This window comes from Pseudomonas sp. IT-P44 (genome assembly GCF_949768225.1).
GTDB classification, from domain to species: domain Bacteria; phylum Pseudomonadota; class Gammaproteobacteria; order Pseudomonadales; family Pseudomonadaceae; genus Aquipseudomonas; species Aquipseudomonas migulae.
Map to the genome: position 1 here is coordinate 57672 of NZ_CATKQM010000003.1, position 57671 is coordinate 115342.

Genomic DNA, 57671 nt, shown 5'->3' on the forward strand with positions numbered 1-57671 from the left:
CGATTGTTCTATCAGATCGTTATCGGTGCCGGCGTACTGCTGCTGATTTCCGCGGCGTGGAACGCTTACATGCGTCGTCAGATCAAACAACGTCAGGCGGCTGAGCGCGCGTTGAACGATCAATTGCTTGAACGGCGACAACTGTTCGACGAGCTGCGCTGCGCGAAAGATCGCGCTGATGAAGCCAATCGGGCCAAAAGCACGTTCCTGGCGACCATGAGCCATGAGATCCGCACCCCGATGAATGCAATCATCGGCATGCTCGAACTGACGCTGAGGCGGATCGATCGCAACCATCCGGATCGCCCGGCCATCGACGTGGCGTACAACTCGGCGAAGGACCTGCTGGCACTGATCGGGGACATTCTCGACATCGCCCGCATCGAATCCGGACGCCTGAGCCTGAGCCCGCAACACGTCAATCCGCTTGAAATCATCGGCTCGGTTGCAAGGATCTTCGATGGGCTGGCCCGCCAGAAAAACCTCGATCTGCGACTTGAGTTCAACCCAGCCAACCCGCCCGTCGGTGTCCTGCTGGACCCAATGCGTTTCAAGCAGGTGCTGTCGAATCTGGTCAGCAACGCCATTAAATTCACCGAGCAAGGCGAGGTCAGAATCACCGTTGAGTTGCTCCCGGGCACCGAGCCCGGGCACATCCGGATGCTGTTGCTGGTTGAGGACAGCGGCATCGGCATCAGCGAGCAAGATCAGCAACGCCTGTTCGAACCTTTCGCCCAGGCCAATGACCAAGGGCAGGCCGGCAGAGGCGGCGCCGGGTTGGGTCTGGTGATCAGCCGAAGCCTGTGCGAAATGATGGGCGGCAGCCTGCATTTGAGCAGCCAGCCGGGGGTAGGCACGCAGGTTCAGGTTTCGCTGCACCTGGCCACAGTGCCCGTCGAACAGGTGCCGAAAGCCGCCGAAGTGCCCATCCACACGACGACGCCCTTGAACGTTCTGGTGGTCGACGATCACCCGGCCAATCGCTTGCTGATGTGTCAGCAACTGGAGTTTCTGGGGCATCGATTCAGCGTCGCAGAAGACGGCGAAGCTGGACTGGAAGCGTGGAAAAACGGGCTGTTCGATCTGGTGATTGTCGATTCCAACATGCCGGTCATGAACGGATACGAGCTGACCCGCGCCATTCGCCGCCATGAACAGCATTCGAAACGACCGCCCTGCACCGTGCTCGGCTTCACCGCCAACGCACAGCCCGAAGAGCTACTGCGCTGCAAACAAGCCGGGATGGACGATTGCCTGTTCAAGCCACTGACGCTGACCGCGTTGAGCGAATGGGTGGCCGGCATCAAACCGCCCGTTCGCGATCCCGCCTTCAGCCTGCAAGGTCTGCACCTGTTGACCGGTGGCAATCCCGTGATGGACAGGCGATTGTTGACCGAGCTGCAGAGCAGTAACCGCCAGGACCTGCAAGCGCTGCGGGCATTATCCCGGTCAAAAGACCCGCGGGCTTTTCTCGACATCGCCCACAAAATCAAGGGCGCCGCGCGCATTGTCCAGGCCACCCGTTTGATGGACAGCTGCGAGGCGCTTGAGCAGGTCTGCCATGGCGTCTTCCATCAAGAAGAAGTGGCGCAATGCTGCAAAGCCATGGAGCGCGCCATGCTTGAACTGGAACAGGCATTGCAGCAACAAATTGGGCAAAACGACAAAAGCAGAATGACGGAGCCTTAACTATGCTTGGGCGCTGAGCAGTGTGTTAAACATCATGGAGAGACCCCGCAATGACCAGCCCACTGCGCCCGGATCAACGACGGTTTCCCCTGCACGTCCATATCAGCGTGATGTTCACCTTCCTGTTGCTGCTGACTGGCGTGGTGCTGGGCATTTTCAACTATGGGCAAACCACGCAAATCATTCTGTCCAGCAGTGAGAAGCTCTTCGAGCGCATCGAGCAAGATGTCCGCCTGGACCTGCACGCCACCTATGAGCCCATTCGCCATCTGTTGAGCCTGCTGGTGTTCAACCCGGCGGCGCAGGCGCCCGACCTGGAGCAGCGCCTGGCATTGCTCAAACCCTTCAGCCAGTCGCTCAAGGACAATCCTGACCTGGCCTCGCTGTATCTGGGTTACGACAACGGTGATTTCTTCATGGTTCGCCCCTTGCGAACCGCCGCCCTGAAAGCGCTGCTCAAGGCCCCGGACAAAGCGGTTTATCAAGTCTGGAGCATCGAGCAAAACCGCGGCCCGGTGCATTCCCAGTCATTGTTTTTCGATCAGGAACTGAACCTCCTCAGCCGTCACGACAACCCCGACGACACCTACGATCCGCGCACCCGCGCCTGGTACTCCAGCGCTCGCGGCGACAGCGATCAGATCACCACCGAGCCCTACCTCTTTTTCTCCACTCGCAATGTCGGCACCACCCTCGCCCGGCGCAGCGGCGAGCACGCCATCATGGGCGCCGACCTGACCCTGGCGGAACTGTCCGCGACGCTGGCCAAGCACGTTGTAACCCCCAATACCGAAATCGTGCTGTTCGATGCCCAGGGCAATGCCATCGCATACCCCGACAGCAACAAACTGATCGTCGACGATCAGACCGCACGCCTGAGCAAGGCCGCCGACCTGAGTCCCGGCCTCGGCGCACTGCTGAACAACCCGCCAACAGGCAATCGGCTGAGGGCCGCCGGCCGGCAGTGGATCGTTGCCCGTAGCAGCATGCAGGAAGGTGGTCCGCAGGGGCTGCAACTGGCGCTGCTGGTGCCGGAAGACGAATTGCTCGCCGATGCCTACCGCATGCGTTGGCAGGGCGCGCTGATTACGCTGGCCACGTTGCTTTTGTGCCTGCCCTTGGGCTGGTTGACCTCCAGAGTTCTGGTCAACCCCCTGCGTGCACTGGTGCAGGAAGCCGATGCGATTCGCAGTTTCAATTTCAAATTTCCGGCCTCCCGTCGCTCTCCGGTACTCGAAGTCGACCAACTGAGCGTGTCGATGGCGCGCATGAAAGACACCCTGGCGAGTTTTTTCCGGATCACCGACAGCCTGAGCGCCGAGACCCGGTTTGCCCCCTTGCTGGAAAGGGTGTTGTTCGAAACCGTGAAAATCGGACAGGCCCAGGCGGGCCTGATCTATCTGCGGGAAAATGACGGCGATCGCATGACACCTCATGGCCTGGTCATCAACGACATTTCACAGGCATTGCCCGCGTTCGACATTCGCAGCCATGAACTCCAGGACCCACAGAGCCCTGCCTGGCTACAGCAGCTGTCGCATGCCGACAACGTGGTCACCAGCCTCGGTTTCGACCAAGTGGGGGATTTGCAGAAAGTGTTGCTGGCGATGGAATGCCCGCGGGTGCATCTGATCGGTATCCGCCTGCACAATCGCCATAACGAAACCGTGGGCCTGCTGGTCCTGTTGCTGGCGGACAGCGGCGATCAAAGTGATCTGGAAAAGCTTCGTCCGGACCGTATCGCGTTCCTTCAGGCTGTGTCCGGCGCGGCCGCCGTGAGTATCGAAAGTCAGCGCCTGCAAGCCAAGCAAAAACAGCTGCTGGACGCGTTCATTCAACTGCTGGCCGGTGCCATCGACGCGAAAAGCCCTTACACCGGCGGCCATTGTCAGCGAGTGCCGGCGCTGACGTTGATGCTCGCCCAGGCTGCCGCGGCGAGTCAGGACCCGGCCTTCAGCAGTTATCAACCGACCGAGGACGAGTGGGAAGCGCTGCACATCGCCGCTTGGCTACATGATTGCGGCAAGGTCACCACGCCGGAGTACGTGGTCGATAAAGCCACCAAGCTGGAAACCCTGAACGACCGTATCCACGAAATCCGCACCCGCTTCGAAGTGCTCAAGCGCGATGCCTGGATCAGCTACTGGCAAGCCGTTGCCCTGGGCGGTGACGAGCAGCACCTGGCGGAACTGCGCGATGCCACTCTGGCGGCGCTGGACGATGATTTCGCGTTTGTTGCCCGCTGCAATCTGGGCGGCGAGGCGATGGCCGAGTCCGATTTGCAACGCCTGCGCAACCTGGCCCAGCGCACCTGGACCCGAACCCTTGATGACCGGCTGGGCGTTTCCTGGGAAGAGAACCGGCGTCAGGCGCGAACATCGGCGCCGACCCTGCCGGTCAGCGAGCCGCTGCTGGCGGACAAACCGGAGCACCTGTTCGAACGCGCCGAAGGCGAGCTGATGCCGGAAGACAATCCCTGGGGTTTCAAACTCGATGTGCCCCGCTACAAGTACAACCGGGGCGAACTCTACAACCTGAGCATCGCCCGAGGCACGTTGACGCGCGAGGAGCGTTACATCATCAATCACCACATGGTGCAGACGATCCTGATGCTCAGCCACCTGCCCTTCCCCGGCCACCTCAACAACGTCGCGGAAATCGCCGGCGGCCACCACGAAAAAATGGACGGCACCGGTTATCCAAAACAATTGAAGCGCGAGGAAATGAGCCTGCCGGCGCGGATGATGGCGATTGCCGATATTTTCGAAGCGCTGACCGCCGCCGATCGTCCCTACAAGAAAGCCAAGCCGTTGAGCGAAGCACTGGGCATCATGGCCACCATGTGCCGTGACGCCCACATCGACCCGGAGCTGTTCAGGCTGTTCATCAACGCCGAAATCTACCGGCAATACGCCGAGCGATTTCTCGATCCGCAACAGATCGATGCCGTAGACCCGCCAGGCCTGCTGGCCAAGGCAGGCTTGAGGGCGTGATCAGCAGTCGGTCAGGCGCAGGAAGATGGCCGCCAGTTTTTCAATCCCGGCTTGATCGTGTTCGGTGAAGCGCGCCAGTTTCGGGCTGTCGAGGTCCAGCACGCCGATCAGGCGGCCGTCCTTGACCAGCGGCACAACCAGTTCGCTGTTCGATGCGCTGTCGCAGGCGATGTGCCCGGGAAAGGCGTGCACGTCTTCGACCAACTGAGTCTGCAACGTCGCCGCCGCTGTCCCGCACACGCCACGACCGAACGGGATGCGCACGCAAGCGATCTGCCCCTGGAACGGACCCAGCACCAGCTCTTCATTGCGATTGAGGTAGAAACCGGCCCAGTTCAAGTCGTCGAGCTGGTTGTACAGGAACGCGGAAAACTGTGCGGCGTTGGCGATGAAATCACGCTCGTCCGCCAACAAGGATTCCAGTTGTGCGTGCAGCATGCCGTAGCCTTCAAGGCCTTGGCCGCTTTGTTGTAAATCGATCATGCCTTGTGCTCCAACAGCTTCAGCCCGACCCAATAGCGGGCAAATTGATAGGCGCAACGTCCGTTGCGATTGCCTCGGCCGGTGGCCCAGCGCACCGCGAGGATGTCCAGTTCTTCGTCACGCTGCCACTTCAGGCCGGCCTTGTCGGCCAACTGACCGATCCAGTGCTCGACCACATTGAGGAAGTGTTCCTGCGTAAACGGATAGAACGACAGCCACAGGCCGAAACGGTCCGACAGCGCGATCTTGTCTTCCACAGCCTCGCTGGGGTGCAATTCGCCGTCGACCCTTTTCCAGTTTTCGTTATCGCTTTCCTTTTCCGGCACCAGGTGGCGACGGTTGGAAGTGGCGTACAGCAAAACGTTGTCCGGCGCCTGTTCGAGAGAGCCGTCGAGCACGCTCTTGAGCACGCGATAATCGCCCTCGCCCGCCTCGAACGACAGGTCATCGCAGAACAGCACGAAACGTTGGGGCAGTTTGGCGATTTGCTCGACCACACGCGGCAAGTCGGCCAAGTGATCGCGTTCGATCTCGATCAGTCGCAGACCGGTCTTGGCGTGTTCGGCCAGCAGCGCGCGCACCAGCGACGATTTACCGGTGCCACGCGAGCCCCAGAGCAACGCGTGGTTGGCTGGCATGCCGTCGAGGAATTGTTGAGTGTTTCGACCCAGTTGCTCTACTTGGCGGTCAACACCGATCAGGTCGGACAGCCGCGTATCGAGGCTGACCTGCAGCGGCAGCAGAAAACCGCTGCGCCCTTCCCGCTGCCAGCGTGCGGCCAGGCAATGCGTCCAGTCGATGGCTTGCCGAGGTGCGGGCAAGAGCGGTTCGATACGGGCCAGAACGGCATCGGCGCGTTCAAGAAAAGCATTCAATCGGGAATCCACGTCTTCTCCTCGGGCACGTTCACAGTAATGATGGCGCTACAGCGACGAAATACAGCATTCACAGACGTGTTCATCCCGTGCACAAGGGCTCGCGAGAACATCGGTATCCATGCATGATCGACTATGCTTGAGCAGCGAAGGGAAACGGAAGTGGTTCGACACCCCATGGATATCAAGTTCACCAACCGGCTGTCCTACAAGCAAGCCCGGCTTACCGTGCTGGTCGGTTTCATTCTGGGTACGCTGCTCAGCCTGCTGCAAATAGGCATCGATTATGCCAGTGAAGACGCCTCCATCAACCGTGAAATAGTGTCTTTGCTGGAAATCAGCCATAACCCCGCTTCGCGCATTGCCTACAACATCGACGCCGAACTCGCCCAGGAACTGACCCTGGGCCTGCTGCGTTCACCGGCGATCATCGCTGCACAACTGACCGACAACAACGGCTCGGTGCTCGCCAGTGTCAAGCGCCCGCCATCGCAGAGCAGCTATCGGGTGATCAGCGACTTTCTGTTCGGTGCCAACCGAGCGTTCGAAGACCGGCTGTATCTGGATCACTTGCCCAACGAATCCCTCGGCACCTTGCGCCTGGAAGTCGACACCTATTCTTTCGGCAACCGCTTCCTGCGTCGGGCCGAAGTGACCCTGCTCAACGGCTTTGCCCGCAGCCTGATCCTGACCGGCATCCTGCTGGCGCTGTTCTATGTGATGCTGACCAAACCGCTGGTGCGGGTTATCCGCGAACTCAGCAGCCGCGATCCGCGCAGTGTCGAACCGACCTGGCTGGAGTATCCGAGCGGGCATAAAAACGATGAGATCGGCGTGCTGGTCAAGGTTGCCAACCAGCAATTCGAGAACATTGCCACTGAAATCCAGCAGCGGCGCAACGCTGAAAACCGTTTGACCGATTACCTCGGGCAACTGGAAAACATCGTGTCGGCGCGCACCGCCGAACTCAAGGCGATCAACAGCCGGCTCAGCCAGTCCAACCAGGAACTGGAAGTCGCGCGCAGCACCGCCCTGGACATGGCCGAGGCACGCTCGGTTTTTCTCGCCAACATGAGCCACGAGATCCGTACGCCCCTCAATGGCTTGCTGGGGATGATCGCGCTGTCCCTCGACGGCCCGCTCAATGCCGAGCAACAGCAACAACTGTCTATCGCCCATGACTCGGGCAAAGTGCTGGTGGAGTTGCTCAACGATATTCTCGACCTGTCGAAATTCGACGCCGGTCAGCTTGAACTCGAACACATTCCGTTCGACCTCGGTTCGCTGATCGAGGACACCGCCAACCTGCTGTCGCAAAACGCGGCGCCAAGCGTCGAACTGACGTGCCTGATCGAACCGACATTCCCGGCGCTGGTGCTCGGTGACCCGACCCGGGTCCGGCAGATCGTCAGCAACCTGTTGTCCAACGCCCTCAAATTCACCCGTTTCGGTCGGGTCGATGTGCGCCTGTCGACGTACGAAGACGGCGTCAGAATCGAAGTCTGCGACACTGGCATCGGCATCGCCCAGGACGCTCAGGTCAAGATTTTCCAGCCATTCACCCAGGCCGGCGCCGGCATTACCCGACAGTTTGGCGGCACCGGGCTGGGGCTGGCGCTGACTTACAACCTCTGCGAAGCCATGCAGGGGCGCCTCACCATCAGCTCGGAAGCCGGTTTCGGCAGCCAGTTCTGCGCCGACCTGCCGCTGCCGAGCCACACCCGCGCCTTCGCCCCGGCCACGCTGCACGGCAAGGTGATCGCGATCACCACCGGCAGCAGCGGCCTGGCGGAACTGTTGAAGAGTCTGTTGCCGGGTTGGGGGCTCGACTATCAGCAGCGTTCGATCGATGACGCGATGATTGGTCTGAAGTCCGACGTGGTCATCACCGATTGCCCGGAATGCCTGTTTCGCCTGCGCCCCACCTGTACCGCACCGATTCTGCTGGTGACCGCTTACGGCAGTTTCATGCCCAGCGAACAGGCCAGCGCCCTGGCGCCGTTACAACAACAGGCCCGGCCTCTGGCGCGCAATGCGCTTTACCAGACACTGCGGCGAGTGTTGCAACCGGAAATCAACACCATCAACGATGCGCGACTGGAGGCGCTCACTCCCCAGCGCCGCGGACGGGTGCTGCTGGTGGAGGATAATCCGGTCAATCAATTGGTGGCCAAGGGCATGCTCGGCAAACTCGGTTGCGAGGTGATTGTCGCCGCCCACGGCGGCGAGGCCCTGGATCAGCTGGAGCAAAGCGAATTCGATCTGGTGCTGATGGACTGCAACATGCCGGTGATGGACGGCTACGAAGCCAGTCGGCAAATCCGTCGCAGCGGTCGCTGGCCGCAATTGCCCATCGTCGCCCTGACCGCCAACGCCATGTCCGAAGAACGCGAACGCTGCCGTGCGGCGGGCATGAGCGATTACCTGGCCAAACCTTTCCGCCGGGAAGAACTGGCCGCCCTGCTGGACCTGTGGATGCCCGCTACGACAGTGCCTTGATTTGTCCCAACAAGTGGTCAAGCCCCTCGCGCAGATCATTCAAGCGATCCAGATCGACACCGCTGTCACACAACAGTCGGGCTTTGAGCGGCCCGACCTGATCGCGCAACGCCTTGCCCGTGGGCGACAGGCTCAGGTGCACTTCACGCTCATCCCGCGCTGAACGCTGACGCTGCACCAGTTGCAGTTGTTCAAGTCGCTTGAGCAGCGGCGTCAACGTGCCGGAATCCAGCGCCAGGCGCTCGCCCAACGCCTTGACCGTCGGCTGCTCCGGCGCCGCCTCCTGCCATTCCCACAAAACCAGCATCGCCAGGTATTGCGGGTACGTCAGGCCGAGCTGATCGAGCATCGGCTTGTAAGCGCGGATCACCGCCCGGGAAGCGGCGTACAGCTTGAAGCAGAGCTGGCTGTCGAGCTTCAGGGAATCGACGGACAAGGTATTCATTTGAGCAGGGCTTCGATCTCGCGGCTGAGGTCTTGCGGCTTGGTCGCGGGAGCGAAGCGCTTGACCAGTTGGCCGTCCTTGCCGATCAGGAATTTGGTGAAGTTCCACTTGATGCCCTGAGAACCCAGAACACCCGGTGCGCGTTTTTTCAGCTGCACGAACAGCGGGTGGGCGTCGGCACCGTTAACGTCGATCTTTTTGAACAGCGGAAAGCTGACACCGAAGTTCAGTTCACAGAACTCGGAAATCGCGCCTTCATTGCCCGGCTCCTGCTTGCCGAACTGGTTGCACGGGAAACCGAGCACCACCAGCCCTTGATCCTTGTAGGTCTGCCACAGTTCTTCCAGCCCTTTGTATTGCGGCGTGAAGCCACATTTGCTCGCGGTGTTGACCACCAGCACCGCTTTGCCGGCGTAATCCGCCAGGGTCTTTTTCTCACCCTTGATGGTGGTGCAAGGGATGCTCAGCAGGTTGTCGCTCATGATTCGGACTCTCGAATGAAAGAAGATGAGGTAAACATAGCGAGCAATTGAATTGTGTGCAATTTAAATTATTGGGTGCCGAATATCTGTAGGAGCGAAGCTTGCTCGCGAAGGCGTCTTAACATTCAACACTGATGTTGACTGACCCGACGCCTTCGCGAGCAAGCTTCGCTCCTACAAGGGCCCGCATTACGAACGCGGAACGAGATCCAGGCACACAGAGTTGATGCAATACCGCAGGCCGGTCGGCGGCGGACCATCCGGGAACACATGCCCCAGGTGCGCATCGCATTTGGCGCAGACCACTTCGGTACGGATCATGCCGTGGCTGACATCACGGATTTCAGTCATGGCGCTGTCGCCGATCGGCGCATAGAAACTCGGCCAGCCGCAGCCAGAGTCAAATTTGGTTTTTGAGTCGAACAGCGGCTCATTGCAGCAGATGCAGTGGTAAACACCGTCGGTTTTGGTGCCGTTGTACTTGCCGGAAAACGGCCGTTCGGTGCCCTTGAGGCGGCAAACGTTGTACTGCTCCGGATCGAGCATGGCCTTCCATTCTTCCAGGGTTTTTTCCAACTTTTCCATCATCACACCTCAGCAGCTGAAAAAGCCCGATCTGTACCTTTTCCACGGATCGGGCGGCACGTATGATTGCGCCTCGTCAAACGCCAGTCTGGCAGCCAGACCACGCGCATTCAAACGGATTTATGGGTGCTGCCTCTCAAGGCGCCAGGCCTGTGTGAATACGCAGGATTCCCAGTACGGTAGTTCATACACCGCCTGGATCGTTCATTTTCGGGAACACATCGCCATGCAGGTCAGCAAATCGAACAAGCTCGCCAACGTCTGCTACGACATTCGCGGCCCAGTGCTCAAGCACGCCAAACGCCTGGAAGAGGAAGGCCATCGCATCCTCAAGCTGAACATCGGCAACCCGGCGCCTTTTGGTTTCGAAGCGCCGGATGAAATCCTCCAGGACGTGATCCGCAACCTGCCGACCGCCCAGGGCTACAGCGATTCCAAAGGCCTGTTCAGTGCGCGTAAAGCCGTCATGCAGTACTACCAACAGAAGCAGGTAGAAGGCGTCGGCATTGAAGACATTTACCTGGGCAACGGCGTTTCCGAGCTGATCGTGATGTCGATGCAAGCGCTGCTCAACAACGGCGACGAAGTGTTGGTGCCGGCTCCGGACTACCCGCTGTGGACCGCCGCCGTGAGCCTGTCGGGCGGCAACCCGGTGCATTACCTGTGCGACGAGCAGGCCAACTGGTGGCCCGACCTGGCCGACATCAAGGCCAAGATCACCCCGAACACCAAGGCCCTGGTGATCATCAACCCGAACAACCCGACCGGTGCGGTGTATTCGAAGGAAGTCCTGCTGGGCATGCTGGAACTGGCCCGCCAGCACAACCTGGTGGTGTTTTCCGACGAGATCTACGACAAGATTCTGTACGACGATGCCGTGCACATTTGCACCGCGTCTCTGGCCCCGGACCTGCTGTGCCTGACCTTCAACGGCCTGTCCAAGTCCTATCGCGTGGCCGGTTTCCGTTCTGGCTGGATTGCTATCTCCGGTCCGAAACATCACGCGCAAAGCTACATTGAAGGCATCGACATGCTGGCGAACATGCGCCTGTGTGCCAACGTGCCGAGTCAGCACGCGATCCAGACCGCCCTCGGGGGTTATCAGAGCATCAACGATCTGGTCCTGCCGCAAGGTCGCCTGCTGGAGCAACGTAACCGTACCTGGGAATTACTCAACGACATTCCTGGTGTGAGCTGCGTCAAGCCGATGGGCGCGCTGTATGCGTTCCCGCGTATCGACCCGAAAGTCTGCCCGATCCACAACGACGAAAAATTCGTGCTCGACCTGCTGCTGTCGGAAAAGCTGCTGGTGGTTCAAGGCACCGCTTTCAACTGGCCATGGCCGGACCACTTCCGCGTCGTGACCCTGCCGCGTGTCGACGACCTGGACATGGCCATCGGACGAATCGGCAACTTCCTCAAATCCTATCGCCAGTAATCGGACTGGCCGCGTGCGACTTTTCCACGAAAGTCGCACGAGGATTAATTCAGCAACATATCTTTAAGCCTCGCCGTACATCCCCACTGCAATCACTGCCCGGTAGCAAGCTTTGTGACCGCGTCCAACAATCACGGGGCTCGCAACGCGAATCGGCTGACAAACACTTCCCCTGCCCACGTCGGAAATGCCCTGCAAGCGACTAGACTGTTGCTGTAGGACACAGTTTGAAATAGTCACCCGGTTGAATAGCCCGTTGCAGCACCTTATATACCCCGCAGTACGCTACATCTTTAGCAAAAGGAGATTTCTACAACCATGATGCGCATCCTGCTGTTTTTGGCCACTAACCTGGCGGTCGTGCTGATTGCCAGCATCACCCTGAGCCTTTTCGGCTTCAACGGGTTCATGGCGGCCAATGGGGTTGATCTCAACCTCAATCAGCTGCTGATTTTCTGTGCGGTCTTTGGTTTCGCCGGCTCCCTGTTCTCGCTGTTCATCTCCAAGTGGATGGCGAAGATGAGCACCAGCACCCAAATCATCACCCAGCCGCGCACACGTCACGAGCAATGGCTGCTGCAAACGGTCGAGCAACTGTCTCGCGAAGCCGGGATCAAGATGCCGGAAGTCGGGATTTTCCCGGCCTACGAGGCGAACGCGTTCGCCACTGGCTGGAACAAGAACGATGCACTGGTCGCGGTCAGCCAGGGCTTGCTCGAGCGATTCTCGCCGGATGAAGTGAAAGCCGTTCTGGCCCACGAAATCGGTCACGTGGCCAATGGCGACATGGTCACCCTGGCGCTGATCCAGGGCGTGGTGAACACCTTCGTCATGTTCTTCGCGCGGATCATCGGCAACTTTGTCGACAAGGTGATCTTCAAGAACGAAGAAGGCCAGGGCATCGCCTACTACATCGCGACCATCGTCGCCGAACTGGTGCTGGGCATTCTGGCCAGCTCCATCGTCATGTGGTTCTCGCGCAAACGCGAGTTCCGTGCCGACGAAGCCGGTGCACGCCTGGCGGGCACCAACGCGATGATTGGCGCACTGCAACGCCTGCGTGCGGAACAAGGGCTGCCGGTGCACATGCCGGACACCCTTAATGCTTTCGGCATCAACGGTGGCATCAAACAGGGGTTCGCCCGCATGTTCATGAGCCACCCGCCGCTGGAAGAGCGTATCGACGCATTGCGTCGTCGGGGCTGACAGGCTCGGCACTAAAAGAAAAGGCCCGCAGTGATGCGGGCCTTTTTTTGTCTGCTTGATTAATGCGGTGTTCATCAGGACCTCTTCGCGGGCAAGCCTCGCTCCTACAGGATTTGTGTCGTTCACATAATCGGCGAATTACACAAAACCTGTAGGAGCGAGGCTTGCCCGCGAAGAGGCTGGTAGAAGCAACATCAATTACCTGGCAGAAACCCGATAAACCCGCTCCTCAAGCCGCGTCACGCCGCTTTCGACGAATTTCCAGCTCTCACCCAGAACGTCCTGATCCTCCAGAATCTTCAACGACCACACAGCCCCGAACAACCGCTGCACTTCATCATCAAGCACGGCAAACGGTGGTCCGTCCTTTTGTGTCTGGTCGTAATCCAGCGTGATCAAAAGCCCCAACGCGTCCTTTGGCAAAATCCGGTTCAAATGAGCCGCGTATTGCTCGCGCATGGCCGGCGGCAGAGCGATCAGTGCCGCCCGGTCGTACAGGCCGGCGCAATCGGCAACATCGCCGGCCGTCAACTCGAAGAAATCACCACACCACAACTCGATCGAGCCTGCTCGATAGACCTTGAAGGGCCCCTGCTCAGTGACGTTCGGGTCAAAGTGATGTTCGCTGAAGAAATCTTCGACAGCCTTTTCCGACAGCTCAATTCCCAGGACTTCATGACCCTGGTGCGCCAGCCACAACAAATCCAGACTTTTCCCACACAACGGCACCAGTACGCGCGCCCCCTCCTCCAGCCCCAATTGCGGCCAGAAACGTTGCAGATAAGGGTTCACCTGCGGCAGATGGAAGCCGATCTGATTCGACTGCCATCGCTTGTGCCAAAACTCCGGCTGCATAAATATCTCCGAAAATTCGATCAAAACACCCTAAAACTTATATTAGATTTAGATCAATGATCTGACTGAAGATGGGCCCATCTTACTCTCAGGAGCTCCTTCATGTTCCCCAGCCTTTACATCTCTCATGGCTCACCCATGCTGGCACTGGAACCCGGTGCCAGTGGGCCGGCCCTCGCGCGCCTGGCTGCCGAATTGCCGAAACCCCGGGCCATCGTGATTGTTTCCGCGCATTGGGAAAGCAATGAATTGCTGGTCAGCGGCAATCCACAGCCTGAAACCTGGCATGACTTCGGCGGCTTTCCCAAGGCGTTGTTCGAGGTGCAATACCCGGCACCCGGCGATCCACAACTGGCCGCTGAGGTTGTCGAGTTGCTGAAACGCAGTGACCTGCCCGCCCGCATCGACAGCAAACGGCCCTTCGACCATGGCGTCTGGGTGCCGTTGTCGTTGATGTACCCGCAGGCGGATGTCCCGGTGGTGCAAGTCTCGCTGCCCACACGCGGCGGTCCTGCGCTGCAAACCCGCGTTGGCCATGCCCTGAGCAGCCTGCGCGAACACGGCGTGCTGTTGATCGGTTCGGGCAGCATCACCCACAACCTGCGCGAACTGGACTGGCACGCCGGACCGGAAAGCGTAGAACCGTGGGCGAAGGTGTTTCGCGACTGGATGATCGAGAAACTTGAGGCCAACGACGAAGCCGCGTTACACGACTATCGCCAGCAAGCACCGAACGCCGTGCGCAACCACCCGAGCGATGAACATTTGTTGCCGTTGTACTTTGCCCGCAGTGCCGGCGGAGCATTCAGCGTCAGCCACCAGGGTTTCACCATGGGCGCGCTGGGCATGGACATTTACCGCTTCGGGTAATGAAAAACCGAGACCTGCGGCGGCCAGGCTCAGACCACATCAACACCGACATGGATCGCATCGTGCCGCCAGAACTCCAGGTCACAATCGATCAAGCGTTCGTGTTGGTCGTAATTGACCCGGGCGATGCGCAATCCCGGACTCCCGACCGACACCCGTAACGCCGCTGCCGCATCCACCGACAACGCCGTCGGCACGATCTCGAAGCGCACCCGCCCGTAATGCAAATCGTAATGCCGCGCGTACAGCTCGGTGATCGACTGATTCAGATCAAACTCCAGAATCCCCGGGAAATACTGCGGATTGAGGTAGTGCTCCACGTACAACACCAGCCGCTCATCAATTCGCCGCGCGCGGCAAATCTGAATCACGCTCGACAACGCCGGCAACTGCAACCAGGCACAGACCGCCGCCGACGCAGGCTGCAAGCGTGCCGAAATCACCTCGGTAGATGGCACCCGCCCTTGAGCGCTGACCATCGCGTGAAAGTGGCTGCGCTGCATCAGGTTGTAAGCCAGGCGCGGTGGCGACACGAACCAGCCCCGGCGCTCTTCGCGATAAATCTGCCCTTGAGCCTCCAGCTGCAACAACGCTTCGCGCACGGTAATGCGTGTCGTGCCGAACAACTCACTGAGCTTGCGCTCTGCCGGTAACTTGCTGCCAGGCGCCAACAGGCCGTGGTCGAGCTGTTCCTGAAGAACCTGCCCGATGGCTGTCACCGCTTTGGTTGTCTCAATGCGCATCAACGTTACCTATCTGGACTAGACCAGCACTGTTTCGGAGCAGAACCGTCATTTGAAACGACTCCGTCAACTTTCAGCAAGCCTAGGCACTGCACATGACTGACAGATGACAAAGGCGCTGAACGGTGCAGTCAAACGTGTGCAATTTAACGGCCAAGTCCTTTCATATCAGTTCTTTAGCCATGGTCTACGCTTACTCGCAAGCCTGAGCGTTGATCTGAAGAAAATGCAGACGGACCGCTGGTCGACATCAAAATGTCATCAGGGGCGCCTAGATTGGCTCAGGTATTGCTGACCTAGACCAACACAACCGCAATCGCAGCGTTGAAAACGCCCAAAGGAGCTTCGGATGAAAAAGCTTTTCCTGGCATCACTGTTAGGTTCGACCATTGCCATGTGCACCGCCGCCATGGCGGCTGATGATTTGAAAACCCTCGAAGCCGCTGCGAAAGCGGAAGGTGCGGTCAACAGCGTCGGCATGCCCGATGACTGGGCCAACTGGAAAGGCACCTGGGAAGACCTGGCCAAGATCTACGGCCTGAAACACATCGACACCGACATGAGCTCGGCGCAGGAAATCGCCAAGTTCGCCGCTGAAAAAGACAACGCCACGGCCGACATCGGCGACGTCGGTGCAGCGTTCGGCCCTATCGCGGTCAAGCAAGGCGTGGTCCAGCCGTACAAGCCAAGCACCTGGGATCAGGTGCCTGCCTGGGCGAAGGATAAGGACGGCAACTGGGCACTGGCCTACACCGGCACCATCGCGTTCATCGTCAACAAAAAGCTGCTGCACGGTTCGGAAGCACCGACCAAATGGGCTGACCTTAAAACCGGTAAATACAAAGTATCCATCGGTGACGTGAGCACCGCTGCTCAGGCCGCCAACGGCGTATTGGCGGCGGCCCTTGCCAACGGCGGCGACGAGAAAAACCTTCAGCCTGCCCTGGCGCTGTTCGCTGACATTGCCAAGCAAGGCCGCCTGTCCATGGCCAACCCGACGATTGCCACCATGGAAAAGGGTGAAATCGAGGTCGGCGTGGTCTGGGACTTCAACGGTCTGAGCTACAAGGCCAAGATGGCCAATCCGGATGACTACGTGGTGTTGATCCCCTCCGATGGTTCGGTGATTTCCGGTTACACCACCATCATCAACAAATACGCCAAGAACCCGAACGCCGCCAAACTGGCTCGTGAATACATCTTCAGCGATGCCGGCCAGATTAACCTGGCCAAGGGTAACGCCCGTCCGATCCGTGCCGAGCACCTGACCCTGCCAGCCGAAGTCCAGGCCAAGCTGCTGCCGAACGAGCAGTACAAAAAGGTCACGCCGATCAAAGACGCGGATGCGTGGGAAAAAACTTCCAAGGCTCTGCCGCAGAAGTGGAACGAAGAAGTCATCGTCGAGATGAAGTAATGCTTCATTTGTAGGAGCGAGGCTTGCCCGCGAAGAGGGACTTTAATTCAACAGTTATGTTGACTGAAAGTACGCTTTCGCGAGCAAGCTTCGCTCCTACAGGTTTCTACGATATTTCCAGTCTCCCGGAGTCCCGCCCCTATGAAGCACAACGTCATCCTTGTCGTGCTCGACGGCCTCAATTACGAGGTTGCGCGCCACGCCATGGGGCACCTGCAGGCTTACGTCGGCGCAGGACGCGCGGCACTCTACAAACTGGAGTGCGAACTGCCGGCCCTGTCCCGTCCGCTGTATGAATGCATCCTGACCGGCGTCACGCCGATCGATAGCGGCATCGTTCACAACAACGTTTCGCGCCTGTCCAGCCAACGCAGCATTTATCACTACGCCAGCGAAGCGGGCCTGAAAACCGCTGCCGCGGCTTATCACTGGGTCAGTGAGTTGTACAACCGCTCGCCGTTCGTGGCCGCCCGGGACCGTCACACCGACGCCCCCGAATTGCCGATCCAGCACGGGCACTTCTACTGGAACGATCACTACCCGGACTCGCACCTGTTCGCCGACGCAGAACACCTGCGCCTGCGCCATGCACCGAACTTTCTCCTGGTGCACCCCATGAACATCGACGACGCCGGGCACAAGCACGGCCTCGACACCGCGCAATACCGCAACAGTGCCCGCTCGGCGGACATTATTCTCGCCGACTACCTGCAAGGCTGGCTCGACGCCGGTTACCAGGTGCTGGTGACCGCCGACCACGGCATGAACAACGACCGCTCCCACAACGGCCTGCTGCCGGAAGAGCGCGAAGTGCCACTGTTCGTGCTCGGTGACGCCTTCAGCTTCAACGCCGGCGCCGAACCGAAACAGACAGACATCTGCGGCACCGTCTGCGAACTGCTGGGCGTGGCCCACGACAAACCAGTGTGCCGGGAGCTGCTCAAGTGAATGCCATGACTCGCGGCAAATGGCTGGCGGCCTTGTGCCTCGTGCCCTTCGCACTGTTTTTTATCGTGTTCGAGATCGCCCCGCTCATCTGGGTGATGATCAACAGCCTGCAATCGGAAGAGTTCGGCTGGGGCCTGGCCAATTTCACCAAGATCTTCAATTCGAAGTTCTATCTGCAGGCGATCCAGTACAGCCTCGAGATCAGTTTCTGGTCCAGCGTGTTCGGGATCATCATCGCAGTGCTCGGCGCTTACTCCCTGCGTCGTGTCGACTCGAAGCTGCGTAACTTCGTCAACGCCTTCGCCAACATGACCAGCAACTTTGCCGGCGTGCCTTTGGCCTTCGCGTTCATCATCCTGCTGGGTTTCAACGGCAGCATCACCATCATGCTCAAGCAGGCCGGGATCATTCAGGATTTCAACCTGTACTCGAAAACCGGGCTGATCATTCTCTACACGTATTTCCAGATCCCCCTCGGTGTGCTGCTGCTCTACCCGGCCTTCGACGCCCTGCGCGAAGACTGGCGTGAATCTGCCGCGCTGCTGGGCGCCAACGGCTGGCAGTTCTGGCGACACATCGGTTTGCCGGTGCTGACGCCGGCACTGCTCGGCACCTTCGTGATCCTGCTGGCCAACGCCCTCGGCGCCTACGCCACGGTTTACGCACTGACCACCGGCAACTTCAACGTGCTGCCGATCCGTATTGCGGCCATGGTCTCCGGTGACATTTCCCTGGACCCGAACCTCGCCAGTGCGCTGGCCGTTGTGCTGGTGGCGTTGATGACCCTGGTCACCATCGTGCATCAGCTGCTGTTGAAGAGGAGCTACCATGTCTCGCGCTGAATTGGGCCCCGTCGGTATCTATCACCGCGTCGTGGTTTACCTGCTGTTTGCCATTCTGTTGCTGCCACTGGTTGGCACGCTGATCTACTCGATTGCCAGCAGTTGGTCGGCGACCATTCTGCCCAGCGGCTTCACCGTCAAATGGTATGTGCAGCTGTGGAGCGATCCGCGATTCCTGAGTGCTTTTGGCCAATCGCTGCTGGTCTGCATCGGTGCGCTGATCCTGTCGGTGGTGTTGATTCTGCCGCTGCTGTTCGTGGTGCATTACCACTTCCCGAAACTCGATGCGCTGATGAACATCCTCATCCTGCTGCCCTTCGCAGTGCCGCCGGTGGTGTCGTCGGTGGGGCTGTTGCAGCTTTACGGTTCGGGGCCGTTCGCGATGGTCGGCACGCCATGGATTCTGATCGGCTGCTACTTCACCGTGGCGCTGCCGTTCATGTACCGCGCGATCACCAACAACCTGCAAGCGATCAACCTGCGCGACCTGATGGACGCCGCCCAACTGCTTGGTGCCAGCACTTTTCAGGCGGCATTCCTGGTGGTGCTGCCGAACCTGCGCAAAGGTCTGATGGTCGCGTTGCTGCTGTCGTTCTCGTTCCTGTTCGGTGAGTTCGTGTTCGCCAACATCCTCGTCGGTACCCGCTACGAAACCCTGCAGGTCTACCTCAACAACATGCGTAACAGCAGCGGCCACTTCACCAGTGCGCTGGTAATTTCCTACTTCTTCTTCGTACTGGTTCTGACCTGGGCGGCCAATATCTTGAACAAGGACAAAAGCGAATGAGCTATGTCAGCGTCCAACATCTGCAGAAAAACTATGCGGGTACCAACATATTCAGCGACATCAACTGCGAAATCCAGAAGGGCGAATTCGTCACCCTGCTCGGCCCGTCCGGTTGCGGCAAATCCACGCTGCTGCGCTGCATCGCCGGGCTGACCTCGGTGGATGGCGGCAAGATCTTGCTCGATGGTGTCGACATCGTGCCGCTGAGCCCGCAGAAACGCGGGATCGGCATGGTGTTTCAAAGCTATGCGCTGTTCCCGAACATGACCGTGGAGCAAAACGTCGCCTTTGGTTTGCGCATGCAGAAGGTCAACAGCGACGACAGCCAAAAGCGCGTTGCCGAAGTGCTGAAACTGGTGGAACTCAACGATTTCGCCGCCCGTTATCCGCACCAACTGTCCGGCGGTCAATGCCAGCGCGTTGCCCTCGCCCGCTCATTGGTGACCCGTCCACGCCTGTTGCTGCTGGACGAACCGCTGTCGGCCCTTGATGCGCGGATTCGCAAGCATTTGCGCGAACAGATCCGTCAGATCCAGCGCGAGCTCGGCCTGACCACGATCTTCGTCACACACGATCAGGAAGAAGCGCTGACCATGTCTGACCGAATTTTCCTGATGAATCAGGGAAAGATCGTACAGAGCGGCGACGCCGAAACCCTCTACATCGCGCCGGTGGATGTGTTCGCTGCCGGCTTTATCGGCAACTACAACCTGCTCGACGCCGACAACGCCTCGAAATTGCTGCAACGACCGATTACGCATCGCATCGCGATTCGCCCGGAAGCCATTGAACTGAGCCTGAACGGCGAACTGGACGCACAAGTGCGCAGCCACAGCCTGCTGGGCAACGTGATTCGCTACCGGATCGAGGCCCGGGGCGTGGAATTGGTCGTGGATGTGCTCAACCGCTCGGCGGCCGATCTGCATCCCGATGGTCAGCGTCTGGCGCTTTCCATCGATCCGACGGCCCTGTGTGAGGTAGCCTGATGACTTTGCTGATGTTGAAGAGAGAACTGCACTGATGGCCCTGGCAATTTTTGATCTGGACGAAACCCTGATCCACGGCGACTGCGCCACCCTCTGGAGCGAACAGATGGGCCGGCTGGGCTGGGTCGATCCCGAGTCGTTCATGCGTCAGAACAACGAACTGATGGACGCTTACAGCCACGGCAAGTTGCGCATGGAGGAGTACATGGCCTTCAGCCTCGAACCGATGATCGGGCGCACACCCGAAGAGGTCGACCACTTGGTCGGGCCGTGGGTGGAAGACTTCATCGAGCCGATCATCTTCAGCGACGCAACCAAAGCCATCGCCGCCCATCGCAAGGCCGGTGACCGGATACTGGTGATTTCGGCGTCGGGTACGCACCTGGTCAGGCCGATTGCCGACCGTTTGGGCATCGACGAGATTCTGGGCATCGAGCTGGAAGTGTTGCATGGGGTCTATAGCGGCAACACCGTCGGTACGCTGACCTACCGCGAAGGCAAGATCACCCGTTTACTGGAATGGCTGGATGCGGAGGAGGAAAACCTGGAGGGCGCGAGTTTCTATTCCGACTCACGTAACGATTTGCCGCTGTTGCTTAAGGTAGATTTCCCACACGTGGTGAACCCTGATCCGGTATTGCTCGAGCACGCCGAAAAAGCCGGCTGGCCGATCCACCTCTGGAAATAACGCAAAACCCTGTAGGAGCAAGGCTTGCCCGCGAAGGCAGCGACACGGTCTGTCAGATACACCGCGTCGCTGCCTTCGCGGGCAAGCCTCGCTCCTACGGGCTCGGTGTTGTCAGGTCAGGCTTTCGTCGATAACCAACACCAACTTCCCCGCTACCTTGTTCGTCGCCAACTCGGCAAATGCCGCTTCGGCATCCTTGATCGGGAAGGTCTTCGCCAACTGCGGGCTCAATCGCCCTTCGGCAAACAACGGCCAGACATGCTGGCGTAAATCACTGAACAAATCCGCCTTGAACTGATCGTCACGGCTGCGCAAGGTCGAACCCAGCAACTGCACGCGTTTGGCCAGCACCTGCGCCAGATCCAGTTTTGCCTCACGGCCGCCCATCAGGCCAATCAACACCCAACGGCCATCGAGAGCCAGCAGCTTGAGGTTCAGCGCGGCGTAGTTGCCGCCGACCGGGTCAAGAATCACATCGAACGGCCCCAGGTCGCTCAAGCTGTCCAGATCGTCGGTGCGCACCACGCCACCCTGTGCACCCAGCGCTTCGCAATAGGCCAGACGCTCGGCAGAACCGACGCTGACCCAGCACGGGTTGCCAAACGCCTTGCACAGCTGAATGGCAGCTGAACCGATTCCACTTGCTCCGGCGTGAAGAAGAACTTTCTCACCCGGTTTGAGCGCAGCCAATTGAAACAAATTCAGCCAGACGGTCGCATAGACTTCGGGTAGCGCTGCCGCCTCGGCCAGGGACAATCCTTCGGGGACCGGCAGCACATGCCGTCCGTCGACAACCACCTCTTCGGCCATCCCGCCCCCGGCCAGCAAGGCGCAGACCCGATCACCGACCTGCCAGGACGAGCCCGGGCCGACCTCACTGATCACCCCGGAACACTCAAGACCCAGTACCTGACTGGCCCCCGGCGGTGGTGGATAAAGGCCCGCCTTCTGTAACAAATCGGCGCGATTGAGGCCCGCTGCCGCCACGCGAATGCGAACTTGCCCTACATCGCATGTAGGACCGGGCTCTTCAACCCACTCCACTTGACCGTCAACGCCTTGCAATGCTTTCACAGTGCCTCCATAGTGAGTCTGGACTGAGCCCGAAGCTGTAGCGCCGGGCTTTTTGCATTATGCGACCGGCCCTTGTGGTACCGGCGACTTCAAAGACGGCCTAATATGCGTTATCAATTGTCCCCGCGTCGAATCAGCATGAAGCATCTGTTCCCCAGCACCGCCCTCGCCCTATTTATTGGTATCGGCCTGATGCCGATGTCGAGCAATACGTTCGCAGCCAATAGCTGGGACAAGCTTCAGCCAGATCGTGACGAAGTGATCGCCAGTCTGAATGTCGTCGAGTTGCTCAAGCGTCACCATTACAGCAAGCCGCCGCTCGATGACGCGCGCTCCGTGATCATCTACGACAGCTACCTCAAGCTGCTGGATCCGTCGCGCAGCTACTTCATGGCCAGCGACATTGCCGAATTCGACAAGTGGAAAACCCAGTTCGACGACTTCCTCAAGAGCGGCGACCTCAACGCCGGGTTCACCATCTACAAGCGCTACCTGGACCGCGTAAAAGCGCGTCTGGACTTTGCCCTTGCGGAGCTGAACAAGGGCGTCGACAAGATCGACTTCACCGCCAAGGAAACCTTGCTGATCGATCGCAAGGACGCGCCTTGGCTCAAATCCACCGCAGAGCTCGACGACCTGTGGCGCAAACGCGTCAAGGACGAAGTGCTGCGGATGAAGATTGCTGGCAAAGAGCCCAAGCAGATTCAGGAAACGCTGACCAAGCGTTACAAGAATCAGCTCTCGCGCCTGGACCAGACCCGTCCGGAAGATATCTTCCAGGCGTACATCAACACCTTCGCCATGTCCTACGACCCGCACACCAACTATCTGTCGCCGGATAACGCGGAAAACTTCGACATCAACATGAGCCTGTCCCTCGAAGGCATCGGCGCTGTGTTGCAGAGCGACAACGACCAGGTGAAAGTCGTGCGTCTGGTGCCGGCAGGCCCTGCCGACAAGACCAAACAGGTCGCACCGGCCGACAAGATCATCGGCGTTGCCCAGGGCAACAAAGAGATGGTCGACGTGGTCGGCTGGCGCCTCGATGAAGTGGTCAAGCTGATCCGTGGTCCAAAAGGCACCGTGGTGCGCCTGGAAGTCATCCCGGCCAGCAATGCGCCGAACGACCAGACCTCCAAGATCGTGCCGATCACCCGCGAAGCGGTGAAGCTTGAAGACCAGGCGGTGAAAAAGTCGGTCCTCAACCTGAAGCAGGATGGCAAGGACTACAAGCTCGGCGTCATCGAGATTCCGGCCTTCTACCTCGACTTCAAGGCTTTCCGTGCCGGCGATCCGGACTACAAGAGCACTACTCGCGACGTCAAGAAACTGCTGACCGAGTTGCAGAAAGAGAAAGTCGACGGCGTGGTCATCGACCTGCGCAACAACGGCGGCGGCTCCTTGCAGGAAGCCACCGAGCTGACCAGCCTGTTCATCGACAAAGGCCCGACCGTGCTCGTGCGTAACGCCGATGGCCGGGTCGATGTACTCGAAGATGAAAACCCGGGCGCCTTCTACAAAGGCCCGATGGCGTTGCTGGTCAACCGCCTGTCCGCCTCGGCTTCGGAGATTTTCGCCGGCGCCATGCAGGACTACCACCGCGCACTGATCATTGGCGGCCAGACCTTCGGCAAAGGCACCGTGCAGACCATTCAGCCGCTGAACCATGGCGAACTGAAACTGACCCTGGCCAAGTTCTACCGGGTTTCCGGCCAGAGCACCCAGCATCAGGGCGTACTGCCGGACATCGATTACCCGTCGATCATCGACACCAAGGAAATCGGCGAGAGCGCCCTGCCGGAAGCCATGCCGTGGGACACCATCCGCGCGGCCATCAAGCCTGCGGTCGACCCGTTCAAGCCATACATTTCGCAGCTCAAATCCGAGCATGACGTACGTTCGGCCAAAGACGCGGAGTTCGTGTTCATCCGCGACAAACTGGCCCTGGCGCAGAAGCTGATGTCGGAAAAAACCGTCAGCCTCAATGAAGCCGAGCGTCGTGCCCAACACGCGGATATCGAAGCCAAGCAGCTTGCGATGGAAAACATCCGTCGCAAGGCCAAGGGCGAAGAGCCGCTCAAAGAGCTGAAGAAAGAAGACGAAGATGTCGCTGCGGCCGAGCCGGACAAGGTCAAACCAGAAGACGATGCCTACCTGAGCGAAACGGGTCGGATTCTGCTGGACTACCTGAAACTCAACACCGCGGTTGCCAAACACTAAGTTGTTACAAGCACGATGATGGCAATTTAATGCTGACGCCCCCTTAGCGTCATCAAACAGTCATCATTCTGTCGTGAAATACGGGACTGAGAGCTTTGGCTCTCAGTCCTTTTTTTTTCGCCAGAGACCGCCATGACCACTACCGAACAGCTGAGTGCGTTGAGTTCAATATTGACTCAAAGCGGTTTGCACAGCCTGTTCCAGCCAATCATTTCGCTCTCTGAACGACAGATCATCGGTTACGAAGCCCTCAGCCGTGGCCCCTCCAACAGCCCGCTGCACTCGCCCATCGCCTTGTTTGCCGTCGCCCGCCAGGCCGGTCGTTTGAACGAGCTGGAAATTGCCTGCCGCGAGAGCGCTTGCCGGCGCTTTAATGAGCAGCAACTGCCAGGCAAACTCTTTCTCAACGTGTCGCCGGAATCGCTGCTCGAAGCGGCTCACCAACCGGGTCGGACCCTGCAACTGCTGCAGGATTTCGGCATACCGCCCAGCCAGGTGGTCATCGAACTGACGGAACAGACGCCGACCGACGATTTCCAGCTGCTGCAGAACGCGCTGCATCACTATCGGGCGATGGGCTTTTCCATTGCGCTGGATGATTTGGGTGCCGGTTATTCGAGCCTGCGACTGTGGTCCGAGCTGCGGCCGGACTATGTGAAGATCGATCGGCACTTCATCGACGGCATCCATCAGGATGCGCTCAAGCGTGAATTTGTCGGTTCCATCATGCAAATCGCCAAAGCCTCTCGGGCACAAGTGATTGCTGAAGGGATCGAGCTGCCGGAGGAGCTCGCGGTGTTGACCGATATGGGTGTCGATCTGGTCCAGGGTTACTTGCTCTGCCGCCCTCAAGAACACCCGCCAAGGGAAGCGCGAAACCTGATGCCCAAACAGGACAGCTCTGCGGTGGCGCTGAACGACGAAGGCAGTGACCTCAGTGCTCTTTTGATCGATCAGCCAGCGGTCGCGCGGGGTACGCCGACTGCCACGGTGCTGGAAGCCTTCCGCCGCCAGGCCAACCTGAACTCACTGGCGGTGCTCGATGAGCAAGGCCACCCCTGCGGCATCGTCCATCGGCATTCGCTGTCGGACGCCCTGCTCAAACCCTTTGCCACCGACCTCTTTGCCCGCAAGCCCATCAGCCGGTTGATGAACGACGACTTTCTCGCCGTCGAGATGAGCCAGTCGCTGCAACAAGTCAGCCGCCTGATCACCAGCCGCGCCCGGCAGCGCATCGAGGAAGACTTCATCATCACCCTCAACGGCGGCTATCTGGGACTGGGTCGGGTCATCGACGTACTGAAGCTGATTACTGAACTGAAGATCCAGCAAGCCCGTTACGCCAACCCGCTAACCCTGCTGCCGGGTAACGTGCCGATCCAGCAATGCCTGACGCGCCTGCTGCAACAGCAAAGGGAATCAGTGATCTGCTACGTGGACATCGACAGCTTCAAACCCTTCAACGACATCTACGGCTACGGTCGCGGGGACGAAGTCCTGCTGTGCCTGGCGCAATGTCTGAATGATCGCGTCGACCCGTCCCGCGACTTTGTCGGCCATATCGGCGGCGATGATTTCCTGCTGGTGCTCGGGCCGGAAGACTGGCGCAAACGTTTGAACCAGCTGCTCGATGATTTCCAGAGCCAATGCCGGCGCTTCTACCGCAGCGAACACCTGGAAGCCGGCTGCTTCATCGCCCCGAATCGCCAGGGCGTGCGCCAGGAATTTCCGTTGTTATCGCTGTCGATCGGCGTGGTGCATTTGCATCCACAGGCCTGTGGACAACTCGATGCGAGCCAGTTGGCGGAGATGGCGTCGCAGGCTAAACACCACGCGAAGAATGTGCCGGGGTATAGCGTGCATGTGATTGATAGTCTGACGGTGCCCAAGCGAGAGGATGAATTACTGGTTGGGCAGCGGTGATGGGGCTGACGCCTTCGCGGGCAAGCCTCGCTCCTACGGGATGTGTGTCGTTATTAACGTTCACATCCCGTAGGAGCGAGGCTTGCCCGCGAAGGCGTCTGATCAGACACTAATTATCCAAAGGACCGCGAGCAGCCAACTCTTTCAATTTGATCTCAGCCAACGGATGTCCGGCCTTGGCAGCCATCGCCCAAAACCGGGCAGCCTCATCCGGATCCGGTGCCTTGCTCGCCGTCCCGGCCAGACTGATCACCCCCACCTGATACGCCGCCTTGCCATCCCCCGCCAACGCCGCCAGGCGCAGTAATCGGACGCCTTCCTCACGAGCCCCAAGACCCACGCCGCGAAAGGCCAGAATGTGGCCATAGAAGCTTTGAGCGTCGACATCGCCCAGGTTCGCCATGCGTGCAAGCTGGCCTTCAAGCCAACTCCAGCAGCGTGGCTGACGCACAAACCACGACCAGTGAAACAACCGGCGAGCCAGCCAGTAACCGGCCCGCGCCTTGAGCTTGAAAAACACTCAGGCTTCCGCCGATTCGGGGTACTCGTATTCGAACACTCGCACCACTTCCGAGGCATGCCACGAAGCGGCGGCGACACCATCGGACGGCCCGGAGAAACGCCCCAGGCGCTCGACGCATTCGAAGAAACCGGTGCGCGGCAGGCGACTGGCGCCCTGGCTGATTACCAACGAGCTGCGCAGCGGCTGCTCGGCCTTGGCGTCCAGTGCGGCCAGGTGTTCAAGGGCTGCGGTCAAGGTTTGCATGGCTGGCGTCGGCAATTGCAGGCGCTCAAGCAACGCGCGGTAGGTCAGCAAATGACGCTGGCGGCGCGCCTGATCCAGCTCGCCCAGCAATCCGTCCCAATGTTGACGACTGATGCGTACGCTCACGATTCTTCCCTCCACCCTGGCACCGTCAATTCCCAGGCCAGGCTGCGGCGAATCGCAGCGTCGGGTTGACGCTCGCCACTTTCGATCAAGGCCAGATAAGACGGGCTGATGCCTACCGTGCGGGCCAGCGCCTCAATGGCGATGCCCTTCCCTTCGCGCAAACTGCGTAGTTGATCCAGACCCGGAAGAATCTGGTCTGGTGTGGCCACGCGCTGCACAGGGGCCTCGCGCGGCGGTTGTTGATCGATGCCTGCAGCTTTGAGTAGAGCCTGATACTGAGCCCACGGAACAACCGCATACTCGGGCTCGCCTTCGCGTGTGATTATCTGAATATCCATGACTTCCCCGTAGGACAACGACACTTAGCGAGTCGGCGCTTTTCCTTAGAAGTGTAATCCTAACAGCGGCCAAGGTCGCGGGGGTATGAATATAGGGATGATCCTGAATCGACTCAGGTTTTTTTCGGGCCCTGCAGTTGAAGTTGTTCCAGGGTATCGGGCAAGCGCTCGACCACCGCGAGTTTCTCTGGCACCTGGCGATTGCGCCAGGCGCGGAAGGCGTTGAGCTCGTCGTCGAGAACCTTCATCAGCCAGGCGAGCACGGCGATGTCATCGAACATGCCGAACACCGGAATGAAATCCGGAATCGCATCCACCGGGCTCAGGAAATACATCAAGCCTGCCACCACCGAGATCAGCGCTTTAGGGCTGATGGCCCGGTATTCACCTCGCCAGTAAGCCAGGCACAACGCCTGCAACAAACGCAGGTCGTCTTTGAGCTTGCCCAAACGGTTGCCCTGGCTGGCACCTTTGCTGGCTACCGCGAACAATAACGTCGGCAAACGCCCACGAGCGAGCAGACGTCCGGCCAGTGGCAGGAAACGAGCGAAATTCCAGGGTGCTTTCATCATTCCTCCCGCTGAAATGTTATCCACACAAATTGTGGATAACCTTGTGAACAGAGCTGCATTTCACGGCTGAAAGCCCCGTTTCATAAGGGCTCAACTCAGATCGGGCGTTTTTTACTCACATAAAAAAACCCAAGATTTCATTGACTTGGCGCTCCGCCGCGGCTAGCGCAGGCGCTCTCAATGGCTATGACTCCAGCCTGAAACATCCGTTCGCTTTGTTTACCCTTGCCGGACGCCAGATGCAACAACGCCCCGCATAAGCGAGGCGTTGTTGTCAGGACAAACGCTAATTACTTGGCAGCGTCGTCTTGTTTTGCCGGATCCTTGATCGCCAGCAGTTCCAGGTCGAATACCAGCACCGAGTTGGCTGGAATCGCCGGGCTTGGGCTTTGGGCGCCGTAAGCCAGCTCGCTAGGGATGAACAGTTTGTACTTCTCGCCAACGTGCATCAGCTGCAGGCCTTCGACCCAACCCGGAATCACGCCGCTGACCGGCAGATCGATCGGGCTGCCACGCTCGACGGAGCTGTCGAACACGGTGCCGTTGGTCAGGGTGCCGGTGTAGTGAACAGTCACCACGTCGGTCGGCTTAGGCTGTGCGCCATCAGCTTTCTTGACCACTTCGTACTGCAGGCCCGAAGCCGTGGTGGTGACACCGGCTTTCTTGGCGTTGTCTTCGAGGAATTTCTTGCCGGCGGCTGCCGACTCTTCACTCATTTTGGCCATACGTTCTTCAGCACGCTTCTGCAGTGCTGCGAAGGCTTCGACCAACTCGTCATCCTTCAATTTCTGTTCTTTCTTGCCGATGGCATCTTCAATGCCCTGGGCAACGGCTTTGGAGTCCAGATCATCCATGCCTTCCTGAGCCAGGCTCTTGCCCATGTTCAGGCCAATCCCGTAGGAAGCTTTTTGCGCCGGGGTTTTCAGCTCTACGCTGGTCTGCGAGTCGCAACCCGCAAGTACCAGGCTAACCAGGGCCACCGCCGCCGCCAACCGATGCTGTTTCATGCTATTTCCTTGTTCATGCGCCTAAAGGGCAATCGAGTAAAGCCGCGAGCTTATCAGGCGGCCACGACCAATGGCTACCGGCATGAGAGCAGGAAACTTCTGATAAGTTCAGGTGTTTTAACGCATTTCCGGAATCGGATGATGAAGCTTCTGTCATCTTCGCCCCACAGGGACGACTGCTTCGTCCCACAACAACTGAAGTAATGGCCACTTGCCCCACGATTGCAGCTGAGGCATAAGAGAGCGACAACTCGACAAGGATGTTTAACTTGCGCCTCTTTTATCGCTTTCTGATTCTGATCGTTGCACTGCTGGGCCTCGCCCTCGCCGTGATTCTGTATTACGTCGCCAACCCGAAACTGCCGAACTGGTCGCCAGCACAACAAGTGCATTACCTGGAGCAGTGGAGCGCGGCCGACCGCCAGACCTATTACTTCACGCCCCAGGGCACTCAGGTCAAAGGCTTGCGCTACGAGTGGTTCAACGCGCTCGAGCTGCCCTTTTCGCAACAACGATTCGCCAGCCCGGAGTACCTTGCGCGCTTCGGCTTCCTGGTCGATCCCGGCCAGAAAGCTACGCCGACCAACCCCGGCAACCTGCCCGTGGGTTTCGCCCGCCATCAAAACCCCGGCAGCCAGGATCAGTTTCTGGACATCACCTGCGCCGCCTGCCACACCGGCGAATTGCGCTTCAACGGTCAGGCCATCCGCATCGATGGTGGTTCGGCGCAACACGTCTTGCCATCCAGCGTTCCGACACTGCGCGGTGGCAGTTTCGGACAAGCTCTGGTCGCCAGTCTGACGTCGACTTACTACAACCCATGGAAATTCGAACGCTTCGCTCGCAACGTGCTGGGCCAGGAATACGACGCCCGGCATCAACAGCTGCGCAAAGACTTCAAAACCTCTCTCGATACGTTCCTGAAAGTAGCCTGGAACGACACCCATCGCGGGCTCTACCCGACCGAGGAAGGCCCTGGCCGCACCGACGCGTTCGGGCGTATTGCCAACGCCAGTTTCGGCGACGCGATCTCACCGGCCAACTACCGGGTGGCCAATGCGCCGGTCGACTACCCGCAACTGTGGGACATGTGGACATTCGACTGGGTGCAGTGGAACGGTTCGGCGCAGCAACCGATGGCCCGTAACATCGGTGAGGCGTTGGGCGTAGGCGCCACGCTGAATTTCTTCGACAGCAACGGGCAGCCACTCAAGGGCGACTACCGATATCCGTCCAGCGTGCGAGTGCGCGATTTGCACCTGATCGAAGAAACCCTGCAACGACTCAAACCGCCTGCCTGGCCGGAAGAGCTGCTGGGCGCTGTCGACAAGCCTTTGGCCGCCAAAGGTCGCGCACTGTTCACTGAGAACTGCGCCGGTTGCCACGTTCCGCGGACGATCCAGGAAGGCGAGCGCTGGGTACAGCAGTTGCACATGCTGCCCGTCGACGTCATCGGCACTGATCCGACGGCGGCGAGCAACATCGCCAACCACCGTTTCGACCTGACCGCGCTGCAATGGGACCCGACAGAGCTGGCACAGATGGACGTGAAGCTGCACCCGACACCCGAGGAGCCGCTGGACCTGAGCCAGCTTTCGGTGGCCAAGGGGCTGGCCTACGTCACAGCGTTCGTCGAGGACCGGGCTTACCGAGAGGCCAAGGTCACAGCCGCAGAAAAGCCTCGGCTCGATGGCTTCGGCCTGCCGATCGGCGTTCGTGAAAAAGTCGCCTACAAGGCTCGGCCGCTGTCAGGCGTCTGGGCGACAGCACCGTTCCTGCACAACGGCTCGGTACCAAGCATTTATCAATTGCTCTCGCCTCAGGACGAACGCGCGGCCGCCTTCTATAAAGGCACGTTCGAGTACGACCCGAAACACCTGGGCTATCGCACCGAAGCCTTCACCAATGCATTCCTGTTCGACACGCGCATTACCGGCAACCACAACAGCGGCCATGAATTCCGCGCCGGTAAACGCGGCAACGGGGTGATTGGCCGACTGCTGCAACCCGAGGAACGCTTTGCGTTGATGGAGTACCTGAAAGTGCTGGGCGGCCCGCTGGAGGCGCAATTGCCATGATCATGACCACCTTCAAGAAGGATTTGCCGCTGTTTGCCCGGTTCTGGTTGTGGTTGGGTCGCCTGCTCGGCAAAACCCTGCTGGTTTTGCTGTGCATCGGCTTGCTTGGCTGGGCGCTGGCCACCGCCTGGTTTGCCTGGCAGCACCGCGGACCGGTCTCGGCACTGGAGCAGATTCCGGATGGCGAAGCCGCCATGACCCAGGACGTGATCCAGACCGCCGTGCGGATTGTCGATCAACACCGTGAAAGCACCCGCTATCTGCGTGATGCCCATGCCAAGGCCCATGGCTGCGTAAAGGCCGAGGTGCAGGTGTTGCCGGATCTGGCGACAGAGTTGCGTCAAGGTGTGTTCAGTGAGCCGGGCAAGACCTGGCAAGCGACGATGCGCCTGTCCAACGGCAATGCCTACCCGCAATTCGACAGCATCCGCGATGCGCGGGGCATGGCGATCAAACTGCTCGATGTGCCAGGCAAACAATTGCTCAGCGATCAACAGCGTCGCGGCGAACAGGACTTCGTGATGTTCAGCCATCCGAACTTCTTTGTCAGCGATGTCGCAGAGTATCGTCAGAATGTCGCCGCCCAGGCGGACGGCAAGAAGGTGATGGCGTTCTTTCCGGGCTGGGACCCGCGCACCTGGCAGGTTCGTCATCTGTTTATTGCCTTGGCGACGCTTTCTCCGCCACCACCGAGCCCGACTCAGACGACATACTTTTCGGTTTCGCCCTACAAATTCGGCGAGGCCAATGCCAAGTTTCGGGTCATGCCCGACCCAGCGAACTGCCCGACCTATGCCCTGCCCGCACAAAACCAGAAGTTGCCGAACTTTCTGCGCAATGCGCTGAACCAGCAACTGTCGACCGATCGGGTGCCCGCCTGTTTTGTCCTGCAGATCCAGCGGCAGGATGCAGGCAAGTACATGCCGATCGAGGACACCAGCGTTGAATGGAAGGAAAGTGACGCGCCTTTCCAGACGGTGGCGCGGATCAACGTGCCCGCGCAGGACTTCGACACGCCAGCATTGAACCTGCAATGCGACAACCAGTCGTTCAATCCATGGTTTGGTGTTGAGGCCCATCGTCCGATTGGCGGCATCAACCGCTTGCGCAAAGCTGTCTACGAGGCGGTCAGCGATTACCGACACAGCCGAAACGCCGAGCAGTAAGCAGGCACAAACGAAAAAAGCGACCCGAAGGTCGCTTTTTTAATGGAAGTCGGCATAAAGCCAAACCCCAGACAGCAAAAAGCCCGCTTAAAGCGGGCTTTTTCCGTGGTGACCTGGCGTTCAGTGTTCCAGGTTACCGAATATGGCGCAGCGGACGGGACTCGAACCCGCGACCCCCGGCGTGACAGGCCGGTATTCTAACCGACTGAACTACCGCTGCGCGTAGCGTTGAAAGTAAATGGTGGGTGATGACGGGATCGAACCGCCGACATTCTGCTTGTAAGGCAGACGCTCTCCCAGCTGAGCTAATCACCCTTTACCTTCGTTGCGGGGCGCATTGTGCCACAGATTTTCATAACATGTTGATTTAATTGATAAATAATTCAAAAAAATCTGAAAACCGGTGAAACGACGCATCCAGCAGGAACTTCAGGCAGAAAAAAACCCGCGTTAGCGGGCTTTTCCGTGGTGACCTGGCGTTCAGCGTTCCAGGTTACCGAATATGGCGCAGCGGACGGGACTCGAACCCGCGACCCCCGGCGTGACAGGCCGGTATTCTAACCGACTGAACTACCGCTGCGCGTAACACTTGAAGCGAATGGTGGGTGATGACGGGATCGAACCGCCGACATTCTGCTTGTAAGGCAGACGCTCTCCCAGCTGAGCTAATCACCCTTCACTTTCGGTGTGGCGCGCATTCTACGGAGCGACCTCACCTCTGGCAAGCACTTTTTTAAATAATTTTTTCAGGCCTTCCAAAGGCTTAGAGAAGGGTTGGCCTATGGCGCCACGAAGAGAATAATGCCCCACTTTGTATAAAGGAGAGACTCGCCCCATGTGGTTCAAAAACCTGCTTATCTATCGCCTGACCCAAGATCTGCCTTTTGATGCCGAGGCGTTGGAAACTGCACTGGCCACCAAACTGGCGCGTTCATGTGCAAGCCAGGAGTTGACCACCTACGGTTTCGTCGCGCCTTTCGGCAAGGGCGAAGATGCACCACTGGTGCACGTCAGCGGCGACTTCCTGCTGATCTCCGCCCGTAAGGAAGAACGCATCCTGCCGGGCAGCGTCGTGCGTGACGCCGTTAAGGAAAAGGTCGAAGAGATCGAAGCCGAACAAATGCGCAAGGTCTACAAAAAGGAACGCGATCAGATCAAGGATGAAATCATCCAGGCCTTCCTGCCGCGTGCCTTTATCCGTCGTTCGTCGACATTCGCGGCCATTGCACCGAAGCAAGGGCTGATTCTGGTCAACTCGGCGAGCCCGAAACGTGCCGAAGACCTGCTGTCGACCCTGCGTGAAGTCATCGGCACCCTGCCGGTACGTCCGCTGACCGTGAAAATGTCCCCGACCGCCACCATGACTGAATGGGTCACCACCCAGAAAGCCGCCGATGACTTCTTTGTGCTGGACGAGTGCGAGCTGCGCGACACCCACGAAGACGGCGGCATCGTGCGCTGCAAGCGTCAGGACCTGACCAGCGAAGAAATCCAGTTGCACCTGAGCACCGGCAAAGTGGTCACTCAGCTGTCGCTGGCCTGGCAGGACAAACTATCCTTCGTCCTCGACGACAAGATGGTGGTCAAGCGCCTGAAGTTCGAAGACCTGCTGCAGGATCAGGCGGAACAGGACGGCGGCGAAGAAGCCCTCGGCCAGTTGGACGCCAGTTTCACCCTGATGATGCTGACGTTCGGCGACTTCCTCCCGGCGCTGGTTGAAGCGTTGGGCGGTGAAGAGACGCCGCAGGGAATCTAAAGCCTGGTGATTTTCCACTGTGGGAGCGGGCTTGCTCGCGAAAGCGGTTTTACATCCAACACATGTGTTGGTTGAAACACCGCTTTCGCGAGCAAGCCCGCTCCCACATTTGTTTTGCAGTGCTACTTAAAATAAGGATCAGGCCATGCGTGCACTGGCTGCATTGAGTCGCTTTGTCGGCAACACCTTCGCTTACTGGGTTCTGATTTTCGCCGTCGTGGCTTTCCTGCAACCGGCATGGTTCCTCGGCCTGAAAGGCGCGATCGTGCCGCTCCTGGGCCTGGTGATGTTCGGCATGGGACTGACCCTCAAGCTCGAAGACTTCGCCGAAGTCGCTCGCCATCCGTGGCGCGTGGCGTTGGGCGTGGTTGCACATTTCGTGATCATGCCCGGTGTGGCGTGGTTGCTCTGCCAGGTATTCCATCTGCCGCCGGAAATCGCCGTGGGTGTCATCCTGGTCGGTTGCTGCCCAAGCGGCACCTCATCAAACGTCATGACCTGGCTGGCCCGTGGCGACCTGGCGCTGTCGGTGGCCATCGCCGCCGTCACCACCCTCCTCGCTCCACTGCTGACGCCCGCGCTGATCTGGCTGCTCGCCTCGGCCTGGTTGCCGGTGTCCTTCATGGAGTTGTTCTGGTCGATCCTGCAAGTGGTGCTGCTGCCGATCGTGCTCGGCGTGGTCGCTCAGCGCGTGCTCGGGGATCGGGTTCGCCACGCGGTGGACGTATTGCCGCTGGTTTCCGTTGTCAGCATCGTGATCATCGTCACGGCTGTCGTCGCGGCCAGCCAGGCGAAGATTGCCGAGTCCGGCCTGCTGATCATGGCCGTGGTGATGCTGCACAACAGCTTCGGCTATCTGCTGGGGTACTTCACCGGACGGCTGTTCAAGTTGCCACTGGCCCAGCGTAAATCCCTGGCGCTGGAGGTTGGCATGCAGAACTCCGGTTTGGGCGCCGCGCTGGCCAGTGCGCATTTCTCGCCGCTGGCGGCGGTGCCGAGCGCATTGTTCAGTGTGTGGCACAACATTTCCGGGGCGCTGCTCTCGACGTATTTCCGCCGGATGAGCGAGAAAGAAGATCGGGAAACCGCGACTCGGCAAGTGACCGAGTAAGCGGAAAACTTGATCCCCGGGTTAATGATGGGCACCATACTGCGCAACGCGAGGACGACCTCGCGGCTCGATCGAGTCATTAATCTGGGGACGACCCCGTCAATCGATGGAGGTCTCTCATGTCCTGGATCATTCTGTTTTTCGCCGGCCTGTTCGAAGTGGGCTGGGCTGTCGGCCTGAAATACACCGACGGTTTCAGCCGCCCTCTCCCTACTGCGTTGACGATTGCCGCGATGGCCATCAGCCTTGGCCTGCTTGGGCTGGCGATGAAGGAATTGCCCTTGGGCACTGCCTATGCGATCTGGACCGGCGTGGGTGCCGTCGGCACGGTCATCGCCGGGATCATCCTGTTTGGTGAATCGATGGCGCTGTTCAGGCTGGCCAGCGTGACCTTGATCATTGCCGGGCTGATCGGACTGAAAGTCAGCGCCTGACGGCTTGCGACCAATACGACAAAGCCCGCCCCTCTATCGATAGAGGGCGCGGGCTTTTTCAATGGTGAGTCCAACCGATCAGCTTTCGGCCAATGCCATGCGCCCACGCGCGACCGGAGCCTTTTCCACATGCTCAAGCTGGATGCACCGTTCCAGGAACAGGTACATGTAGTCGTAGCTTTTGCACACGGCCTCGCGCAATTGGGCCTGCAGTGACTTGCTCGGGTTCAGCCCCGCCAGCGTGCAGATGATTTCCAGCGCTTCCCACGGATGGGCGTCATCGTACTGGGCATGCATCTTCAGCCACTTCATGGCTCGCTTGCGATCCTCTTCGGGGAACGATGCCGCGTAGACGCCATTGGAACAGACCAGCGCCGACCACTCGCCGGTCGCGCCTTCAATGGCATAGTTGGTGGCGGCAATGGCGACGATCAACGAGTCCGCCGAACTGGTGTGCCAGCACCAATGACTCAAGGCATGAAGTTCAGGGGCCACCTTTTGCGCCTGCAGTTCTTCCAGGCTGACACCGTGAGCACGGCTCCAGTGCACCCAGTAATCGGCATGGTTCAATTCCACACGAATGTTGCGCATCAACCATCGTCGCGCCATGTCCTCGCCGGGATGGCGGGCAAAACGGGTCTTGGTGAGGTTCTGTGCCATATACAACGCGAATTGCTCAACCACGGGCCAACCACCAATAAGGTAGTTGCGCATGGTCTTTGCGCTGAGTTTGTTATCTCGCATGCGCCTGTACAATTCGTGTTCGACAACCCGGCGTTTACTCTCGCTGCAGTCCTGGATCAGTTGCTGAGCCCAGGCGGGATAACTTGCAGCTTCCATGAGGGGTCCGGTTCTGTTGAATGTATCGATCACTGTCGGGTTCCTTTTGATTGTGATTGTAAGGATCAGCAAGAGATTTCAACGGAACGTGCCAGGCGCCTTGAACAACAACGGCTGAGGCCTGGCAGGACGACTTTGTAAACTATCGCAGGTAAACAAATGCGGGCGCTCAATCACATACCCTTGAGCGTAATCCACCCCGATTTCCAGCAATGCCTGTTCAATCTGGGGTGTTTCAACAAACTCGGCAATCGTACGCTTACCCATTACATGGCCGATGTGATTGATCACTTCGACCATGGCGCGGTTAATCGGGTCGTCCAGCATATCCTTTACGAAACTCCCGTCGATCTTCAGGAAGTCTACAGGCAAATGTTTCAAGTAGGCGAATGAGGACATACCGGCGCAAAAGTCATCCAACGAAAAGTGGCAACCTAAGCCTTTGAGTTCATTAATAAATCTAATTGCACTTCCAAGATTGGAAATAGCACTGGTTTCAGTAATTTCAAAACAAATCATTTCAGGCGGTATGGAATAAGTAATGAACTGTTGACGCAGGAAGTCCAGGAACGCCTCATCTCCTATAGTTGTGCCTGACAGATTAATCGCACACATCGCCAACGGCCCTTTGTGTTTCTCCGATATACATTGGGCAATGATCTTGAAAACATTCTGTACAACCCAACGATCAAGCGAAGTCATCAGTCCATAACGTTCCGCCGCCGGAATAAAACTGTCGGGCAATATCATGCGCCCGGCTTCGTCATGCAGGCGCAACAGGATTTCGATATGCCCGCCGCCTGTTTCGACATGACCCAGGGCTGCGATTTCCTGGGCATACAGACAAAAGCGGTCCTCTTCCAGCGCCATGTGCAAGCGCTGCACCCAAGCCATTTCGCCAAAGCGCAGGGACAGTTCCGAGTCATCGGCGTGATAGACCTGAACCCGGTTGCGGCCCTTTTCCTTGGCCATGTAACAGGCCATATCGGCGGCGCGCAGCGATGTTTCGAGGGTGGTCGGGTGCTGATTGATGTGTACCAGGCCGATGCTCACGGTGGTCACGAACGGCCGGCCTTTCCAGACGAAGTGCAGGTTCTGCACGGTCTGGCGCAGGCCCTCGGCGATTTTCTCCGCGGCTTCCGGTGCGCAACTCTCCAGCAGGATGCCAAATTCGTCGCCGCCCAGGCGGGCCAGGGTATCGCCTTCGCGCAAGCCCGATTGCAGCAACGCGCAGATGTGCCGCAACAACTCGTCCCCCGCCGCGTGGCCGCACGTGTCGTTGACCAGCTTGAACTGGTCCAGATCGAGAAACATCAAGGCATGACGCCCCGGATGTCGCGTCAGGTTGTGCAGCACCTGTTCCAGGCGATATTCGAATTCGCGGCGATTGGCCAGCCCGGTCAGGGCGTCATGGGTCGCCTGCCAGGACAAATTGGCAATGTATTGCCGCTCCTGGGTCATGTCGTGCAACACCAGCACGGTGCCGCTGACCTTGCCGGCATTGCGGATCGGCGCACCGACCAGCGTGACCGAAACCGTGCTGCCATCCAGCCGTTGAATCAATTTGGAATGCTCGCTGCCACCGCTGAGCTGACCGCTCAGGATGTGCTCGATCAGCGTAAAGCCGTCGGCCTGGGCATTCTCGTCCAGCAGATTGAACAGCGCAGCCAGGGGCAAACCTGTCGCCTGCTCGGCCTTCCAGTGCGTCAACGCCTCGGCGGCCGGGTTCATGTAGGCAATCGCGCCGTCGACATTGGTGGTGATCACGGCATCGCCAATCGATTGCAGGGTGATCTGCGCGCGCTCCTTCTCCAACTGCAAGGCGTCGGCGAACGCATGGCGCTGCTTGAGCAATTTGTGCGTGCGCATCAGGGCCAGGACAATCAAGCCCAGGGCGGTGGCGAGGTTCGTCAACAGCAGCAGGCGCAGAATCACCCGCGAGCCTTCACCCAGGGCATCGCTGAAGGCCTTCGCCGCCGGCGTCACTTCATCGTTGATCGCAAAAATCTGATCTTTCCAGCGCTGGATATCGCCATTGGTGGCCTGACGGGAGGTGATGCGCTGATGCATTTCCCGAGCAACATCACCCAGGCGCAGCAGATACGCATCCCCTACCGTCCAGAGGTCGATGGCTTTCTCAAGGTAAGAGAAGTGACGGAAATTGAGGTACAGCCAGATCAGGCTGGAGACGTCATCCGGATGGTTGCCCCCCTTGAGGATCGCCTGGCGTGCCGCTTCGATGTTCGGCGGCTGATGGTCCAGCGCCACACGTAACTCGTGGCCCCCTTGAGGCACGGCGATGGCGTTCTGGTATTTGAGGAATATCGTCTCGTCGCGACTGTCCGCGTAGAGATTCAGGTAATAGATGGCGTCTTTCTGGCCCTTGGACCAGAGACTTTCGCCGGCAACATAGCCGCGCACCGCCGACAGAACATACAGGCTGAAACCGCCCAACAGCGCCTGAAATAGCACGACAGCGATAAATGGCCAGACAATGCCCAGCAACCGTGGCGTTCCGAGAGTCCGCGTTTGATTCATGAGGTCCCTTGTTTTAGCACTGCCAGATCATCATCCAACGTGATCGCTACAGCTAGACTAGGGTGCGTTCTCGATCCCGGCAAGCGAGAAGCCCTTTCTATGGGCAAGTGCCGGTAAATAACGGTTTTCAGTGAGAGGCGGACACACCTCGCGACACAGTTCCTGGAGAAAAGCCGCCATCACCTAACTATGTACCGCTCTCTCCTGTTTGTTTTCGCTTGAAATCGGCCAACGACGCCATCGCACCAGAGCGATGCGCAGATCAACCGATAATCAAGAGAAGCAATTACATGCAATCGAACACTTCAAACCCACCGTCACCCTCCGAGGCTGAGTTACATGCAGGCCAACTGGAGGATTACGAACTTCTGCTCGCGGCCTTGCGCGAAACACCGGTAAACATTCTATGGCCCGTCTTGCCACTAAAACCTTATTCACCACTCACCAAGGTGAGCGCAGATGGATTAAAAGCGTTGTGGCAAGTGCTGCGCGATCGGGATTACATCGATATGTGCACAAAACTTGAAATAAAGCACGGCGATCTGTCCGTTGCGTTCAAGGAGGGCAAGTATGTCTATCAGGCCTGGAAGAACACAGGACATAAAGTCACGCTGGAGTTGACCGAGCACGCCAAATGGCAGCCGCTGAAACTGCGGATTGAGCGGGCAGCAGCATTACTGGGCGGAGTGTTGAATTCAAACCGCACCATTGGCTTAGAAAGAATGTGCGTCTTTTACGGTATTGCATTGACGTCGAGAGACCCGCAAATAGTTCAGGTCACGATAAAGGTCGTTCAGGACAGGATCGCCAGCCATCGTTTGAGACTGGAGGACGAGTTTGAAGCCCTTGATCTGAAGTCCCCTCCCACAGAAAAGGACCTGGAAACGTTCGCGACTATCCAACAAGCATTTCCTGACACTCCAGTCGATACGCAGTTACTCCATAGCGGCCAGGTCCGCGGCGAAATAGTCGATGCGGTTAATCAATTTCTGCCGGAGAGCGTTACTTCACCGCTGGCGTACCTTGCCAAGGACGTTCTTTCTACTGCAACGATTGAACAAGTGCGCGCGACGCCGAGTGTATACCTCGAAAAAATCCTGCAGAGCGCGGAGGCTCAAAAACTAGGAAACACCTTACTGACGACAATGGATTGGTACGGAGGAAAAACCGGTGAAGAGACTTCGCCTTACATCCGTACCAGACTGATAGCCAATGCGCTGCAGTATTGGCTTTGTGCACAGACCCTGGATTCCAGCGATTTGATCGCCGGGTACAACTGGCGAAGTCGTTCGAACTGGGGAAAGAGCTACCAGGCAATCCGCGAGGCATTTGAATCCCATTTACTCACGTCAAAACTGGCATCGTCGGACAAAGAGGCCGTAGTCATTTCGCGATTGTTTTTGTCCCGGTTCCCCTTTGAGTTTCGTGTCCGGGACATTCCGGCAGATCTCGCTTACCGGAGCACGGTTGTCTGGGTCAACTTCCTCAACGGAGTCAATTTCGTCAAATCCGTCTCCCCCGAATTGCTGGACAGACTGAGCTTCCAGCAGTTGGTCAACTTGCCCATGTACCGAGCCGAAGTGGCAACCACGGAAGAATTGAACCTCCTCAGTTTCACCAGACTGCTTCCGACCCTGGATTGGGCTGTCACCCAAGGTTTCGTTTCGCAAAAAGACCTCAAGGACTACACACAAGCCGACATCGAACGAGCCTGCTCCGAACTGGAAAAACACTCGAACGAGGTCAATCAAGCGGTTATCCGAATCAATGAAGAGCCACCCAAACGGCTGGCCATCGCCAAGGCTGAAATCCAAACGCTGTTCGGAAACGAAGCGTTCAATACCGACGGGCGCAAACTGGCCAGGCATGACGAGTTGGCTTCGATCGGCTTTCGCGATCCACCGCCACTCAGGGGTAAGGAATACAAGTACTACTCGTTCACCGATGTCTTGGCGTCCGGCATGTTCGACGATCAGAAAATATGGTTTGTGACTGAAGCCGACGGCGAGACCTTAAGTACACAATGGGTCAGGATGGACAAGGACCGGTACTTAATAGCCGATCGGCCTTGGCCGGCTCCCGGCCCTAGCTTAGAAGGCCGTCAAAAAGTCCTGCCTCCGTTTACCAAAATCCCCGATATCCCTGCGCTGTTTGACGACGCCTTCAAGCGGCATCTGGAAAAGATCACAACGGCCTACCAGACATTGATCAGAACGCTGTTAACTTCACTTCCGCATGCCGACCGCCTGGCGCTGGAGATGGGTGAAGTCAAGATTTACAGCCTGCGCAAAGAAACCCGCAAAGTCGCCGCCAAAGACGAAACGCCCGAAATTACGTTGCCGCTCAGAGCGCGCAACGGCGTGATACTGCAAGCGACCCAAACAAATGAGCCCACCGGGGACGAAGCCGCCGTTTCCGTCAGCACTTTTTACGAGCTTCTCCCGAAAGCCGGGGTGATACGTCGCCTCGAAAATTTTGATGCGACGTTGTTGACTCCCCGAATCGGGGCGATGGCAACCACCTCCAATGGGGCCTATGTCGATGTTATCCGCGACCGGCATTTACCCTTCGACTGGGACGCACATTCGACCGGTACCCTGCCCAAGGCAACAGCCTTCTGCGAAGCCATCATCGATCAGCTGCCGCCGACTATCAGCGCAAGTTCAGGGGTTACAGAGCAACATCGACGTGCCCCATTGACCCTGTCGTCCAGCCGTTCACTGGCGATCAGCCGACACATTGCGACCGAACTACTGTTTGTTGACCCGCAAGAGTTGCGCACGTTTGCGAAGGGGCAGACCAAGTTTGAACTTGAGGAAGCTCAACGTAAAAAGATATTCACGATCGCAAAGATGTTTGTACCGTTCTGGGGTCCTGTCGAAGACTTGATGTCAGGTGACAAGAACCGCATCGCGCTGGGGATAGTCGGCCTGTTTTTTGACGTGATTTCGTTCGCGATCCCCATCGGAAAATTCGCCACGGGTTCGGTACGACTGATCAGCACCGCAGGCCGGCTGGCCACACGCACAACGCTTCCATCATTTACAACGCTGACAAAAACGTTGCTGGTATCGACGTTGAGAGCATTGAACCCGCTTGAGATTATTCCGGCGCTGCTCAAAATCCTGGGTAAATCGGTGCGATACATTTATAAAACTGTCACGTTCGAATTTAACGAACTCGTGGGGAAAATCCGCTACTACGAGTACGTGCGCAGCTTGCCTCAGTTGAGTGATGCCGGGCGCTGGAAGCCTGCAACGCTGGGAGATCAGTTAGCCAGCATCAAAGACCTGCATGATGTGCCAATTCGCAACATCGGCGCCTCTGGCAAGACCGACTTGCGCCTGGTCGATCCATTGTCCTCCAAGCCCTATGGCCCGTCGTTGACCACCCGCGCCAGTGACTTCTCGCCCGGGCAATCGCACTACAGCACCCTGGAAAGCCGCAACCAACAATCAGTTGTGGAGCTAGCCAAGACTCGCCACGTACGCGAAGTGCTTGAAGTGGACGGCCGAACCACGCTGTTCATCGATGACGTACCGTACCGGCTGGAGGGTGACACGCTACGCCGCGCTGACTTGATTGACACGAGTGATTCGCTGAAGGCGATACCTTGCCGGCCACGTCGCGCACCGGGAGCAGACGTGTGCACGACCCGCTATGTGACACGAGCCCCGGCCCCGACACCCGCGGTTGGCACCTTCGATGAAACCAAAGGATGGGCCACCTGGTTTGGCGACAGCATTTACACACCTGGCACTGCGGGCGCCCCCCTGACAAAGGCTTCGCTGGCCACTCACACAACACTCGACGCGACGATGGAGTTCCGCAAAGGCATTTACGGGCGTGTCAGAGTCAACGTGACCGAAAAAGGTGTGACCGATACCTTCCACTCCGGTGCCATCATCGTGGACTCCGTAGACGGTTCGAAACGGTATGTTTTCACACGTCTTGATGCGGGGGATTTTTACGTTGCCGAACTGGCAAAAGGGCAAAGCCTGCGTAACGCACTGACTTTCAAGCAAGCGTCAACCTTGCCCGCCGAACTGCGGCACGAGTTGATGGTGGTGTACACCGGCTCGTTGAATGCCAACAACATGGCGAGGATTTACGGTGTGACTCTCGTTGAGCGCGCCATCAAAGCGATGGACAGAATCGCCATACCTATCGGCGGCCACACCAATCCGCCCAATACACTCAAGTTGATCAAGGTCGATACCAGCCCCGGCGAGGCCGTGCTGTTCGATCACTCGACCAGAATGATCGTCAGGCACTCCACCGATGGCGCAACGACCTGGTCGGCGTCCAGGTATGCTCCGGAAAGTGTCCGTGAAACGACAGCGAAAGTATTCAATGCACTGTTTCAGAGACCCGCCATCACCCTGGAACCGGCGGTTCTGGGTGGGCCCAGGGCGTTGAAAATCGATGGCGCCATGCTGGAATTACAGCAACGCATCAGCAACATTCATAAGAGTGAATTGGGCAAGCTGCGCAATGTTGCATTCGCGGAAATCAAGACAAGACAGGGCATTCGGGAGGTTTATGTCAGCGTTTCCGGCAGACAGGGTGACACCGCTTACCTGCCATTGTTTGAGAGAAACAGAGGCTTGGGAGAGGTGATCGACGAAGGTACGAGTTACTTCAACATCGATCACGGTGCCAACTTCCCTCAGACATCGCTGAAAGTCTCCGCTTCTGGCAAGTTGCGAGCGATTCCGCACACGATCAAAGACATCGAGAAATACACCCCCGAACTCACCCAACGCCCTACTTCACTGGACACCGAGAGCAAACTCATCAGCGTCATACGCCAGAAATATCCTGACCCTCAGGAGCTTGAGTCCATCACCATCGCCACCACCCTGCCCCCCTGCGACTCGTGCTCAGTCGTCATGAAGCAATTCGGTTATGACGGCAATCCCGAGGCGTTGAACGTGATCTGGGGTTAACCGCGAGGCACTGATCAGTGCTGCTGCAAATGCCCGTACAGCTTGGCGTACAAACCACCCTCGGCAATCAGTTGCTGATGGTCGCCATCCTCGGCAATTTGCCCGCCGTCGAATACCAGCACCCGGTCGGCCTGTTTAACGGCGGACAACCGGTGCGCAATGATCAGCGTGGTGCGGTGGCTCAGGAACCGCGCCAGTGCCTGGTGCAGGTTGTATTCGGTGGCGGCATCCAGCGCTGAAGTGGCCTCGTCGAGGATCACCACTTTCGGTTCGGCCAGCACCATCCGAGCAATCGCCAGGCGTTGGCGCTGACCGCCGGACAAGCGCACGCCGGAACGTCCGACGATACTGTCCAGGCCGTTGGGCAATTCCCGAACCGTGTTGTGCAGCTGCGCAATTTCCAGCGCCTGCCAGCAGGCCTCGTCGCTGCGCTCACGGCCCATGGTCAGGTTGGCGCGGATGGTGTCGTTGAACAGCGCCGGATGCTGCAGGACCACCGCTACGTTTTCACGCACCGTTTCCAGGCCGATGTCCTGCTGGGTCGAACCGCCGAAGCGGATCGTCCCGGCCAGTGGCGTATACAAGCCCAGCAGCAATTGCACCAACGTACTTTTGCCGCCGCCACTGGCGCCGACAATCGCTACTTTTTCACCGGGAGCGATGGACAGGTTCATCTGGTTCAACACCAGTTCGTCACCGTAACCGAAACTCAATCCCTGGACTTCGATACCCACGGTTTCGCGACCGTTGAACGGGTCGACACCGCCCGGGTACTCAGGCTCATCGGCCCTTGCCAACAACTCATTGATTCGCGACAGCGCACCACCGGCGGCGTAATAGGCGTATTGCAGATTCAGCAGCTGTTCCACCGGACCGATCATGAACCACAAGTAACTGAACACCGCGAGCATCTGGCCGATGGACAGGTCGGAAAACAATACGGTGAGCATCGCCGCGGCGCGGAAAATATCGATGCCGAACTGGAACAGCAAACCGCTGGCCCGGTTCGAGGCATCGGTTTTCCACTGGGAGTTCACCGCGTAATCGCGCACCTCCCGCGCACGTTGGCCGAGACGCCCGAGGAAAAAGCCCTGACGATTGCCGGCACGCACTTCCTGGATGGCATCGAGGGTTTCGGTCAACGCTTGAGTGAAGCGCGAGGTGCTGTCGTTCTCGAGTTTTTTCAGGTGCTTGACCCGCTTGCCCAGCAGCACCGTGGCATAGATCACCAGCGGGTTGAACAGCATGATCAGCAGCGCCAGCTTCCAGTGCATCCAGATCAGGATGCTCGCGGTGCCGATCAGGGTCAGCATGGCCACGAGGAACCGGCTGAGGGTTTCGCCGACGAATTTGTCCACCGTGTCCAGGTCAGTAACCAGGTGCGTGGTTACCGTGCCGCTGCCCAGGCTTTCGTATTCGCCCAGCGAGATGCGCTTGAGGCGCTCGATCAGCCGCAGGCGGATGCGGTACACGATGTCTTTGGCCAATGCCGCGAACAACTTGGCCTGCACCACGTTGAACAACAAGGCACCGCAGCGCAGCAACAAGGTCACCAGCAGCATCAGGCCGATGTAGCCCGCCGCTTTCTGCCAGCCTTCGGGCAGTGCGTGGTTCATGACTTTCAGCGCTGCGTCGCCATGGCCCAGCAGCACTTCGTCCACCAGCAAGGGCAAGAGCAAAGGAATCGGCACGCTGCACAACGTCGCCAGCACGGCCACGCCGTTGGCGATCCACAGGGATTTCTTGTGATGCAGGGCCAGGCGGCGGATTTCCGCCCAGCTCAGACGGTCGACACGTGCAGCGGTTGGGGCGTCGTCAGGCAGATCATGCACAGGCAGCGCGCTCCAGCCAGCGGCCGAGCAGCGGTGACAATACGCTGAGAGGCTGATAGCCATTGGTCAACAACGCCAATTGACCATCACGCTCTGCCAGCAAGGTGGGGAAACCGGCGATGCCGAGGTCCTGCACCCAAGTGAAATCGGCCGCAGTCGCGGCATGTTGATCGGCGCGATCGAACGCGGCTGCGAACTCGATGCGCGGCAAACCGGCTTGCTCCGCCAGTTCCACCAGCACACTGGCGTGGGTGACATCGCGCCCTTCTGCGTAAAACGCATGCTGGATCAGACCAAGCAGTTTCCACGCGCAATCCGGCGCCAGGCTGCGCGCCGTCACCAACGCCCGACAGGCCGGCTCGGTGTCGTACACAAAACCGTCGGGCAATGCGCCTTCGATCTTGAACGGTTGACCGGTGGCCTCGGTGACCGCCTGCCAATGTTCAAGAATGTAGCGCCGGGTGGTCGGCTCCAGCGCCGAACCACTGCCGGTGCGCAAACCGCCCACAATCAAATGCACGTCCACACCCGCCGCCTGCGCCTGCTTGACCAACGCATTGGCCACCGGCGCAAAGCCCCAGCACCAGGAACACATCGGGTCCATCACATAGAGCAGGCGGCGTGCAGACATGGTTCAAGCCTCGGAAGGGGTTTGCTTGTAGTTGTAGCCGATCGGGTGCGGCATGTTGCGAGCCTTGGCCAGTTCGATCTGCTTCTGCCGATCGATGGCACTGCGACGGGTCTTCTCGCTCAGCTTATCCCAGCAATGCGGGCAGCTGATGCCGGCCACATAGTGCTCGGACGCGCGGTCTTCAACACTAACCGGTGTACGACAGGCGTGACATTGATCGTAGTCACCTTCACTGAGGTCATGACGAACGGTCACGCGGTTATCGAACACGAAGCAGTCGCCCTGCCACTTGGTTTCTTCCTGCGGCACCTCTTCGAGGTACTTCAGGATGCCGCCCTTGAGGTGGTAGACCTCATCGAAACCCTGGCTGAGCATGTAACTCGAAGCCTTTTCACAACGAATGCCGCCGGTGCAGAACATCGCGACTTTCTTGTGCACGGCCGGGTCGAAGTTGGCTTTGATGTAGTCGGGGAATTCGCGAAAACTGGTGGTTTTCGGATCGATGGCGCCTTCGAAGGTGCCGATCGAGACTTCGTAATCGTTGCGGGTGTCGATCAACAGTACTTCCGGATCGCTGATCAGCGCGTTCCAGTTCTCTGGATCAACGTAGGTGCCGACCTTTTTGTTCGGGTCCACGCCTTCGACGCCGAGGGTGACGATTTCTTTCTTGAGTTTGACTTTGGTGCGATAGAACGGCTGATCATCGCAGTACGACTCTTTGTGGTCGATGTCGTCCATGCGCGGGTCGTTCTTGAGCCAGGCCATCAGCCCGTCGATGCCTTCACGGCTGCCGGACACGGTGCCGTTGATGCCTTCTTCGGCGATCAGCAGCGTGCCTTTGATGCCGTTGTCGACCATGGCCTGCAGCAGCGGCTCGCGCAGGTCGACGTAGTTTTCCAGGGTGACGAACTTATACAGTGCCGCCACGACAATCTGTTGTGTCATGGGTGATTCTCCAGGTGGCTACCCTCGTAAGGGGTGAACCGGATGCGAAAAAAAACGCGCCGGGTAAGCGGCGCGTTGCGGATTCTAGCAAAAATAAACGCTCCTCTGTAGGAGCCGGCTTGCCGGCGATGGCAATCTCGAGGACGCCATCGCCGGCGAGCCGGCTCCTACAAGGGGCGGGACATCAATGCGAGCCGCCAGCACAGGTCGGCGAGGCCGGAGCCGTGTCGATCTGTGCCCATTCCTCAGGCGTGTAGGTATGCAGCGCCAACGCATGGAACTCGCCCATCAGCTCGCCGAGCGTGCCGTAGACTTTCTGGTGACGCTTGACGCGGTTGAGCCCTTCGAACTGCTGGCTGACCACCACGGCCTTGTAATGGGTCTGCAACCCACGACTGTGCATATGGCTTTCATCCAGCACTTGCAGGTGCTCGGGCTGTAACAGCCCCAGCGTCGATTCGATGCGTTGTTGCATGGTCATACCGAACTCCGCTTAAGGCTTTTTCTTGGCAGCAGGTGCAGCGGCGTTAGCCTTAGGGTCCAGCTCGTTGGTCATGTCAGCCAACAGCTTGTTGACCACTGGCACGGCGCTTTCGAGCTTGGCCTGGGTCATCTGGGCCGATTGCTGGGTCAGCTGCGGCATTTTTTCCAGGACTTTCTTGCCCAGTGGCGACTGGTAGAACGCGACCAGGTCTTTGAGCTCGGATTCGCTGAAGTTGGAGGTGTACAGCTTGACCATGTCCGGCTTCAGCTTGTTCCAGCCAATGGCTTGGTCCAGAGCGGCGTTGGCTTTGGCCTGGTAGGTTTCCAGCAAGGCTTTTTTCGATTCAGGGGCTTTGGTCTGTTCAAAGCGCTGAGCGAACATTTGCTGCACTTGCATGTACACCGGAGTGCCCAATTTGTCAGCGTGCGCCAGGGTCAGGAAAGCTTCGGCACTGGCGTTGTGGCTGGCGGTATCGGCAAAAACAGGGCCGCTGGCGCAAACCAGTGCAACCGCGGTACAGATGGCACGAAGACGAGTCATCGAGTTTCCTTTTCTAGCAGGCGAGGTAAAACCCCAAGGGCGTCCATTCTGCGCCTAAAAAAGTGTGTCGCTCAACCCCAAGCCTTGTCGTGCCTGAATTAGAGGGGTTGAATGGTCAAAATACTGACCGATGGAACCACGGCCGGCGATCACGGCCTAAACTGCGCTATCAGACTGACAGGAGTGTGCATGATGAGCCGTATCGAAACCGACAGCCTTGGCCAGGTGGAAGTGCCGGATGAGGCCTACTGGGGCGCTCAGACGCAACGCTCGCTGATTAACTTCGCCATCGGCAACGAGCGCATGCCGCTGGCGGTGCTGCATGGGCTGGCGCTGATCAAGAAAGCCGCGGCGCGGGTCAATGACCGCAACGGCGATCTGCCCGCCGACATCGCCCGGCTGATCGAACAGGCCGCCGACGAAGTGCTCGACGGCAAACACGACGACCAGTTCCCGCTGGTGGTCTGGCAGACCGGCAGCGGCACCCAGAGCAACATGAACGTCAACGAAGTGATCGCCGGGCGCGCCAACGAACTGGCCGGCAACCCGCGCGGCGGCAAGGTGCCGGTGCACCCCAACGATCACGTCAACCGCTCGCAGAGCTCCAACGACTGCTTCCCCACCGCGATGCACATCGCCGCCGCGCAGGCGGTGCAGAACCATTTGCTGCCGGCGATCAGCGAACTGTCGGGCGGTCTGGCCGAGCTGTCCGCGCGACACATGAAGCTGGTGAAGACCGGCCGCACCCACATGATGGATGCGACGCCGATCACCTTCGGCCAGGAACTCTCGGCGTACATCGCGCAACTGGATTACGCCGAACGGGCGATCCGCAGCGCCTTGCCCGATGTGTGTGAACTGGCCCAGGGCGGCACCGCCGTCGGCACCGGGCTGAATTCGCCGCACGGTTTTGGCGAAGCGATTGCCTCCGAGCTGGCTGCGCTCTCCGGCCTGCCGTTTGTCACCGCACCGAACAAATTCGCCGCATTGGCAGGGCATGAACCGCTGACCACGCTGTCCGGCGCACTGAAAACCCTCGCCGTGACCCTGATGAAAATCGCCAACGACCTGCGCTTGCTGGGTTCCGGGCCACGCGCAGGTTTCGCCGAAGTGAAATTGCCGGCCAACGAACCCGGCAGTTCGATCATGCCCGGCAAGGTCAACCCGACTCAGTGCGAAGCCCTGTCGATGCTCGCGTGCCAGGTGTTGGGCAACGACGTGGCCATCGGCTTCGCCGCGAGTCAGGGGCATCTGCAACTGAACGTGTTCAAACCGGTGATCATCCACAACCTGCTGCAATCGATCCGCTTGCTGGGCGATGGCTGCAGCAACTTCCAGCAGCATTGCATCGCTGGCCTGGAACCGGATGCCGAGAAAATGGCCGAGCATCTGGAGCGTGGGTTGATGCTGGTGACGGCGCTGAACCCGCATATCGGTTACGACAAGTCGGCGGAAATTGCCAAGAAGGCCTATGCCGAAGGGCTGACGTTGCGGGAGGCGGCGTTGCAGTTGGGGTATCTGACCGATGAACAGTTTGATGCGTGGGTAAGGCCGGAGAATATGCTGGAGGCTGGGGCCAAGGGCTGAGTATGCGGTGACTGTTAGTCAGTCTTCGCGGGCAAGTCGGATCGCCGCCCGCTCGCTCCTACAAGTTATGTGTCGGTCGCAGATTTTGTGATCGACACAAACCTTGTAGGAGCGAGGCTTGCCCGCGAAGAACGATAACGCGGTCTAACTGGCCGCCATCCGAACCTTCCGCGCCTTGAGCCCCGCAATCAACGAAGGCCCCAACGCCACCAGCGCCGACCCCAGCACCACCAGCACCGCCCCGCCATACCCCAGGCCATTGATCGTTTCGGCATGCACATACTCCGGCCATAACCAGGCCGCCATGGCCACCGCCGCGAACGTCACCAACGGCGTGATCGCCAGCGTTGCACTCACCCGCGAGGCTTCCCAGTGCGCCAGCGCTTCGGCAAATGCGCCATACGCAATCAGGGTGTTCATGCAGCAGGCCAGCAACAGCCAGCCTTGCAGCGGATTCAGTTGCAGCGCTTCCAGCGGGTGCACCCACGGGGTCAGCAACAACCCGCAGAACAGGTAAATCACCATCATCACCTGCAACGAATTCCACACCGTCAGCAACTGCTTCTGCCCCAGGGCATAGAACGTCCAGACCGTGGACGCCAACAACACCAGCAGCACACCCGCCGTGTAGTCGCTCAGCGAGGTGAACAACTCAAGCAGACGCTGGTTGAAAAACAGTCCGAAACCGATCAGCAACACCAGCAGGCCAATCCCCTGCCCCACGCTGAAGCGTTCCTTGAACACAAACAGGCTGGCGATCAGCAACATGATCGGGCCCATCTGCACCACCAATTGCGCCGTGCCAGGACTGAGCAGGTTCAAGCCCATCAAGTACAGGACGTAGTTGCCCACCAGACCGAGCACCGCCATCACCACCAGCCAGCCACCGCGCGGGCCGAGCACTTTGCGGCTCGGCAGGCGTCGGGTCGCTGCCAGATAAATGAACAGGCAGCCGCCGGACACCATCAGGCGAAACCAGGTCACCGTGACCGGGTCCATCACCAGCAGCACTTGCTTGAGCTTGATCGGCAGGATTCCCCACAAAAACGCAGTCAACAAGGCCAGGAACAAACCATAAACCCAGCGACCCGATGAAATGTGCATGCGTACCTCAAAGCCAGATGGCAAGAGCCGTCATTCTAGGCTCAGCGGTGCCTGGTACACAGGGACAGTTGGCTGCCGGACGCAAATGAAACTGTGCGGGTCGCAGCAATAAATTGGCGATGTGCCGCTGATCGGCTGACCAGGCGTTGCAAGTGGTTCATGCATAAGCTCATTGGATCCGCCAACAGCCCCCCTTCAGGAGACCGCCATGTACGGCATGCGCGCCCAGGACAACGCCCCCGCCGTGCACTTTCGCAGTGACCGGATGTGTCGGGTGAATGGAGAGTTGTATTTCAGTACCCGGGAAAACACCCTGGAGGGGCCGTTTGAAAACCCGGAGGCGGCTGCGCGGGAGATTGCGGCTTACATCGTGCGGATGCAGCTTTTGAGCGCCAGTCGTTAGACCGAGGCGCTGCCTTCGCGGGCAAGCCCGCTCCCACAAGGTTTTGTGGCGATCACATAATTTGTGAATACCCCAGAACACTGTGGGAGCGGGCTTGCTCGCGAAAGCTATCTGACAATCAGTACATATTTTAAGGCTTAACGCACCGCTTCAAACAACCCGGTCGCGCCCATCCCGCCACCCACGCACATGGTGACGATGCCGTAGCGCAATTTACGTCGCTGCAATTCCCGCACAAGATGCCCGACCTGACGCGACCCGGTCATGCCGAACGGGTGACCGATGGAAATCGAGCCGCCATTGACGTTGTACTTCTCGTTATCGATCCCCAGCCGGTTGCGGCTGTACAGGCATTGCGAGGCGAACGCTTCGTTGAGTTCCCACAGGTCAATGTCGGCCACCTGCAAACCCTTGGCCTTGAGCAGCTTCGGCACCGAAAACACCGGGCCGATGCCCATTTCATCCGGTTCGCAGCCCGCCACGGTGAAACCACGGAAGAACGCCTTCGGCTTCAACCCCAGTTCCAGCGCTTTTTCCAGGCTCATCACCAGGGTCATGGACGCACCGTCGGACAGCTGCGACGAGTTGCCCGCCGTCACCGAACCGTCTTCGGCAAACACCGGCTTCAACCCCGCCAGACTTTCCAGGGTGGTGTCCGGACGGTTGCAGTCGTCGCGGTCAACGACGCCATCGAGGATCTGCACCTGCCCGGAGGCCTTGTCTTCAACGCGATACTTCACCGCCATTGGCACGATTTCGTCGTCGAACAACCCGGCGGCCTGCGCCTGAGCCGTGCGCTGCTGACTTTGCAGCGCGTACAGGTCCTGTTCTTCGCGGCTGACGTTGTAACGACGCGCAACGATTTCGGCGGTCTGGCCCATGGGGAAGTAGATGCCCGGCACCTGTTCTTTCAGCAGCGGGTTGATCAGGTTGTCGGTGTTGACGCTTTTCATGGTCAGGCTGATGGATTCGACACCACCGGCGACGATGATGTCGCTGCAGCCCGAAGCGATCTGGTTGGCAGCGATGGCAATCGCCTGCAAGCCCGATGAGCAGAAACGGTTGAGGGTCATGCCGGCGGTGCCGGTGCCCAGGCGCGACAGCACCGCGACGTTGCGACCGATGTTGTAGCCCTGGGCGCCTTCGTTGGAGCCGGCGCCGACGATGCAATCCTCGACGCTGGCCGGGTCGATGCCCGAGCGCGCCAGCAGTGCATTGACGCAGTGGGCCGCCATGTCGTCCGGACGGGTCTGGTTGAACTTGCCGCGAAAGGACTTGGCCAGGCCGGTCCGCACGCTGTCGACGATCACCACTTCACGCATGGCATACCTCATTATTGTTGTCGGTTGAGAGTGGATCGAGCATAAGTCCAGCCGTGACCGGTCGCGACAATCATTCACCCCGCGTATGCGTCACCATCGGTTCAAGTCTTGGGCTTTTTCAGTTTCTTTTCATGCTTGTCGGACTTTTCGAACGCCGCTTCCAGCGCCTGGTTGAGCGTGCGCAAAACCTTGACCCGGGCCCAGCGCTTGTCGTTGGCTTCCACCAGCGTCCAGGGGGAAATTTCGGTGCTGGTACGGTCGACCATGTCGCCGACCGCGGCGCGATAGGCCTCCCACTTATCCCGGTTGCGCCAGTCGTCTTCGGTGATTTTGAAGCGCTTGAAGGGGATCTGTTCGCGCTCTTCGAAGCGCTCCAGTTGCGTCTGTTTGTCGATGGCCAGCCAGAACTTGACCACGATCACTCCGGCATCGGCGATCTGCTCTTCGAAGTCGTTGATTTCACCGTAGGCGCGCAGCCAGTCGGCCGGGCTGCAAAAGCCTTCGATACGCTCCACCAGCACCCGGCCATACCATGAACGGTCGAAAACGGTGAATTTGGCCCGTGCCGGAATATGTCGCCAGAATCGCCACAGGTACGGATGCGCCCGCTCCTCTTCGGTGGGCGCAGCAATCGGCACGATGCTGTATTGCCGAGGATCGAGCGCGGCGGCCACCCGGCGGATCGCCCCGCCCTTGCCGGCCGCGTCGTTGCCTTCGAACACGGCGATCAAGGCGTGCCGGCGCATGCGTTTGTCGCGCATCAAGCCGGAAAAACGTGCCTGCTCGGTGATCAGTTGCTCTTCGTAGTCTTCCTTTTCCAAGTGCTGGTTCAGGTCGAGGCTGTCGAGCAGGTTCACCAGATCGACACTGCTGGCCAATGGCGCGGCGCTGACTTTATCCGGGTGAATCTTCGGCCTTTTCAACGCGCCTTGCAGGCCTTCAAGCAGAATCTTGCCGACCGCCAGGCTCCGATAGCGCGGGTCCATCCCGGCGATCACGTGCCACGGCGCATAGTCGCGGCTGGTGCGGCGCAGAATGCGTTCGCCATACTTGACGAACTTGTCGTAAGTCTCCGATTGCTGCCAGTCCAGCGGGCTGATGCGCCAGCTGTGCAGCGGGTCGTCGGCCAGGGCCTTGAGGCGGTCCTTCATTTGCTTCTTGGAAAGGTGGAACCAGAACTTGAAGATCAGCGCGCCTTCGTCGCACAACATCTTTTCCAGGCGTTCGGCACCGTTGATGCTCTGATCGAACCGGGGTTCCTTGATCACGCCATGAACCCGGGCCTGCAGCATCTGGCTGTACCAGTTACCAAAGAAGATGCCCATGCGGCCCTTGGCCGGAAGCATCCGCCAGTAGCGCCAGGCCGGTGGTCGCGCCAGTTCTTCGTCGGTCTGCTGATCGAACGTGCGGACCTCGATCAGACGCGGGTCCATCCACTCGTTGAGCAACTTCACGGTCTCGCCCTTGCCGGCGCCTTCGATGCCGTTGATCAAAATGATCACCGGAAAGCGTTTTTGCTGCTGAAGTTCGAACTGCGCCTCAAGCAACGCTTCACGCAGCGCCGGCACTTCGGCTTCATAGGTTTCTTTGTCGATGACGTGACCGATTTCAGCAGATTCGAACATGGGGCGGCTCCTTCCAGGATTGAACAAGACTAGCGGATTGACCTCTCCTGCGTGGGAGAAATCCCATTTTCACTGCCTGGCCAGATCCGGACGTTGCCATGGATCAAGCAGCGAATCGACGATCGGCTAGAATGGTCGCCTTGCCGTTGCCGAGCCTGCCATGAAACCTGTACTGCCCCACGCCCAGCTCGACTGGGACGACCAAGGTCTCCCGCGCTCGCGGGTGTTCGATGATGTGTATTTTTCCAACCTGTCCGGGCTGGACGAAACCCGTTACGTCTTCCTCGAACAGAACGCGTTGCGTGAGCGTTTCGCGGCATTGCCGGTGGACGGGAAACTGGTGATTGGCGAGACCGGTTTTGGTACCGGGTTGAACTTCCTGTGCGCCTGGCAGTTGTTCGAGCAGCACGCGGTGGCCGGTGCGCGGTTGCATTTTGTCAGTGTCGAAAAGTACCCGCTGAGCCTGCCCGACCTGCAGCGGGCGCTGGCCTTGTGGCCGGAGCTCAAACCGTTTGCCGATCAACTGTTGGCGCAATACGTGGCAATCCATCAAGGTTTCCAGCGCCTGATCCTGGACCACGGACGCATCACCCTGACGCTGCTGATCGGCGATGTGCTGGAACAGTTGCCACAGCTGGACGCGCAGATCGATGCCTGGTTTCTCGACGGTTTCGCCCCGGCGAAAAACCCCGACATGTGGACGGCCGAACTGTTTGTCGAGCTGGCCCGACTCGCGGCGCCCGGCTCGACGATCAGCACCTTCACCAGCACCGGTTGGGTGCGCCGTCTGTTGAATGCCGCAGGCTTCAAGATGAAACGCACGCCCGGCATCGGCCACAAATGGGAAATCCTGCGCGGGGTGTTTCTCGGTTGGCCGGAGGAAGTCACGAAGCCCGTCATGGTAAAACCGTGGTTTGCGCGTCCGGCCCCCCTGACTGGCGAACGTCGTGCCCTGGTGATTGGCGCCGGCCTCGCCGGTTGCGCGACAGCCGCCAGCCTCGCGGCGCGGGGTTGGCAAGTCAGTCTGCTGGAGCGTCACGGGGCACTGGCGCAGGAAGCCTCGGGCAATCCTCAAGGGGTTTTGTACCTCAAGCTTTCCGCCCATGGCACCGCGTTGTCGCAATTGATCGTCAGCGGCTTCGGCCACACCCGCCGCTTGCTTGAGCAGTTGCATCGAGGTCTCGACTGGGACGACTGCGGCGTACTGCAACTGGCCTTCAATGCCAAGGAAGCGGAGCGTCAGGCGCAGTTGGCCGCCGCGTTTCCCGAGGACTTGCTGCACACGCTCGATCAAGCGCAGGCCGAAATCCGCGCCGGCATCGCGCTGCAATCGGGTGGCCTGTTCTACCCCGAAGGCGGCTGGGTGCACCCGCCCGCCCTGTGCCAATGGCAAGCGGCGCACCCGAACATACAGATCCTGACCCATCATGATGTGCTGGAGTTGCGCCGAGCGCACGGACACTGGCAAGCCTTGGATGGCGAAACCGTGCTGGCCGATGCCCCGGTGGTGGTACTGGCCGGGGCTGCCGAGATCAAGCGTTTTAGTTATAGCAGCGAGCTGCCACTCAAACGCATTCGTGGGCAAATCACTCGCCTGCCACAGACCTCTGAAAGCGAGGCACTGGGCACCGTCGTCTGCGCCGAAGGTTATGTCGCGCCAGCTCGTTTGGGCGAACACACCCTGGGCGCCAGTTTCGATTTCAACTCCGATGACCTGACCCCGACCGCTGCCGAACATGCAGGCAATCTGCAAATGCTTGAAGAAATCTCGGTAGACCTGGTCGCTCGGCTCGGCGCAAATGCTTTGCAGCCTGAAGCACTTGAAGGCCGCGCAGCGTTTCGCTGCACCAGCCCGGATTACTTGCCGATTGTCGGCCCACTGGCCGACGGTCAGGCGTTCGCTGATGCCTACAGCGCCTTGAGCAAGGATGCCCGGCAAACCCCGGACATCCCTTGCCCATGGCTGGACGGTTTGTATGTCAACAGCGGCCACGGCTCCCGGGGGTTGATCACCGCACCGTTGTCAGGCGAATTGCTCGCCGCGTGGCTGGATGACGAACCGCTGCCATTGCCCAGGGCAGTGGCCGAGGCGTGTCATCCGAACCGCTTCGCCTTGCGCCGATTGATTCGAGGCAAATGAGGCACCTGGCTACCGGGCATACAAGGTTTTGTACTTAAAGCCTTGGCACGCACCCAGCACCTTTATTACTTATCGATCTAAAACTCCCACGATCCCACCGGGTCAGTTTCTGAGTACCTGCCTTTTGGGCGCGGTATCGATTGACCCTCCCCAACGGAAAAACCGGTAAGGACTTTATGTGCGGATTAGCTGGCGAGTTACGCTTTGATCATCAACCTGCAGACCTTGCAGCCATTGAACGAATCACTCATCACCTGGCGCCTCGCGGCCCTGACGCGTGGGGCTTTCACAGCCAGGGGCCGATTGCCCTTGGTCATCGTCGCCTGAAAATCATGGACCTGTCCGACGGCTCGGCGCAGCCGATGGTCGACCATCAACTGGGCCTGTCCCTGGCCTTCAACGGCGCGATCTACAACTTCCCCGAACTGCGTACCGAACTTGAATCCCTCGGTTACGCCTTCTATTCCGGCGGCGACACCGAAGTGCTGCTCAAGGGCTACCACGCCTGGGGCGAAGCGCTGTTGCCCAAGCTCAACGGCATGTTTGCCTTCGCTATCTGGGAGCGTGACGCCAAGCGCCTGTTCATCGCCCGTGACCGTCTCGGCGTGAAGCCGCTGTACCTGTCGCGCACCGGCCAGCGCCTGCGCTTTGCCTCGGCATTGCCTGCGTTGCTCAAGGGCGGCGATATCAATCCGATCCTCGATCCGGTGGCGCTCAATCATTATCTGAACTTCCACGCGGTGGTCCCGGCGCCGCGCACCTTGCTGGCCGGCATCGAAAAGCTGCCGCCCGCCACCTGGATGCGCATCGAAGCGGACGGCACCACCGAGCAGAAAACCTGGTGGACCCTGCCCTACGGCCCACACGAGGATGAGAAGAATCTGACACTCGAAGACTGGCGCGACCGCGTACTCGACAGCACTCGCGAGGCGGTGGCGATTCGTCAACGGGCAGCGGTGGACGTCGGCGTGCTGCTGTCGGGCGGCGTCGATTCGAGCATGCTCGTCGGGCTGTTGCGGGAGGTCGGCGTGGAAAACCTGTCGACCTTCTCCATCGGTTTCCAGGATGCCGGCGGCGAGCGCGGTGACGAGTTCCAGTATTCGGACCTGATCGCCAGGCATTACGGCACCCAACATCATCAACTGCGCATCGACGAACAAGAGATCATCGAGCAACTGCCCGCCGCCTTCCGCGCGATGAGCGAGCCGATGGTCAGTCATGACTGCATCGCTTTCTATCTGTTGTCCCGCGAAGTGGCCAAGCATTGCAAAGTGGTGCAAAGCGGCCAGGGGGCGGACGAGTTGTTCGCCGGGTATCACTGGTATCCGCAGG

The 57671-nt window shown here is 59.0% G+C and carries 47 protein-coding genes and 4 tRNA genes (2 of these 51 cut by a window edge); 24 read left to right on the top strand and 27 right to left on the bottom strand.

Annotated elements, in window-relative coordinates:
* Positions 1-1689, top strand: partial view of a transporter substrate-binding domain-containing protein gene (locus ACM6IO_RS00245; protein ID WP_414910704.1) — the 3' portion only. 1611 nt of this gene lie to the left of the window's left edge; 1689 of the gene's 3300 nt are visible here — the last part of the coding sequence; its start codon lies off the left edge, out of view; the stop codon is at positions 1687-1689.
* A gap of 50 nt (positions 1690-1739) precedes the next feature.
* The gene (locus ACM6IO_RS00250; RefSeq protein WP_414910705.1) at positions 1740-4682 is read left to right on the top strand and encodes an HD domain-containing phosphohydrolase; all 2943 of its coding nucleotides are present in this window, start codon (positions 1740-1742) and stop codon (positions 4680-4682) included.
* Here the strand turns inward: ACM6IO_RS00250 and ACM6IO_RS00255 are convergent, their stop codons facing one another.
* Positions 4683-5165, bottom strand: a complete 483-nt coding sequence (locus ACM6IO_RS00255) for a GAF domain-containing protein (protein ID WP_008030351.1) — start codon at positions 5163-5165, stop codon at positions 4683-4685. It lies immediately after the preceding gene.
* Complete coding sequence (locus tag ACM6IO_RS00260; RefSeq protein ID WP_008030353.1) at positions 5162-6052, bottom strand: ATP-binding protein; 891 nt, start codon at positions 6050-6052, stop codon at positions 5162-5164. Before ACM6IO_RS00260 ends, ACM6IO_RS00255 begins: the two co-directional genes overlap by 4 nt.
* A 165-nt stretch (positions 6053-6217) precedes the next feature.
* Here ACM6IO_RS00260 and ACM6IO_RS00265 point away from each other — a divergent pair, with 165 nt between their 5' ends.
* A complete protein-coding gene (locus ACM6IO_RS00265; protein ID WP_318652969.1) occupies positions 6218-8539 on the top strand; it encodes a response regulator in 2322 nt (773 codons plus the stop codon).
* On the opposite strand, the gene ACM6IO_RS00270 is transcribed toward ACM6IO_RS00265, so the two are convergent.
* The 3 genes from ACM6IO_RS00270 to msrB form a co-directional block, all read right to left on the bottom strand.
* Positions 8523-8984, bottom strand: a complete 462-nt coding sequence (locus tag ACM6IO_RS00270) for a MarR family winged helix-turn-helix transcriptional regulator (protein WP_008030355.1) — start codon at positions 8982-8984, stop codon at positions 8523-8525. The genes ACM6IO_RS00265 and ACM6IO_RS00270 overlap by 17 nt on opposite strands.
* Positions 8981-9466 carry a glutathione peroxidase gene (locus tag ACM6IO_RS00275; protein ID WP_008030357.1) on the bottom strand — a complete coding sequence of 162 codons (486 nt, stop codon included), beginning with the start codon at positions 9464-9466 and terminating at the stop codon, positions 8981-8983. Before ACM6IO_RS00275 ends, ACM6IO_RS00270 begins: the two co-directional genes overlap by 4 nt.
* A 189-nt stretch (positions 9467-9655) precedes the next feature.
* Positions 9656-10051, bottom strand: a complete 396-nt coding sequence (gene msrB, locus ACM6IO_RS00280; protein WP_280161882.1) for a peptide-methionine (R)-S-oxide reductase MsrB — start codon at positions 10049-10051, stop codon at positions 9656-9658.
* Between the two features lie 226 nt (positions 10052-10277).
* On the opposite strand from msrB, the gene ACM6IO_RS00285 reads away from it, so the two are divergent.
* A complete protein-coding gene (locus tag ACM6IO_RS00285) occupies positions 10278-11489 on the top strand; it encodes a pyridoxal phosphate-dependent aminotransferase (RefSeq protein WP_008030363.1) in 1212 nt (403 codons plus the stop codon).
* A gap of 318 nt (positions 11490-11807) precedes the next feature.
* The gene (gene htpX / locus ACM6IO_RS00290) at positions 11808-12695 is read left to right on the top strand and encodes a protease HtpX (protein ID WP_008044359.1); all 888 of its coding nucleotides are present in this window, start codon (positions 11808-11810) and stop codon (positions 12693-12695) included.
* Positions 12696-12893: 198 nt separating this feature from the next.
* Here the strand turns inward: htpX and ACM6IO_RS00295 are convergent, their stop codons facing one another.
* Positions 12894-13550, bottom strand: a complete 657-nt coding sequence (locus tag ACM6IO_RS00295; protein WP_008044357.1) for a thiopurine S-methyltransferase — start codon at positions 13548-13550, stop codon at positions 12894-12896.
* Between the two features lie 102 nt (positions 13551-13652).
* Here ACM6IO_RS00295 and ACM6IO_RS00300 point away from each other — a divergent pair, with 102 nt between their 5' ends.
* Positions 13653-14420: a DODA-type extradiol aromatic ring-opening family dioxygenase gene (locus tag ACM6IO_RS00300; RefSeq protein WP_008044355.1), complete on the top strand. Its 768-nt coding sequence runs from the start codon at positions 13653-13655 to the stop codon at positions 14418-14420.
* Positions 14421-14449: 29 nt separating this feature from the next.
* Here ACM6IO_RS00300 and ACM6IO_RS00305 read toward each other — a convergent pair whose 3' ends face one another.
* Complete coding sequence (locus tag ACM6IO_RS00305; RefSeq protein ID WP_008030372.1) at positions 14450-15163, bottom strand: UTRA domain-containing protein; 714 nt, start codon at positions 15161-15163, stop codon at positions 14450-14452.
* Positions 15164-15512: 349 nt separating this feature from the next.
* Here ACM6IO_RS00305 and ACM6IO_RS00310 point away from each other — a divergent pair, with 349 nt between their 5' ends.
* The 6 genes from ACM6IO_RS00310 (at position 15513) to ACM6IO_RS00335 (ending at position 20828) form a co-directional block, all read left to right on the top strand.
* Positions 15513-16577, top strand: a complete 1065-nt coding sequence (locus ACM6IO_RS00310) for an ABC transporter substrate-binding protein (protein WP_192227871.1) — start codon at positions 15513-15515, stop codon at positions 16575-16577.
* Between the two features lie 141 nt (positions 16578-16718).
* Entirely contained in the window at positions 16719-17525 is an 807-nt protein-coding gene (locus ACM6IO_RS00315; RefSeq protein ID WP_414910706.1) for an alkaline phosphatase family protein, read from the top strand.
* 5 nt (positions 17526-17530) lie between these two features.
* Positions 17531-18367 carry an ABC transporter permease gene (locus ACM6IO_RS00320; RefSeq protein WP_162130714.1) on the top strand — a complete coding sequence of 279 codons (837 nt, stop codon included), beginning with the start codon at positions 17531-17533 and terminating at the stop codon, positions 18365-18367.
* Positions 18354-19154 (top strand): ABC transporter permease, encoded by an 801-nt coding sequence (locus tag ACM6IO_RS00325; protein WP_008030379.1) that lies wholly within the window; start codon positions 18354-18356, stop codon positions 19152-19154. Before ACM6IO_RS00320 ends, ACM6IO_RS00325 begins: the two co-directional genes overlap by 14 nt.
* Entirely contained in the window at positions 19151-20140 is a 990-nt protein-coding gene (locus ACM6IO_RS00330; protein WP_414910707.1) for an ABC transporter ATP-binding protein, read from the top strand. The genes ACM6IO_RS00325 and ACM6IO_RS00330 overlap by 4 nt, the downstream gene beginning before the upstream one ends.
* 34 nt (positions 20141-20174) lie before the next feature.
* The gene (locus ACM6IO_RS00335) at positions 20175-20828 is read left to right on the top strand and encodes an HAD family hydrolase (protein ID WP_008040903.1); all 654 of its coding nucleotides are present in this window, start codon (positions 20175-20177) and stop codon (positions 20826-20828) included.
* Positions 20829-20939: 111 nt separating this feature from the next.
* Here the strand turns inward: ACM6IO_RS00335 and ACM6IO_RS00340 are convergent, their stop codons facing one another.
* Positions 20940-21902 carry a zinc-binding dehydrogenase gene (locus ACM6IO_RS00340; protein WP_008030385.1) on the bottom strand — a complete coding sequence of 321 codons (963 nt, stop codon included), beginning with the start codon at positions 21900-21902 and terminating at the stop codon, positions 20940-20942.
* Between the two features lie 138 nt (positions 21903-22040).
* On the opposite strand from ACM6IO_RS00340, the gene ACM6IO_RS00345 reads away from it, so the two are divergent.
* A complete protein-coding gene (locus ACM6IO_RS00345; RefSeq protein WP_008040905.1) occupies positions 22041-24122 on the top strand; it encodes a carboxy terminal-processing peptidase in 2082 nt (693 codons plus the stop codon).
* A gap of 132 nt (positions 24123-24254) precedes the next feature.
* Positions 24255-26045: a bifunctional diguanylate cyclase/phosphodiesterase gene (locus tag ACM6IO_RS00350; protein WP_192227875.1), complete on the top strand. Its 1791-nt coding sequence runs from the start codon at positions 24255-24257 to the stop codon at positions 26043-26045.
* 109 nt (positions 26046-26154) lie between these two features.
* Here ACM6IO_RS00350 and ACM6IO_RS00355 read toward each other — a convergent pair whose 3' ends face one another.
* The 5 genes from ACM6IO_RS00355 to ACM6IO_RS00375 form a co-directional block, all read right to left on the bottom strand.
* On the bottom strand, positions 26155-26565 hold the full coding sequence (locus ACM6IO_RS00355; protein WP_280161887.1) for a sel1 repeat family protein: 411 nt from the start codon (positions 26563-26565) through the stop codon (positions 26155-26157).
* The gene (locus ACM6IO_RS00360) at positions 26566-26937 is read right to left on the bottom strand and encodes a hypothetical protein (protein WP_003223109.1); all 372 of its coding nucleotides are present in this window, start codon (positions 26935-26937) and stop codon (positions 26566-26568) included. It lies immediately after the preceding gene.
* On the bottom strand, positions 26934-27275 hold the full coding sequence (locus ACM6IO_RS00365; protein ID WP_008040908.1) for a helix-turn-helix domain-containing protein: 342 nt from the start codon (positions 27273-27275) through the stop codon (positions 26934-26936). Before ACM6IO_RS00365 ends, ACM6IO_RS00360 begins: the two co-directional genes overlap by 4 nt.
* Before the next feature lie 113 nt (positions 27276-27388).
* Entirely contained in the window at positions 27389-27844 is a 456-nt protein-coding gene (locus ACM6IO_RS00370) for a YkvA family protein (RefSeq protein ID WP_192227878.1), read from the bottom strand.
* A gap of 293 nt (positions 27845-28137) precedes the next feature.
* Positions 28138-28854, bottom strand: a complete 717-nt coding sequence (locus ACM6IO_RS00375; RefSeq protein WP_008040911.1) for an FKBP-type peptidyl-prolyl cis-trans isomerase — start codon at positions 28852-28854, stop codon at positions 28138-28140.
* A 269-nt stretch (positions 28855-29123) separates the two neighbouring features.
* On the opposite strand from ACM6IO_RS00375, the gene ACM6IO_RS00380 reads away from it, so the two are divergent.
* Both ACM6IO_RS00380 and ACM6IO_RS00385 read left to right on the top strand, forming a co-directional pair.
* Positions 29124-30932: a di-heme-cytochrome C peroxidase gene (locus ACM6IO_RS00380; RefSeq protein ID WP_414910708.1), complete on the top strand. Its 1809-nt coding sequence runs from the start codon at positions 29124-29126 to the stop codon at positions 30930-30932.
* Positions 30929-32098: a catalase family protein gene (locus tag ACM6IO_RS00385; RefSeq protein ID WP_280161889.1), complete on the top strand. Its 1170-nt coding sequence runs from the start codon at positions 30929-30931 to the stop codon at positions 32096-32098. The genes ACM6IO_RS00380 and ACM6IO_RS00385 overlap by 4 nt, the downstream gene beginning before the upstream one ends.
* 143 nt (positions 32099-32241) lie before the next feature.
* Here ACM6IO_RS00385 and ACM6IO_RS00390 read toward each other — a convergent pair.
* From ACM6IO_RS00390 to ACM6IO_RS00405, 4 genes are all read right to left on the bottom strand, one after another.
* A tRNA-Asp gene (locus ACM6IO_RS00390) sits at positions 32242-32318 on the bottom strand.
* A 19-nt stretch (positions 32319-32337) separates the two neighbouring features.
* Positions 32338-32413, bottom strand: a tRNA-Val gene (locus ACM6IO_RS00395).
* Between the two features lie 188 nt (positions 32414-32601).
* Positions 32602-32678: transfer RNA gene (locus ACM6IO_RS00400), tRNA-Asp, on the bottom strand.
* A gap of 19 nt (positions 32679-32697) precedes the next feature.
* Positions 32698-32773 (bottom strand) — tRNA-Val (locus tag ACM6IO_RS00405).
* Between the two features lie 160 nt (positions 32774-32933).
* Between ACM6IO_RS00405 and rdgC the strand changes: the two genes are divergently transcribed.
* The 3 genes from rdgC (at position 32934) to sugE (ending at position 35399) form a co-directional block, all read left to right on the top strand.
* Complete coding sequence (gene rdgC, locus ACM6IO_RS00410) at positions 32934-33854, top strand: recombination-associated protein RdgC (RefSeq protein ID WP_008035659.1); 921 nt, start codon at positions 32934-32936, stop codon at positions 33852-33854.
* Positions 33855-33999: 145 nt separating this feature from the next.
* Positions 34000-34965, top strand: a complete 966-nt coding sequence (locus tag ACM6IO_RS00415; protein WP_207285744.1) for a bile acid:sodium symporter family protein — start codon at positions 34000-34002, stop codon at positions 34963-34965.
* A 119-nt stretch (positions 34966-35084) separates the two neighbouring features.
* Positions 35085-35399: a quaternary ammonium compound efflux SMR transporter SugE gene (sugE, locus tag ACM6IO_RS00420; RefSeq protein ID WP_008035664.1), complete on the top strand. Its 315-nt coding sequence runs from the start codon at positions 35085-35087 to the stop codon at positions 35397-35399.
* A 78-nt stretch (positions 35400-35477) separates the two neighbouring features.
* Here the strand turns inward: sugE and ACM6IO_RS00425 are convergent, their stop codons facing one another.
* Together ACM6IO_RS00425 and ACM6IO_RS00430 are read right to left on the bottom strand one after the other, a co-directional pair.
* Entirely contained in the window at positions 35478-36239 is a 762-nt protein-coding gene (locus tag ACM6IO_RS00425) for a TenA family transcriptional regulator (RefSeq protein WP_008040915.1), read from the bottom strand.
* 78 nt (positions 36240-36317) lie between these two features.
* Positions 36318-38777, bottom strand: coding sequence for an EAL domain-containing protein (locus ACM6IO_RS00430; protein WP_192227881.1), 2460 nt, complete (start codon positions 38775-38777; stop codon positions 36318-36320).
* Positions 38778-39067: 290 nt separating this feature from the next.
* On the opposite strand from ACM6IO_RS00430, the gene ACM6IO_RS00435 reads away from it, so the two are divergent.
* Positions 39068-43726 (top strand): hypothetical protein, encoded by a 4659-nt coding sequence (locus ACM6IO_RS00435; protein WP_414910709.1) that lies wholly within the window; start codon positions 39068-39070, stop codon positions 43724-43726.
* Positions 43727-43740: 14 nt separating this feature from the next.
* Here ACM6IO_RS00435 and ACM6IO_RS00440 read toward each other — a convergent pair whose 3' ends face one another.
* The 5 genes from ACM6IO_RS00440 to ACM6IO_RS00460 form a co-directional block, all read right to left on the bottom strand.
* The gene (locus tag ACM6IO_RS00440; protein ID WP_008040921.1) at positions 43741-45558 is read right to left on the bottom strand and encodes an ABC transporter ATP-binding protein; all 1818 of its coding nucleotides are present in this window, start codon (positions 45556-45558) and stop codon (positions 43741-43743) included.
* Complete coding sequence (locus ACM6IO_RS00445) at positions 45551-46189, bottom strand: DsbA family protein (protein WP_414910710.1); 639 nt, start codon at positions 46187-46189, stop codon at positions 45551-45553. Before ACM6IO_RS00445 ends, ACM6IO_RS00440 begins: the two co-directional genes overlap by 8 nt.
* A gap of 3 nt (positions 46190-46192) precedes the next feature.
* Entirely contained in the window at positions 46193-47134 is a 942-nt protein-coding gene (locus ACM6IO_RS00450; RefSeq protein WP_008035679.1) for a rhodanese-related sulfurtransferase, read from the bottom strand.
* A gap of 184 nt (positions 47135-47318) precedes the next feature.
* Positions 47319-47615, bottom strand: a complete 297-nt coding sequence (locus ACM6IO_RS00455; protein ID WP_008035680.1) for a BolA family protein — start codon at positions 47613-47615, stop codon at positions 47319-47321.
* 12 nt (positions 47616-47627) lie between these two features.
* A complete protein-coding gene (locus tag ACM6IO_RS00460) occupies positions 47628-48158 on the bottom strand; it encodes a DUF2059 domain-containing protein (RefSeq protein ID WP_008035681.1) in 531 nt (176 codons plus the stop codon).
* A 192-nt stretch (positions 48159-48350) separates the two neighbouring features.
* Between ACM6IO_RS00460 and ACM6IO_RS00465 the strand changes: the two genes are divergently transcribed.
* Positions 48351-49745 (top strand): class II fumarate hydratase, encoded by a 1395-nt coding sequence (locus ACM6IO_RS00465; protein ID WP_032829261.1) that lies wholly within the window; start codon positions 48351-48353, stop codon positions 49743-49745.
* 144 nt (positions 49746-49889) lie between these two features.
* Here the strand turns inward: ACM6IO_RS00465 and ACM6IO_RS00470 are convergent, their stop codons facing one another.
* Positions 49890-50849: a DMT family transporter gene (locus ACM6IO_RS00470; RefSeq protein ID WP_414910711.1), complete on the bottom strand. Its 960-nt coding sequence runs from the start codon at positions 50847-50849 to the stop codon at positions 49890-49892.
* Positions 50850-51057: 208 nt separating this feature from the next.
* On the opposite strand from ACM6IO_RS00470, the gene ACM6IO_RS00475 reads away from it, so the two are divergent.
* Entirely contained in the window at positions 51058-51252 is a 195-nt protein-coding gene (locus tag ACM6IO_RS00475) for a DUF6316 family protein (protein WP_414910712.1), read from the top strand.
* Positions 51253-51389: 137 nt separating this feature from the next.
* Here ACM6IO_RS00475 and ACM6IO_RS00480 read toward each other — a convergent pair whose 3' ends face one another.
* Positions 51390-52574, bottom strand: a complete 1185-nt coding sequence (locus ACM6IO_RS00480; protein WP_414910713.1) for a thiolase family protein — start codon at positions 52572-52574, stop codon at positions 51390-51392.
* Between the two features lie 101 nt (positions 52575-52675).
* Positions 52676-54199: a polyphosphate:AMP phosphotransferase gene (gene pap / locus ACM6IO_RS00485; protein WP_008035689.1), complete on the bottom strand. Its 1524-nt coding sequence runs from the start codon at positions 54197-54199 to the stop codon at positions 52676-52678.
* Positions 54200-54359: 160 nt separating this feature from the next.
* On the opposite strand from pap, the gene mnmC reads away from it, so the two are divergent.
* Together mnmC and ACM6IO_RS00495 are read left to right on the top strand one after the other, a co-directional pair.
* Positions 54360-56339, top strand: a complete 1980-nt coding sequence (gene mnmC, locus ACM6IO_RS00490) for a bifunctional tRNA (5-methylaminomethyl-2-thiouridine)(34)-methyltransferase MnmD/FAD-dependent 5-carboxymethylaminomethyl-2-thiouridine(34) oxidoreductase MnmC (protein ID WP_414910714.1) — start codon at positions 54360-54362, stop codon at positions 56337-56339.
* Positions 56340-56515: 176 nt separating this feature from the next.
* A protein-coding gene (locus ACM6IO_RS00495) for an N-acetylglutaminylglutamine amidotransferase (RefSeq protein ID WP_414910715.1) crosses the window boundary here: on the top strand, positions 56516-57671 show its 5' portion. 617 nt of this gene lie beyond the right edge of the window; the window shows 1156 of its 1773 coding nt (coding positions 1-1156); its start codon is at positions 56516-56518; its stop codon lies beyond the right edge, outside the window.

Excerpts from the sequence above, each read along its gene's own strand:
- ACM6IO_RS00250 (WP_414910705.1), top strand. The coding sequence starts at position 1,740 with ATGACCAGCCCACTGCGCCCGGATCAACGACGGTTTCCCCTGCACGTC.
- ACM6IO_RS00255 (WP_008030351.1), bottom strand. The coding sequence starts at position 5,165 with ATGATCGATTTACAACAAAGCGGCCAAGGCCTTGAAGGCTACGGCATG.
- ACM6IO_RS00265 (WP_318652969.1), top strand. The coding sequence starts at position 6,218 with ATGGATATCAAGTTCACCAACCGGCTGTCCTACAAGCAAGCCCGGCTT.
- ACM6IO_RS00270 (WP_008030355.1), bottom strand. The coding sequence starts at position 8,984 with ATGAATACCTTGTCCGTCGATTCCCTGAAGCTCGACAGCCAGCTCTGC.
- ACM6IO_RS00275 (WP_008030357.1), bottom strand. The coding sequence starts at position 9,466 with ATGAGCGACAACCTGCTGAGCATCCCTTGCACCACCATCAAGGGTGAG.
- msrB (WP_280161882.1), bottom strand. The coding sequence starts at position 10,051 with ATGGAAAAGTTGGAAAAAACCCTGGAAGAATGGAAGGCCATGCTCGAT.
- ACM6IO_RS00285 (WP_008030363.1), top strand. The coding sequence starts at position 10,278 with ATGCAGGTCAGCAAATCGAACAAGCTCGCCAACGTCTGCTACGACATT.
- htpX (WP_008044359.1), top strand. The coding sequence starts at position 11,808 with ATGATGCGCATCCTGCTGTTTTTGGCCACTAACCTGGCGGTCGTGCTG.
- ACM6IO_RS00295 (WP_008044357.1), bottom strand. The coding sequence starts at position 13,550 with ATGCAGCCGGAGTTTTGGCACAAGCGATGGCAGTCGAATCAGATCGGC.
- ACM6IO_RS00300 (WP_008044355.1), top strand. The coding sequence starts at position 13,653 with ATGTTCCCCAGCCTTTACATCTCTCATGGCTCACCCATGCTGGCACTG.
- ACM6IO_RS00305 (WP_008030372.1), bottom strand. The coding sequence starts at position 15,163 with ATGCGCATTGAGACAACCAAAGCGGTGACAGCCATCGGGCAGGTTCTT.
- ACM6IO_RS00310 (WP_192227871.1), top strand. The coding sequence starts at position 15,513 with ATGAAAAAGCTTTTCCTGGCATCACTGTTAGGTTCGACCATTGCCATG.
- ACM6IO_RS00315 (WP_414910706.1), top strand. The coding sequence starts at position 16,719 with ATGAAGCACAACGTCATCCTTGTCGTGCTCGACGGCCTCAATTACGAG.
- ACM6IO_RS00320 (WP_162130714.1), top strand. The coding sequence starts at position 17,531 with ATGACTCGCGGCAAATGGCTGGCGGCCTTGTGCCTCGTGCCCTTCGCA.
- ACM6IO_RS00325 (WP_008030379.1), top strand. The coding sequence starts at position 18,354 with ATGTCTCGCGCTGAATTGGGCCCCGTCGGTATCTATCACCGCGTCGTG.
- ACM6IO_RS00330 (WP_414910707.1), top strand. The coding sequence starts at position 19,151 with ATGAGCTATGTCAGCGTCCAACATCTGCAGAAAAACTATGCGGGTACC.
- ACM6IO_RS00335 (WP_008040903.1), top strand. The coding sequence starts at position 20,175 with ATGGCCCTGGCAATTTTTGATCTGGACGAAACCCTGATCCACGGCGAC.
- ACM6IO_RS00345 (WP_008040905.1), top strand. The coding sequence starts at position 22,041 with ATGAAGCATCTGTTCCCCAGCACCGCCCTCGCCCTATTTATTGGTATC.
- ACM6IO_RS00350 (WP_192227875.1), top strand. The coding sequence starts at position 24,255 with ATGACCACTACCGAACAGCTGAGTGCGTTGAGTTCAATATTGACTCAA.
- ACM6IO_RS00365 (WP_008040908.1), bottom strand. The coding sequence starts at position 27,275 with ATGGATATTCAGATAATCACACGCGAAGGCGAGCCCGAGTATGCGGTT.
- ACM6IO_RS00370 (WP_192227878.1), bottom strand. The coding sequence starts at position 27,844 with ATGAAAGCACCCTGGAATTTCGCTCGTTTCCTGCCACTGGCCGGACGT.
- ACM6IO_RS00375 (WP_008040911.1), bottom strand. The coding sequence starts at position 28,854 with ATGAAACAGCATCGGTTGGCGGCGGCGGTGGCCCTGGTTAGCCTGGTA.
- ACM6IO_RS00385 (WP_280161889.1), top strand. The coding sequence starts at position 30,929 with ATGATCATGACCACCTTCAAGAAGGATTTGCCGCTGTTTGCCCGGTTC.
- rdgC (WP_008035659.1), top strand. The coding sequence starts at position 32,934 with ATGTGGTTCAAAAACCTGCTTATCTATCGCCTGACCCAAGATCTGCCT.
- ACM6IO_RS00415 (WP_207285744.1), top strand. The coding sequence starts at position 34,000 with ATGCGTGCACTGGCTGCATTGAGTCGCTTTGTCGGCAACACCTTCGCT.
- sugE (WP_008035664.1), top strand. The coding sequence starts at position 35,085 with ATGTCCTGGATCATTCTGTTTTTCGCCGGCCTGTTCGAAGTGGGCTGG.
- ACM6IO_RS00425 (WP_008040915.1), bottom strand. The coding sequence starts at position 36,239 with ATGGAAGCTGCAAGTTATCCCGCCTGGGCTCAGCAACTGATCCAGGAC.
- ACM6IO_RS00430 (WP_192227881.1), bottom strand. The coding sequence starts at position 38,777 with ATGAATCAAACGCGGACTCTCGGAACGCCACGGTTGCTGGGCATTGTC.
- ACM6IO_RS00435 (WP_414910709.1), top strand. The coding sequence starts at position 39,068 with ATGCAATCGAACACTTCAAACCCACCGTCACCCTCCGAGGCTGAGTTA.
- ACM6IO_RS00445 (WP_414910710.1), bottom strand. The coding sequence starts at position 46,189 with ATGTCTGCACGCCGCCTGCTCTATGTGATGGACCCGATGTGTTCCTGG.
- ACM6IO_RS00450 (WP_008035679.1), bottom strand. The coding sequence starts at position 47,134 with ATGACACAACAGATTGTCGTGGCGGCACTGTATAAGTTCGTCACCCTG.
- ACM6IO_RS00455 (WP_008035680.1), bottom strand. The coding sequence starts at position 47,615 with ATGACCATGCAACAACGCATCGAATCGACGCTGGGGCTGTTACAGCCC.
- ACM6IO_RS00460 (WP_008035681.1), bottom strand. The coding sequence starts at position 48,158 with ATGACTCGTCTTCGTGCCATCTGTACCGCGGTTGCACTGGTTTGCGCC.
- ACM6IO_RS00465 (WP_032829261.1), top strand. The coding sequence starts at position 48,351 with ATGAGCCGTATCGAAACCGACAGCCTTGGCCAGGTGGAAGTGCCGGAT.
- ACM6IO_RS00470 (WP_414910711.1), bottom strand. The coding sequence starts at position 50,849 with ATGCACATTTCATCGGGTCGCTGGGTTTATGGTTTGTTCCTGGCCTTG.
- ACM6IO_RS00475 (WP_414910712.1), top strand. The coding sequence starts at position 51,058 with ATGTACGGCATGCGCGCCCAGGACAACGCCCCCGCCGTGCACTTTCGC.
- ACM6IO_RS00480 (WP_414910713.1), bottom strand. The coding sequence starts at position 52,574 with ATGCGTGAAGTGGTGATCGTCGACAGCGTGCGGACCGGCCTGGCCAAG.
- pap (WP_008035689.1), bottom strand. The coding sequence starts at position 54,199 with ATGTTCGAATCTGCTGAAATCGGTCACGTCATCGACAAAGAAACCTAT.
- mnmC (WP_414910714.1), top strand. The coding sequence starts at position 54,360 with ATGAAACCTGTACTGCCCCACGCCCAGCTCGACTGGGACGACCAAGGT.